The organism is Peptoniphilus olsenii, assembly GCF_040545475.1.
In the GTDB taxonomy this organism is placed as follows: domain Bacteria; phylum Bacillota; class Clostridia; order Tissierellales; family Peptoniphilaceae; genus Peptoniphilus_A; species Peptoniphilus_A olsenii.
Window position 1 is genome coordinate 1 of sequence record NZ_JBEPMA010000013.1, and the last position, 45,408, is coordinate 45,408.

Genomic DNA, 45,408 nt, shown 5'->3' on the forward strand with positions numbered 1-45,408 from the left:
TCCTCCTGGTTGTTTTATTTTTTGCTTAAAAACATTGTACCAGTTTTGGTTTCAAATGACCTATTCTTTTTACACAATTATATGGACTTTATCTAATACTTTATATTCATATCACTAAGAAAAATAATATTACATATATTTTTATTTTTTAAATTATTAGTAATGTCATAAACCAATCTATTTAAAAAAGAATTCTTATTATTGCTTCCTACTATTAATAATATCTTCTTCATAATTTATTCACACCAGTAAAATTTACTTGCGTAATTTTTTAGATAAAAAATTATATATTATCCACAGTATAATAGCGATAATAAAACCAGTAAAATAATCTTTTGTTATAGTTATAATTAACATACCAAGCAACATACTTATAATTATCTCGACTGTTTTGTAAAGATTCATTTTTTTTACCTCCAATAATTATAATTAGATATCAATTGAATAAATTCAATTGATATCTAATTTAATTCATCTCATTGTACAAGCACAAGATCCTGTCTCTGGCGGTGGACTTGGACATTTCCATTTTTCTGTCGTACAAGCTACAGAATAACATTCTCCAGAACAACCTTGTAGATAACTGGAAACTACGATAGATGTTACTACTGAAACTGTACCAGTTCCAGATGGTTTTACATTGTCATTATCTTTAGAAATGTTTAAATCTAATTCAAAATCATTTAAATCCATACAATTCTCCTTTATTACTTATATAATTAATTAAACACACTACATTTATGTTTAATACCCTTTCTAACGAAACATTTTAACCTCCTTTTTAAATTTATGTAGAATTATATATCTGTAAAATCTAATAATCCTTCTCCTATATTTATTAGATCTTTTCTTTTTTCTTTATATTCTTTTCTAAATTCTTTTTCTATATTATCTCTATTAAGAAGATCAAATAAATCGTTTAAATTATGTGAAACTGCCATATATAAGTTAAATATTTCAAAAAAATAAATTTTCTCTATATCAATATCTTTATAATATCTAAGTGTCTCTATTACAAGTTCAGAGCTTATTTGTGAATATTCTTCAAATAAATATATAAGTTCATCTCCACCATACCTATTTATTTCTCTCTCATAGCTATCTAATTCAACTTTATTTATAATATTTATTGAATATAAACTCTCTAACCACTTATCTATTGTTTTAAATTTCTCCAATGCTTCATCTTGATCTTTAAATTTGAATCTAAGTCTTATATGAGGTCCATATGTATCCTCATATCTAATAAAAAACCAAGTAGGATTTCCTAAATCGTGAATTATATCTAAATGTCTAGTTAAAAACTCATTAATCCTATTACCTAAGCCATATAATTTAAGGTAAATCCAACCATCTTGAAAAGGCATAAATATTTTATTTTTTGATTCTATATTCAAACTAGAATCTATACTAGTATTCGCAACTTTATATTCCTCTTGAATAAAAGAAAAGACAAATTCATTTAAATAAACTCTATTTTTTTTATCATCTACAAGACTATTTTTTAACCCAGGCTCAATTTCTGTCAATTTAATCTCGCCTGTTTTCTTGTAGGTAGAATATAATAATTCTAAGCTTTCCTCTCTATTTAAATCTAACATTAACCTATTGTCGTTTTCACTTAGGTAAACTAAGTCATCCATCGTATATTCTTTTTTTAAATTTAACAAATCTCTTTTAAAGTCATTATATTTTTCTTTACTTAAATTTAAATAATCAAATTTCCACTTTTTTAAAGATATAATAACTCCTTCGAAATATATTCTAGGACTGTATATGTAATTTTCTGTTCCAAGTGCAAATATTCTATTTACTGGTACATCTTCGTTTAATGAAGATAGCTCATATAAAAGTTGATACAATTTACTATTTAATCTAGTATTTAGCATATTGTCTTTTATAAATTTTAATTTTTTATTTAATGATTTTGATTTAATATAAAAGTTTTCTTTATCATCAAGGCCAATAACTAAATCATCAATCATTAAAGATTTATTTTTATTCCCAGCTAAACCTATTGGAAGGTAGTATTCATAATTTTTAGTATTGTTAACTACATTTGATGTTCTTCCAGATGCAGTGCATTCTCTAAGTTCTACCTCTATATAATTATCTTGTATTAGTTCTCTTGATTTTTTATATATTTTGTTATACTCATCAAAGTCTTTTTTTACAAAAGAATCGCTAAATCGCTGAAACATTGAGCCTTCTTTTGGAGAGCCTCCATTGGGACCAACTATTAAATCGTAGGACTCTTTTGATTTAGTTATGTATAAATTTAAGTCAAATCCCTTTGTAAGATTTAGATTACTATTATTGATATCTTTAAAATCATTTTTTGTAAAATATACTTCTTCACCATTAAATATAGCTTTTTCTATTTTATTTGTAATTATTTTACTAATCTCTTTTTCTCTATCACTTTGATTATAAGAATCATTTAAATAGATAAACCCATTAAATTTATTTTCATCAATTATCTCAATTAAATTAACTTCTATATTACTTCCGTATTTTTCTATAAACTTATTTTTAAAGTTATCTAAAAATCCATAATTATTAATTTCAGGGCTAATTTTAGAAAACTCATTAACAAAATTTTCTATCTTATTTTTTAATTTACTATCTAGTATTTTACTTGAATATTTACACCCAGTATTAAGTTCTATATAATTACTAGATTTATTTAAAGATTTCATAATATTATAAATCTTTTCTAAGGTACTTACTTCTCTACTTTTCTTATACTCACTAAATAAAGAGTTCAACTTTTTTAAACTATCAGTAATATCTCTAGCCTCTGTGATTCTTTCTAAGATCTTTATTAAATAAGCTAATATATCATTGCAATAAGCTGGAAGTCTTAAATTAGTAAATAAATATTCATTTTCCATTAAATTTTTAATTGTATTGTGAATAAGTAAATCATCTACATCTTCATATTCATTTTTTATAATATAAAATAAATCGCTATATTTAATAAATTTTTTGGAGTTGTTTTTTACTAATTTTACGAGATTTGTGAATCTAATGCTATTTTCTTTAATTTCTTTTGAACTATCTTGTAGATTTCCTCTATTTGAAAAATAAGGATTTTTCAGTCTATCTCCGCTAACATAGCAAATATCATTAAATTTTAAATATAAATTTTTAAATATTGTTGAGTCATCCTCTAATTTTTTTATTAAACCATTAGGCCAATCTGTATCTACTTTAATATCTATTATTATATCTTCTTTATTTATACTTGTTTCTAAAGCAAACTCTCCAATAGATACGTTTGCAAAAAATCCATAAGGGGTTGGTCTTGTACACGCCCTTATGAAATATTTTAATAAACCTTGACATAAACCTCTATACTTTTTTCTTTTTTAGGTTTATTAATATACGAATAATAGAGGGACTTTGAAGATATTAAGAGAGCATTTTTAAAAAATTTATCTAAAAATTCATTTTCTGAAATAAATTCATAAATATCTTTGTTTGACTTCTTATATTCTTCCAAATAATGAAAAGGAATAGCTGGAGTTCTAATCATAAAATAATCCCAAATATCATAAGACATTACTTCACCTCAACTCATTAATTTTACATTCTTTTGTATAACGTTTCCTAATTTTAGAATAGCAGAACATTTTATATTTGTCAATAATTGTTACATAATTATGAACATAGATTACGATAAGAAATCTTTATATTATTAATTAGTATTTTTAGCCACTTTATAGCTAATAAATAAAATTTAATAAAAAGAATGACACTATAAGAGGATTTCATTTAAGATTTACTATTTACTAAATATATTCTCTCCACCAGAAAGAGAGCCACTCCATGTGTTCACTGCCACTCACCTATTCTTTATGACATTTGAGAAGACTTTTATATAAAAAAATATTTTAACAAATTTCTTTAAGTCTTACTTTTATTATTTTTCATTAAAAAATAGAGATGATATACTCATCTCTACTCACATATTTTTATTTATTTTCATAAGCTTTATCTTCTTCTGTTTTTGGAAGAATTAAGCTCAAAATCAATGCTATTACAAATACATTGGCTACTGGATTTCCTGAAAACACATCTCTTGCAAGTTTGGGTAATTCTTTATATATTTCTGGCATTTGTGTAAATCCAATTCCTACACTTAATGAAAGGGATGCTATTGTGGTATTTCTTGGTGTAAATCCACATCTTGCTATCATACCCATTCCACTTACAACTATTGAGCCAAACATCATAATTGTTCCACCACCAAGTACAGGCTCTGGAAGTGTGGAAAATATTGCTCCTATAGGAGGGAATAGACCTGCAAGTATAAGTGCCAATGCTCCAAACATTATTGTAAATCTATTTACTACTTTTGTCATTGCGACAAGTCCTACATTTTGACTAAAGGAAGTTATTGGTGTACATCCAAAACAACCAGAAAGCGTACTCATAAAACCATCACATGCAAGTGAACCTTGTATTTCTCTTTCTGTTATGTCTCTTCCTAATCCACCAATACAAACTGCTGTAGTATCACCTATAGTTTCAGCTGCTGATACCATAAATACAACTACAAGTGCTATGATTGCACTTAAATTAAATTCTGGCACAAAAGGCATAAATTTAGGAAATGCTATCAATTTACTTTCAACGATAGGTGTAAAGTCTATAATACCTAAATACATTGATAGTAAGTAGCCTACAATTAATCCAAATAATATAGATAGTTGTTTCCAAAATCCTTTTGCAAATATATTAAATAACAAACAAGATACAAGTGTAACTGTGCCAATCATTACATTTTGGGCAGAACCAAAATCTGCTGCTCCATTTCCTCCACCAAAAGATGCTGCTCCTACTCCCAAAAGTGAAAATCCAATTGATGTTACTACACAGGCTGATACAATTGGCGATATAAATCTTCGCCAATATTTTGCACAAAGACCCAAAATTCCTTCTATGCAACCTCCTACAATTATTGCTCCAATCATAGTTTCATAATTAAATGTTGTTGCTACATAAATTAATGATGCCAAGAATGTAAAACTCACTCCCATAATTACAGGAAGTTTTGCTCCAATTTTCCAAACTGGATATAACTGAATTAAAGAGCCAAGTCCTGCTATTAGCATACAATTTTGTATCAACATAGGTAGGTCGATTTTTAAATCTGGATGGGCTGCCGTTGCAGCACTCACTACAAGTATTATAGGAACTAGATTTGATACAAACATTGCAAGTACATGCTGTAATCCAAAAGGAATTGCCTTTCCAATAGGAACCCGTCCATCGAGTTTATAAATATTTTTGACACTTATATTGGAATTTTTTTCATTTTTCATAAATACTCTCCATTTTTATCAATTTTTATATTAGTCTAATTTTGCATTAATTTCTTAAAAAAACTTTCTAATTATTAGCACCAATTTAGTTTTTTATAATAATCAATTTACTTCTTGATTTGCTTTTGCCCTCAGTAATTATTGATAGAAGTCATAAACTTTACTACAGCATATTAATTTTTTGTCCATATATTTTACTATTCCATCTTCAATAAAAATATTATTCTAGTGTTTCTTTATCTTCAGATATTAAAATATTTAATAATATTGCAGTAAGACATGCAATTACTATGCCTGAACCACCAAAAATAAGTTTTAGAGCTTCTGGAAAATATTCCATAGCTGCTGGCACAGATGATAGTCCCATTCCAAAAACAAGTGACAAACCTATTATAAGTTTTGATCTATCTGTAAGTGGTTTTTGTGTAAGTATATCTATTCCTGTCAATGTTATTTGTGAGAATATAATTAGTGATGCTCCACCTATTACAGGATGTGGAATTGTCGATACAATGGCTCCAAGTTTAGGAAGAAGACCTGCAAGTATTAAAAATATTGCACCACATGCTACTACAAATCTACTCATAATTTTTGTAAAAGCTACCATACCAACATTTTGTGAAAATGAGGTTGTTGGCATCCCATTAAAAATTGCAGCAAAAACTGAACTAAGTCCATTTGCAATAACAGAACCTGATAACTCATCTTCTGTAGCTTCTCTACCTGCACCACCAACTGTGATACCTGAAACATCGCCCACAGTTTCAACAGCAGTTACTATAAACATTATAAGCATAGGAATAATTGCACCAGCTTTAAATTCTATTCCAAAGTGAAATGGTGTTGGTAATGCAAACCACGCTGCTTCTTTTACTGGTGTAAAGTCAACCATACCAGCAAAAATCGCAACGATATATCCGATTATTATTGAAATAAGTATTGAAGATGTCTTGACTGCACCTTTTCCCTTTTGATTCAAAACTACTGTAAGTATTAAAACTATAAGTCCTACTCCCCAGTTTTTAAGTGAACCAAAATCAGGTGAACCTGCTCCACCAGCTAAAGAATTAATTCCTGTAGGAAGTAGTGAAAGTCCAATAGTTAAAACGACTGTACCTGTAACAATACTTGGGAAAAATTTTCTAATATGCTTTAAGAAATACCCAAGCACTGTACAGAAAATTCCTCCAACAAGGGTTGCTCCAAGAAGTGCTGGAAATCCAAACGCATTTGCAATTGCAATATTAGTTGTCAAAAATCCAAAACTCGCTCCCATTACTACTGGAAGTTTTGCTCCAGTCTTTCCAATTGGATGAGTTTGCATAAGTGTTGAGACCCCAGCAATAAACATTGCCGACTGTACTAGTAGAACCAAGTCATGACCAGTTATTCCACAGATTCCTGCAATAATCATACATACAGTAATGTTTCCCAAAAACATTGCAAAAACATGTTGTAATCCTAGAGGTATTGCCTCTCTAAGTTCTGGAACTCCATCAACATCGTACTTGTTCCTATTTACTACTTTTTCTTTTGTCATAATCGTGCCCCTTAATTAATAATATTCAAATTAGAGATTCTAATTCTTTACTGAGCCATTATACTAGAAAATTTAATATAGCAGATTAAAATTCTAAAAAACTACATTAATTTTTCACTATACTCATAATTTTAAACGTGTTTCCAAATTTCTTTTGCTCTTTCACGAGATTTTGCGTGAATTTCTTTTTGGTCCACTTTAACTATAATTTTATCCTTCATCACAAATTCACCATTTATAATTGTATCATTTACAAGTCTTCCTGTAAGACCAAATAGAATATGCCCACCCCAATTGTCTTTGGTAAGTGGAGTATAAGGATTGTAATCAAAAGTTATTATATCGGCATATGCGTCCTTTTTTAAGACTCCAATATCTTTTTTAAAATATTTAGAAAATATTTTAGGATTGTTTTTAAACTGAATATCTAAAGTTTCTCCAAAACCTTTTGTAGGATCACATGCATTGTGGGATAATAAAATATTAGATACTTTCATAGAATCGAACATATCATTAGTATAAGCATCTGTACCCATACCAACAGTAATTCCTTTTTCTAACATTCTCAAAATTGGAGGGCATCCTACTGCATTGTTCATATTTGATTCTGGATTAAATATTACAGGAGTATTGTGTTCTTTTAAAATATCCATTTCTCTTTCATTTATATGCACTCCATGAACAGCAAGAGTATTTTCAGTGATAATACCAAAATCGTCTAATCTTTCAACAACTCTTTTGCCATGTTTTTGTACACTATCCCATTCATCTTCTATACCTTCAGCTACATGAACATGGTATCCATCATATAAACCAGCCATAGCTTCCTGTGCTTTATATAAAGTTTCATCAGAAAGTGTAAAAGATGCATGTAAACCAAACATTGCCTTTAGCATATCGCCGTTATCATCTTTTTTACAAGCTTTTATCCATTCAATATTTTCTTTAATTTCTTTATCTCGAATTTCTTTTCCATCTCTATCTGAAAGCTCATAGCAAAGAGAAGTTCTGATACCTAATTCTTTAGCCGCTTCAGCTAATTTAAATAGAGATCCTTCTACAGAATTGGGCCCAGAGTGGTGATCGACTAAAGTTGTGACCCCATTTTGAATTGATTCCATGTAAGTTGTCATTGCATTTAGTTTTACATCTTCCAATGTCAGAGTTCTATCTAAAGTCCACCACAAATTTTCAAGCACATTGAAAAAATTGTCTGTCGGCTTTGAAGCTGCCATGCCTCTTGCATATGCTGAGTATATATGTGAATGTCCACATATCATACCCGGCATAATCAATCTGTTTTTTACATCAATTATCTCCTCATCAGGATATTTTTTCGTGATTTCTGCTGCATCTCCAATGTCTGCTATTATATTTTCTTTAATATAAATAGCTCCATTTTCATAAAAGCTATTATTTTCGTCGTTTGTAATTATTACGCCATTTGTTAAAATCATGTTTTACTCCTTTATAGTTTCGAAAACATTATTTATTTAAAGCTTCTGTTGGACTAATGTAATGCGGATATTTTTCTTCTAATACTTTTATAAATCTTAATATATCCTCAGACAAATCTTTTTCTATATTTTTAGTTTCTATTATATTTCCGTTTTCTATTCTAACTTTGTAATTTCCATCATCAAGCTTCAAGAAACCAACATTTGTTGAATCTATGAAATCTTCTTCTGTCCAGAAAACAGTAAATTTATCTTTGTATGGATTTCCTGCATGTGGACAAAATACTCCACAGTTACCACACTCATTACACATTCCATCTAAATGTATAATTTGATGTAGATTATCGTATCCATCTACTTCTATATATACATTGGCTCTATTAGGGCAAACTTCTGTACAAATTTCACATATTTGATCGCATTTTAAGCATCTTTCGCCTTCTTGTGAACCTTCTTTTTTCTCTACAAGTATTCCTCTTTTTTCATATAATTTTTTACTTTCTTCTTTAACTTCAAATTTTTTGAAATCATTGCCTAGATTTTCTTTTTTTAGAATATCCAGTGCTACAGTTTTAGCATCTCCCATTGCTTGTACAATTGTAGATGCTCCACTTTTACAATCTCCAATTATATATACATTTTCTATATTACTTTCTAGAGTTTTTAAAAGTTTGGGCCTATTTTTGTCGTCTAAATTTATGCCATTTTCTTCAAATTTCGAAGTATCTACTCTTGCCCCAGTTGCCCCAATGACACTGTCAAATTCGAGAATAAGTTCTTCACCAGTTGGCACCACTGCTCTTCTGCCAGAATTATCAAAATCACCAAGTTTCATCTTGTTACATTTTAAAATTTTTCCATCATATTCCACTGGTGCAACTAATTCTAAAATTTTATGCCCTTCATTTTTGACATCTTCTACTTCTTCTTGAGTTGCAGGCATATATGCTTCAGTCCTTCTATAAACCAAAACAACTTCTTCTACTCCATTTTGTCTTGCAGCTGCTCTTGTACAGTCCATTGCAACATCGCCTGCTCCAACTACTGCAACCTTTTTGCCAAGTGGCGATTTTTGCTCCATTCTTACATACCACAAGAAATCTAGAGCATCTATTATATTCTCGCTGCCTTTTTCTACTGGAGATATTCCTTCTTTCCAAGCTCCAGTGGCAACAATTATATAGTCAAACTCTTTCTTTAAATCTTCATATTTTTCAGTTACTTCATGATTAAATTCAAATTTAACACCTTGTTTAACTGCAATATTATAATCTCTTTCAATTTCCTCATCTGATATTCTAAATTCAGGGATTATATGACTGACTATTCCATAAGGTTTAGCTAATTTTTCATATACAGTAACATCTACACCATTTCTTCTAAGATAAGATGCTGCAGCAATTCCACCAGGACCTGCTCCAATAACAAGAACTTTTTTATCAGATTTAATTTCTGTCTCTTTTATAGTTTCAATAAATTTATCTTGTGCATTTTCAGCAGCTATAAGCTTCATGTCCCTAATTTGCATTGTCTTTTCATAATCAACTCTTGTACAGTGATCTTGACAATAATGTGCACAAAGCTCACCCAAAATAGTAGGTGCAGTGTTGTCATTTGCAATAACTTCAAAGGCCTTGTCATATTCTTTTTGTTGAACTAATTTTAAATACTCTGGAACTTGTTGATTAATTGGACAGCCACCATCTTTACAAGGAGCCTTATAACAATCAACTAAAGGAAGCAGAGAGTCTGTTTTTCTTGATTTAACTTTTTCTCTATATAATTTATTATTTTTCCAATCATTTATTATTTTATCGCGAAGCTTTGTAATTTTATAAACATCAACACCAGTATATTCTCTATCTAAAAGATTTTCAGTTTCTTTTGCCAGTTGATTAAATCTCTTGTAGCCGCCTGGTTTTAAAATAGTTGTTGCTACGGTTATAGGTTGACCAATAGCTTCAAAGATTTCTTTTATATTTCCTGCATCAGCACCACCAGAATAAGAAATAGGAAGTTTTCCTTCGAATTTAGTTGATAACATTGCTGCCATTGAAAGTGTTAGAGGAAGTAGTGCTCTACCAGACATATACATTTCTTCTGATGGCAGTTCATTTCTTTTAACATCAACTGGGAATGTATTTGTGAGTTTTACTCCAAAAGCTAGATTTTTTTCTTCTCCAAGTTGCATAAGTTTTTCAATCATAACAATAGCATCTTCATATTGTAAGTCATTTTTAAAATGATGATCAGTAAAAGAAATATAGTCAAAGCCCATACCATCTAAAGTTTTACGAGCATATTCGTAACCTAACATTGTAGGATTACATTTAATAAATGTATTTATTTTCTTTTCTGTCAAAAGATATGTTGCTATTGCTTCAATCTCGTGAGCAGGACAACCATGTAATGTAGATAATGTTATTGATGTACAAATCTCTGGACTAATACTGTCCAAATCTTCTAAATTAAATTTATCAAATAAATTTATATTTTCTTTTAGATACTCTCTACACTCTTTGTAAATTTCAGTATTTTTTGCATTTTTAAGTCCTTCAATATAGTTGTCAATCTTTTCAGATTTTATACCTTCTAAGTCATATCCACAAGACATATTGTATGCAAAATCTTTCTCATCAGAAATGCCAAATTCCTTAGCGAGAACTTGTATAAGAAAATATGCCTTAATATATTCCGAAAACGCTTCTGGAACTGTAAGTTCTGTTGACCACTCACAGTTATAACACTCATCTTCTGCAAAAATACAAGGTCTAGCAACAGCTTTTTGAATCTCTTCTCCGTCCATTATTTGAACAGTTTTTAGTTCAATAAATCTTGAACCTGCCAAATATGATACTAAAATATTTTGTGCAAGTTGTGAATGTGGTCCAGCAGCAGGCCCCACACAAGAAGAAATTTCATCTCCAAATATAGTTTTTAACTTAGTATTAGCCTCATTTTTGTAAAAAGAATCTTTTCTAAGCCCAAAAACTTTTTCTTCATTTTTATATTCCTTTAAAGCCCAATTGACTAATTCACTAAAGGGCAGCGGTCTCATAAATTCACTCATTTTTAACCTCCCGTTCAATTGAAATAATAAAATTTTACATTCAAAATATACAATAAAATACAATTTTTATCTAAAACTGTATATTAAAATATTATAATCTTTTTAAAACAATTACAATTTATTTCTTTAAAAATTTTGCAAAAACTAAATCTAAAAATAAATATACTTAGGTGTTCAAAGGATTTGTAGTAGGTATAACGATTTCAAAAAATATTAAAAAAATTTATCTACTTGTTTTTTAAGTTTAGATAATTTTCATTTTACCAATCTATTTATAATATAGATAAAAATTAAATTGAAATATCATACTTTGATATATGGATTTACCACTTTAGTTTATTTTAAAGTGGCAATCCTATATTTTATAAATGAAATAAATTACTTTTAGCTTTCAAATAAAATGTAATTAAATAATTTACTTAATCTTAATGATTATTTTATCCAAGTACCTGTTTTCCCAGCCAAAGCTTCGTCAGCACTCTCTAATGAAGTTATTAAAGCTTTCCTTTCAGGTTTTGATTTTACAAAGCTCATTGCAGCTTCAACTTTAGGTAACATAGAACCAGGTGCAAAATGCCCTTCTTCTATATATGTTTGGCACTCATCTATAGTCATTTCACTGAGCCATTTTTCATTTTCTTTACCAAAATTTATTGCTACTTTTTCAACTGCAGTAAGTATTACAAGTACATCCGCATCCATTAATTCTGCCATTTTTGCACATGAAAAGTCTTTATCTATTACAGCAGCAACACCTATATATTCTCCATTTTCTTCAACTACAGGTATGCCACCCCCACCACATGCAATGATGACATTTCTTGCATCATACAAATCTTTAAGTGATTCTTTTTCTACTATATCAATAGGTTTTGGAGAAGCGACAACTCTTCTGTAGCCTCTTCCTGCATCTTCTTTAAATTCATAATTTGATTCTTTTGAAATTTTTTCAGCTTCTTCTTTTGTATAAAAAGCTCCTATTGGTTTAGTTGGATTTTCAAAAGCTCGGTCATTTTTATCTACTAAAACTTGAGTTATAATTGTAACTACAGGAACATCTCTATTTATTTGTTTAAATTCGTGCCTAATTGCATTTTGTAGATGGTAACCAATATAACCTTGACTCATTGCACCACATTCTGGAAAAGGCATTTTAGGAATTGAATCATCAACTTTATGTCCTTTTTCCATGGCCAAATTTATCATTCCAACTTGTGGTCCATTGCCATGACCAACAATAATCTTGTTGCCACTTTCTACTAAACTCACTAAACTTTTCGCAGTTTTTTTGACTGCTATTTTTTGCTCTTCAGGTGAATTACCAAGAGCGTTTCCACCTAGAGCTATCACTATTTTATATCCCATATGCGTCTCCTAAAAAATATAAGAGAGGGGTTTGTAACCCCTTCTTTATATGAATTTTTAATTATTTTGTATATTCTAATGGAAGCACGGCATAAGTTGCAGCACAAGTAACTAAGTCTTGTTTGAAAGTCACTTCATTAGGTGCGTGTGCTTGATCTTCTGCTCCTGGTCCAAATCCAATTACAGGAATATTATGTCTTCCCATAATAGCAACTCCATTTGTAGAGAATGTCCATTTGTCTGTTAGAGGAAGTTTACTTCTCTTTTCAATTTCTTTTTCAATATTTGGAGCAATTCTCTTTTCTCCATAAAGGCCTATATATGCTCTTTCTAAAGCTTTAGTAACTTCGTGGTCTTCAGGTATAACCCAAGTTGGGAAATATGCTTCTTGTTCGTAGCTAAGTCCTGTCCAAGATGGTCTTGCATAATTATACATTGTAACTTTTGCACCATACTTCTTAGCTGATGGCAAGTTTTCTATTTCTTTGATACAAGACTCCCAAGTTTCACCAGCTGTCATTCTTCTGTCTAGTGATATAGCACAAGAGTCTGCAACTGCACATCTTGATGGTGAAGTATAGAAAATTTGAGATGTTGTTACTGTACCTCTTCCAAGGAAGTTAGCTTCTTTATATTCTGGATTATATTTTTCGTCAAGCATTTTAACTAAACCTTTTATTTCAACTGAGTCATCAGCTGGATTTTCGTTTAGTTGTTCGATTTCATTAAGTATTTTTGCCATTTTATAAATAGCATTATCTCCACGTTCAGGTGCAGAACCATGACAAGAAACCCCTTGTACTTCTACTTTCATTTCCATACGGCCTCTTTGACCTCTGTAAATACCACCATCAGTTGGCTCAGTAGAAACTACAAAATCAGGTTTAATATTTTCTTTTTCAATCATGTATAGCCAGCAGTTGCCGTCACAATCTTCTTCTTGAACTGTACCTGTAACAAGAACTCTAAATTTATCATTCAAGAAACCTAAATCTTTCATTATTTTGGCACCATAAACAGCAGATACTATACCACCTAATTGGTCAGAACCACCACGTCCGCCAATTACATTTTCGTCCTCGTATCCTTTATATGGATCAAAATCCCAGTTATCGATATTTCCGATACCTACTGTATCAATATGTGCGTCAAATCCAATTTGAACCTTTCCTGTTCCCATTTCTCCAAGTACATTGCCTTGTCCATCAATCCAAGCTTTATTGAATCCAACTTTTTCCATCTCTTCTTTGATTCTTTTTGCCTTGTCTCCTTCTTCGCAAGATTCTCCTTTTAATAAAATCAAATCTCTTAAAAAAGCATTCATATCTTTTGAATATTTTTGGGCTGTTTCTTTAACTAAATCGTAATTGATTTCTGTCATTGTTTTTCTCCTTCTTTCAGTAATTCAAATAAGTAATGAGGCAAATCTAAAATACGCTAATAAATAACTAAAATATTATTAAATAATTTATTTAGATTTGCCAAAAATTCAATTATTAATCTTCTTTATCTTTAAGTCTTTCTTTACCTTCGTCTAAGAGTTTATTTAATGTTTCTACAGGATTTTTAACTTTTTGTAAGAAAATCATAGCTGCTATAATATATGGTTTAAAGCTTGCTTCTTTATATAGAGGCACTCTATATCTATCAAAAACTGATGCATCAACTTCACCATGTTCACATGAAACTCCAGTTATATCAGCTGGAAGGCAGTGCATATAAAGAGCTTTACCATCTTTAGTTGTTTTCATGAGTTCTTCAGTAGCAGCCCAGTCCATATGTTGTTTATTTTGTTCAAGTAGTCTTTGTTCTAGTTCATCGATGCCTTTTTGATCTCCCTTGCCATAAAGTTCAGTTCTTTCTTCCATAGCTGCAAATGGAGCCCAACTTTTTGGATAAACTATATCTGCATCTTTAAAAGCTTCTTCCATTGAATTTGTCTTTGTGAAGCTTCCACCAAATTTTTCTGCATTTTCTTTAGCAATTTCTTCAACTTCTGGCATAATTTCATATCCTTCTGGGTGAGCAAGAACTACATCCATGCCAAATCTAGTAAACAAACCTGAAATACCTTGAGGCACTGAAAGTGGTTTGCCATATGATGGAGAATATGCCCAAGTCATGGCAACTTTTTTACCTTTTAAGTTTTCAACTCCGCCGAATTCGTGAATTACATGTAGTAAATCTGCCATAGCTTGAGTTGGGTGGTCTATATCACATTGAAGATTTACAAGTGTAGGTCTTTGTTCTAGAACTCCGTCTTCGTATCCTTCTTTTACATATTCAGCAAAGTCTTTCATATATTTATGTCCTTTGCCAATATACATATCATCTCTAATTCCAATTACATCCGCCATAAATGAAATCATATTTGCAGTTTCTTTAACAGTTTCACCATGGGCAACTTGTGATTTCTTTTCATCTAAATCTTGAACTTCAAGTCCTAGTAAATTTGAAGCAGATGCGTAAGAAAATCTTGTTCTTGTAGAGTTATCTCTGAAAAGAGAAATAGCAAGACCAGAGTCAAAAATTTTAGTAGAAATATTTTTCTCTCTCATTGCTCTTAATGTATCAGCAACTGTAAAAATAGCATCTAATTCTTCACCTGTTTTGTCCCAAGTGTGAAAGAAGTCTTCTTGATATAGATTTTTGTAATCTAAACCTTCTAGTTTTTTAAGTAAATCTTTAATTTGATCTGTCATGTTTTTCTCCTTTTTATCTCATTATTTTATAATTATAATTTTCTTTATTAGTATAATATCCATCCCAAACAACGCTTCTATAATGTGCAAAGTCGGTATCGCCTTCAGTACTAAAAAGTAGTACTACTGAATTTTCATCTAGTTTTAGCTTTTCTTTTATGTCTTTTAAATCTTCTCTTTGTAAGATTTCACTTAGTGCTCCCATAGTAGCTGCACCTGACTCACCTGAAATTATTCTTTGGTCATCTTTTAAAGGATTACCTAATATTCTCATCCCGCGAGCGGCAGAATTATCTGGAACTGACAAAAATGCGTCTGCATAAGAATTGAGAACTGGCCAACCAACTGTCACAGGTTCACCACATGCAAGCCCTGCCATAATTGTGTTCATTTCTCCAGTTACATTGTGGATTTTGCCATCATTTGCCTCAGCTGTAATAAAATTACAATTAGCTTTTTCAGGTTCTACAACTGTAATAAATGGTTTGTTCTCGCCTTGTAATATAGAACTGAAATAACCAGTTACACCTGTTGCAAAAGAACCAACTCCTGCTTGAACAAAAATATGTGTAACTTTTTCGCCCAATTCTTCTAGTTGATCTTCCGCTTCTTTAGCTAAAGTTGAATAACCTTGGATAATCCATGTAGGAATTTCCTCATAACCTTCCCACGCAGTATCTTGAACCATTATCCACCCTTTTTCTTCGGCATATTTATTTGCAAGTCTTACACATTCATCATAGTTTAAACCATTCATGATGTCGCACTTTGCACCTAATGCTCTAATGTTATCTCTTCTTTCAAGAGCAGATCCACTTGGCATTATTACCACACTTTTTTGATTTAATTTATTTGCAGCCCAAGCCACACCTCTGCCATGATTGCCATCTGTAGCAGTTACAAATGTCAAATCACCAAGCTTATCTTTTACTTCTTGAGAGGTTAATTTATCAAAAGGCAAATCGTCAATGTCCATATCCAGTTTATTTGCTATGTATTTTCCTATAGCATATGAACCTCCCAATACTTTAAAGGCATTGAGACCAAACCTGTAAGACTCATCTTTAACAAATATATTTTTTACGCCAAACATTTTAGAAAGATTTTCTAATTGTACAAGTGGCGTCACTTTATACTGCGGAAAACTTGCATGAAATTTTTGAGCTTTACTTGTCACATCTTGATTTATAAAACTAAGATCTGCTTTTTCATTTTCCATAGTATTATTAAGTACTATTTTATAACTCTCTTCCATTTCGAACTCCTTTCCCAAACTAATAGCATTCTTTTAGATTTATTGTAACATATTACTAAAATAATCTAAAGACCTTTTCCAAAATTTTACACGTAAATCCTTTTATATTTACATCTTTAAAATAATTTTAATTGTATTGCAATTATTATCATTATGATTTTGTGTGATATAATAAATATTAGACATATTAATTTAAAAGGAGACACAAATGGATAATTTAGAATTAGAAGTATGTGGCGGTTGTAATGCAAAGATTCCTGCTGGTTCTTTAGATAAAATTCTAGAATCAATCCCAAATTATAAGAGAGATGATATTGTAGTTGGTTACGATACCAAAGATGACAGTGCCGTGATAAAAGTTGACGAGAAAACTGGTATTATTACTACTCTTGATTTTTTCCCTCCAATGGTCGCAAATCCTTATATTTTTGGACAAATAGCAGCAGCAAACGCTTTAAGTGATGTTTATGCCATGGGTGCTGATCCAATATGTGCATTAAATATAGTTGCTTTCCCCGAAGAGGGCAATATAGAATTACTAGAAAAAGTACTTCAGGGTGGTGCAGATAAAGTAACAGAAGCTAAAGCAAGCCTAGTTGGTGGGCACTCTATACATGATCCAAAGATAAAATATGGACTGACTGTTATAGGAAAAGGAGATTTGCAAAAAATTTGGAAGAATAACACTCCCAAAGTCCATGACAAATTAATTTTGACAAAGCCACTTGGAGTTACACTTATAACTAATGCCTACTCCGTGAATATTGTTGGAAAAGAAGAATATGACTTTGCTCTAAATTACATGACAAAGCTCAATAAATACGCTAAAGATATTTTAGTAAAATATAATGTATCAAGCGCAACAGATGTAACAGGATTTGGATTATTGGGTCATCTAGGTGAGATGGTTGATGAAAACTACACTGCAATTTTAAATTCAGATGATATTCCATTACTAAAAGGAGCAAAAACTGCCGCCAATGAATTTGTGTTCACCAAAGGCGGTCAAAGAAACAGATTGTTTATGCAGGATAGAGTAGAATTTCAAGTTGACGACTTCGCTCTTGAAGAAATTCTCTACGATCCGCAAACTTCTGGTGGCCTATTAGTTTCAATTGACAGCAATGATGCAGATAAAGCTTTATCAGAATTAAACGAAAATGGAATAGAAGCTGCCATTATTGGAGAAATATATAATAAGTTCGACAAAAGTATTTTTATAGTTTGAGAAAGGATAATATTATGAAACAAGTTGATGCAAGAGGAATAGAATGCCCAATGCCAGTTATAATGGCAAAAAGAGTAATAAATGAAGGCGAAAATGAATTTAGTGTACTAGTTAATGAACAAATAGCCGTTGATAATTTAAATAAAATGGCAAAGCAAATGAACTATGAAACAGAAGTCATAGAAATTTCAGATACTGAATTTGAACTTAAATTTAAAAAATCAGAAGCTAAAAACGAAAATGTAAAAACTAATTTAGAAAATAATGATAATTATATAGTAGTTTTTGATGCCGATAAAATTGGTGAAGGCGATGAAGATTTTAGCAAAAAGCTCATTGAAAGTTTTATAGTTGCACTAACTGAACAAGAAAAGTACCCCGAATATGTAATCTGTTACAACAAGGGAGTATATCTCACTACAGTAAGACAAAACACTATTGAAGATTTTAAAAAGTTAGAACAAAGTGGAGTTAAAATATTATCTTGCGGCCTATGTTTAGATAATTATTGTCTAAAAGAAAATCTTAAAGTAGGAAAAATCACAAATATGTATGAGATAGTGTCACTTATGACTACAAATAGAGTTGTAAGACCTTAATTATGGAATATGTTCTCTATACTTTTGAAAGTTCATCAGAAGCAATGCGCTCAGAGATGGCACTAGAGAGTTTTAAAATAAAAGCAAGGCTTGTACCTCTGCTACCAGAAATTGATGCCGGTTGTGGATTAGCACTGCGTTTCGAGAAAAAATATTACAAAGAAGTTGAAGAGATATTTAAAAAAGAAAATTTAAATTTCTCACAAAGATATATTTTAGTGTATGAAGAAGGTCACAGAAAGGCAAAGGTGTGTGTTTATGATTTATCTTGACAATGCCGCTACAACTATTGATAAAGATGAGTCAGTGACAAGAGCTATTTCAAATTCATTGATGTCGAAAAAATACGGAAATCCATCAAGAGGCTCCTATGAAATAAGCACAAATTCGCTCAAAAAACTTATGGAAATAAGAATGACTATAGCAAATTTTTTTGGTACTAATAATCCTTTAAAAGTTGTACTCACACCCAATATAACTTTCGCCCTTAATTTTATCATAAAGTCTATATTAAAAGAAAATGACCATGTGATAACAAGTATAACCGAACACAACTCTGTTTTGAGACCTTTATATGAATTTGAAAATAGAGGTGGCGAAATATCTTTTATAGATATTGACGATGAATTCAACCTAAAACTCACAGAAATCGAAAAATATATCAAGGAAAATACAAAAGCTATTATAATAACTGCCGCTAGCAATGTATCTGGTAATGTTACAGACTTAGAAAAAGTTTATGAAATTTGTAAAAAACACTCTCTAAAACTTATAATAGATGGAGCACAAATAGCTGGCACAGTTGAATTTAGCCTAAAGAATTTTGACAACACAATATTTGCCTTCACTGGACATAAAGGGCTACATGGTCCTGGTGGAACTGGGGGATTTATAGTAAAAGGGGACTTTGATTTTAATCAAGTATTTGCCGGAGGATCTGGTTTCGATTCATTTTCTAAAACTCAGCCCCAAAAACTACCCGAACTTTTCGAACCCGGCACCTCAAATATTCACTCTTTTATTGGACTTGAAGCCGCCATTAAAAATATCGAAAAAAATAAACCCTTTGATAGACTAGATTACTTGACCAGACTATTATATAAAGAGCTTAAAAAAAATAAAAACCTCGAGTTTTATACATTTTTAAAAAATAAAAATAGCCCAATAGTATCTTTTAATATTGAAGGAATAGACGCCAATACAGTTGGTCAAATATTAGATGAAGAGTATGGAGTTTGCAGTAGAAGTGGAGCACACTGTGCCCCTCTATTTCATAAGAGAGTAAATACAGAAAAACGAGGAATATTAAGACTCAGCCTTTCACACTACAATACAGAAGAAGAAATATATAAAGTAGCAAAGGCTGTTAATGAAATAGCAAATAGTAGATAATAAAAAATTAGGATGTCGCTCTATAAAGTAACATCCTAATTTTTTATTGTATTTAGAATTTTTATAGTTCTAATACAAAAGTTACATTAATAATTAAGTTAAATAATATTAATAAGCTCATTCATTATATGTTTTATAAAGATTTTATTAAATTTCAATCTTATTAAAGAAAAAATAAAAAGCTTGAAGAAATATAAAGAATAATTTTCAATTACTACAAAATAATAATATCATCTGCGGCATTTTTCAATTCTTCACTTATACTATGTGTAACCATAATTACTGTTAATTCTTTGTTCTTAAATAGCATATTTTCAATTACAGACGCTGTCTTTCTATCTATATTGGAAGTACCTTCATCAATAAGAAAAATTTTTTTATCTTGATACAGAGCTCTAGCTATTCCAATCCTTTGTATTTCTCCTCCTGATAATTTAAAATTGTTTAAATCAAGCAATGTATTCTCTCCCTCTTCCAATCTTCTAATTACAGAATCTAAATCTACACTCTTAACTATATAATTAAAAATTTCAGGGTCATATTTTTTATTTAAAATAATATTTTCTTTAATTGTAGCATTAAAAATATAAGTATGTTGAGATACATAAGCAGTATTTTTGCTAATATTATATTTACTATATGGGATATCATCGCACTGAATGCACCCACAATAATTTTTATACCTCCCCGCCAGTATATTTAAAAGAGTAGTTTTACCCACACCACTCTTGCCAGTGAGTATATATTTTTTATTTTTTTTGAAAGTGATATTCGGAAAATTAATTATTCTATTTCCATAACTGTACTTTAAACCTTTTATTTGTATTCTATTTTCAAAAATTAAGTTATCTATCTTATTTATATTTATTATTTTATCTTCTTCATAGTGACTCAATAATGATTTTGTCGTAAAAAAACTTGTATATTTTTCTCCGAATTCTTGAATTGAATTAAGTAATTGCCCCGATAAACTCATAACAGAAATTATTACTCCAAAAGATACAATGCCATTCAATGCTAAGTAACCCGTGGAAATTAAAATAATTATTTGTCCAATTATATTTAATAAATTTATAGAAAAATTTGATATAGTAATTTGTTTTGTTAAATATATTTTACTATCTGCAACACTTTTGGATTCTTTTAAAGTTACATTATCGAGCAGGGACATGGCATTACAATCGTATAAAAACTTTATCCCATTAATCCAATTGAACATTTGTTTCTGCATGTTTTCTAATTTTTTAGACATCAACATTGTTGAATTTGAAATTTTTTGCTCAAATAATTTGGGTACTTTTAACATAGCTAGACTAATAATAAAAGATATTAGAAAAATTAAAATATTAAAAGATAGCAATGCAATAGTAACAAATACTAAATTACTAATAATATATATAGATGATAAAATCCTACTGATTCCTTCTTCAATTAAAGAAATATCATTTGTTACCATATTAACAAACTTAGAATATTTAAAATCATCATCCATGATATATATATCATTTTTTAAATTATTTATAGTCCTTAATCTTAAAAATTCCATTAATTTTTGAATATACTTCTGCTCTAAAACATTGAATATTGAACTACATACTATCGCCATTAGCCAAGACAAACCAGTAAGCAAAATAAATAAATAAAAAATATTCAGATCTTTGTTTATCATATAATCTACACTTTTAGCCAATAAGATTGCAGCTAAAGTATTAAATGCAGGAGAAAATACATTTAAAGAAACTAATATAATTAATAATTTAAATTCCTGTTTTAATAAATTAATAATTCTCAATTTGAGTACTCCTTAAATTATATTATTCCTCAATTTATTTTCATTAGTGTAATATATGGCTGATACAAAAGAAATAACAACAACTAAAATAATAAAAATAGTATTGATGTATAAAAATAATCTATATGGTAAGTCAGCTGCAATACTTATCTCGTTCAAAGAAAATTCTTTTTTAAACTTTATCAACATTGTAAAGAGAATTCCAAAAATCATCACATCCGCCGAAATTAGAACAATTAACGATTCAAGCATAGTTTCAATAATCATTTCTGTTCTACTAAAGCCCATTCTAAATAAAGTACTAAATTCTTGTTGTTTTGATTTCACTAACTCTATTATATTTTGTATTATGACAATAGTTGCAAGTAATAAACAAGGCATTAACATGAAAACTATAGTATCAAACTCGTGCAATGAAAATTTTTTTAGTCTCATATTTATATCTTCATCGCCACTACAAATTTTTAAATTATCCGATAATTTATTAATTTTATATTGTAAATCATTTTTATTCATTGTATCATTCATTAAAAATAATTTCTCATTCATCTTATCTAAACCATGCTTATATTTATTCGTTGAATAATCTAAATATATTTTAGGAAGTAAAAGATACGGTACTGACTCAAACACTGCTACTATTTTGTATTCTTTTTGTTCTCCATCATAATAAGTAATATTTATTGTGTCATTTAGATTATAATCATTACTTGCACCAATATTATTTCCCGAGATTTTATTGATGTCACCTTCAATTAAATCTAAATTAATCATTAAGCTTTCTTGATTAATAAAATTCACACCTACAAAACCATTTTTATCAATGGCATCATAGTAAGCCAATGGATTAGTTATAACTAATTTGTTAGTACCTTCAATATCTCTTAAATCCTCAATAACTTTTGCACTCATATCTTGATCTTCAGAAATTACAGCATAAACATTATCACCCATTTTTTTATTCTGTTCTCTATATTCCATATTCATACGCACTACACTTGTTTCCGAAAATAAAGTAAAAATACATGGAACTAAAATTCCTATAAATATAGGAATAGCTAAAGATAAATTCTTTTTAGAATTTTTAATTAATTGCCCTTTACAATACAACCTCATTCCTTCATTAAATAAATTTAAAGGTAAGGATATGAAATACGCAATCAAAGGTATAAAAATCGGTGAAATTGTTAAGACAAAAAGGACAGCTATAAGTCCAACCAGTTGGATATCTACAATTGTTCCAGTTTCTGTTGGCTTTATAAAAGTAAAATACAAAAATGCAATTAACAACAATATTCCTATTATCAATCTAACAAAAATCATCTTAACATTTATTTTTTGACCACTATTTCTATTCATATTAAAAAGAACAACGGGTTTAAGGGATAATATTTTAAATATAGAAATAGAAGTACAAATTAATATCATTACTATTAATGTCAAGGCAGTTAATAATATAGAATAAGGTGTTAATTTTATATTAATATATTCAATATAGGGTAAAATAGGTTTTGCTATAAAATAATAAAAATAATATACATATTTGTTAATTAAATAAACAGAAAAAAATAATCCTAATACCAACGCAGCAAACCCAATTACTAAAAATCTAATATATAAAATTATTACTATTTCAAAAGAATTAATTCCATTAAGTTTTAAGAGTGCCCAATCATCTCTCTCTTGTTTAATTGAAAAAGATATAATAGCTTTTAATAAAAAGAAAGAGAAAAATATAATTAACTTTAATTGTAAATCTGCGCCATTTAAAACATCATTAAGTAAGATATTATTTGCTTTACCATTAAATATTGAAAAAATAACTCCATTATTCGGATCAGAAGTCTCTCTAAACCATATAAATGCAACACTCATCAATATAGTTATCAATATCATAGATAAAAATATCCATGTTGTCATGAGTTTATTTTTTTTAGACAATCCTAAAGCCAATTTAGTTTTCATATTTATCTTCCTTAAATGTTGTTTTTGTCTTCTTTAAGACCTCTATAATTTCATCAATCGAAGGTCTCTCTAATTCTGTTTCTATTTTTCCATCAAATAAAAATACCACCCTATCCATTTGCGATGCTATAAACGGATCATGAGTAACTAATACAATGCTTGTACCAATTTCTCTCAACTTTTTTAATTCTGATATAACATTTCTAGAAGATTCCATATCTAAAGCTCCTGTTGGTTCGTCAGCAAAAATAATATTAGGTTCAGTTACCAACGCTCTAGCAATAGCAACTCTTTGTCTTTGTCCACCTGATAAATTCTCAGGATATTCATTTATCTTGGACAAAATACTTAGAGAACTTAAGATTTCATTTAACTTAATATTATCTATCTTAATCTTATTTAATTTTAATTTAAAAAGAATATTATCTTTTACTGTAAGTACTGGAATCAAATTTATATCTTGAAAAATAAAATCAAATTCCTTTCTATACAATTTGTTTAGTTTATAAAAAGACATTTTTGTTATGTCTTTATCATTATAAAGTACCTCGCCAGCTTTACTTTTTAACATACCACAAAGACAATACAATAAGGTAGATTTACCAGAACCAGAAGGCCCCATGATAGCAAGTCTATCAGTTTTATGAATATCAATATTAATATTATTCAATATATTTTCTTTACTATTATATGAATGATATAAATTTTTTGCTGTTAATATTTTTTCCACATATAACCCCCATCTCTATTAAACTAATTATATATAAAATTATAATTAAAATAAAAAGGCAATCTCTTAATAATTAGAACAAGAAATTGCCTTTTTAATTAGACAACTACGAAATATATATCATAAATTAAATATACTTCATATTCCCATCAAATCTAGTGACAAGCAATACTAATTGAACTTTTTGTGTGACAACTATTACTTTGAGTAGATTTTCTTGTTACAACTTTACTTTCTGTAGCTTCCATTTTTTGTAATTCAAGTACTTTTTTTGACATAATTAACACCCCCTAATATATATTTTAACTTTTAACCACTAAAACTTTATTTCAAATTAAAAAGTATAGTAGCAAAAGTTACTAGCATTTTATATTATTTCAAACAAGTTATTCTTTTTGTCATTGAGAAGTTCTTTTAAAACAAGAAGTAACCCAGCTCTACCCGAAAAAATATCTTCTGAGTATTTATAGGAAAATTCTCCTGGGACGTATATATTATCACCATCTGTAACTAAATAAATGTTTAAAATATCTACCAAGTTATTAATATCCTCAGAGCTATTTTTACATTGGGCAGCAATGTACAATATACCTAAAGCTCCTCTGAACAAACCAATATTATAAAAATTACTTGATTTTATTATTTTAATTATCTCTTCTAATTGAGAATTAAAATCGTTAATCCCAATGCTTTTAAACTTCAGAATTACTAATGCTAATCCAGCACTACCTCCAAGTAAGTAGGGAGATAATATTCCATTGTTATCTACATATAATCCATCTTTGCCATCATACTTACATTTGGATAAATCGTAATTTATGCACTTTTTAGCATAATCTAACAAATAATCTAATTTATTAATCTTATATAACTCTAATAAATAATATGCTACTCCTGCCCATCCAGTCATAATACCTACTTTACCAAAGTCTTCAAAAGGGTAGTTAATGTCAAACTTATCCTTATATAACTTAATTAAATAATCTGCTATTTCTAACGACTTATTAAAATAAACTTCTTTTTTTGTTCTTTTATAATATCTGACTAAACTAAACCCGATACCTGAATATCCAGAAAGCATAGAAATATCTTGTAATTTTTCTAAATCATCTAAATTGAGTAAAATATCTTCAAATATTGAGTCAGCTTGTTGAGTAAAACCCAGTTCATAAAGGATCATACCTATGCCACTTTTCCCTGTGAAAAATCCAAGATCTCTATTCATAGAAAAATTCGAATGTTTTAATATCCACTCATCCCATTCATTAGGTATATCTATAAATTTTGAAAGTGCATAAATACAACCATATATACCAGTTAAATAATTATATCTGCCTAATTCATATTCAAACTGTCTTATATCTCCTTTTAATGGACGCAATTCATTAAAATCTAAGTTTTTCAGTGCAGTTTTTACAATCTTTTTACTAAAATCTTCTATATTTTCTATATTAATCAAATTATTTCCATCTAAAGTACATATTTGATATTTTTCATAATTATTTTTCTCTAATATTAAATTACATTTATCAATAAAATCACTTATAAAATTTGTGGCGGTTTGACCAAAAATTTTTTTAATATGCCTAATATATTTTGGGATAACACTAGAATTTAAAGAATGCACTGGTCCTATTGGTAAAAAAATATATAACAATATATTTATTAAAGAATGCCAGTCATTTTCTTCAACTGTAGACAAATTATCTTTTAAAAATCCTGGAGTTCCCAAACTTAGTTTTTGTTTTGACTTAACATATTTAGATGCCTCAAAGTCAATAAGTTTGATGTTTAAACTTTTATCAACCATTATATTATTAGGTTGTAAGTCACCTATAGCTAAACCATTATTATGTATTGTTGATATTACATCAATCATATTAGTCATTATTTTTTTTACTTTTAATAAATAATCATTTCGGTTATTATTATTTTTTATAAATGGAAAATTAGATGCTGTCCAATCTGTAAGTGGGACTCCTTCAATATATTCTTCCACAAGAAAATTACTTTCCCACTCAGTAAATATGTCAAAAACATTAACTACTTCTTTTACTCTTGACAATTTTTTTAACGTAATATATTCATTATTTATCCTTGTAAATGCATCTTCATTATTTCTATCCCAACCAGCATTTAATCTTCCTTCTTTTAATATATATTCTTTTTTATCTTTTATACCTAAAGCTTTATAAACTCCACCTCCATTACTAAAATGTATTGCTTTTACAATATTATAATCATCCAATTTACTTCCTGAATCGTTGAGTTCATATTTTTTGGTAATTTGCTTTATTAACTCTGGTTCTTCTATACCTTCCGGGATTTTATAATATGGAGATCTATCATCAACAACCAAGTCGCCTTTTCCATTCTTTATGTAAGAATTATAATTATCGCCATCTTTTCTTATCTCCTTAAAACCACCATATCTAAAATAAACGTTCCCATCTTTCCATCTTTTATCTGTTAAAATATATGGTCCATTCTCAAAATATTTTAGCTCTTGATGTAAAATTTCCAATAAATACACAAACTTATTCACATTAGTGGGATATATAGTTATAAATTTTCCAGAAGATCCTCTATCGGCATATTTAGTATTTTTTTTAGATAACTCTAAATCATCTTTAACATATTTAAAAGTAACTTCTTCTTTAAGGCATACTTTTGAAACTTTGTCTAATAACAACTGAGCATCCTTTAAATTCGATGAAATATGAATCTTCCAGCCTTGATTAGGTAATTCTTGACCAATTAAGCTTTTTTGAACCCAATGTCCGTCCTCACTAACACTCGTTTCCCAAGTGTCGTTTGAAAATTCTTCTACTTTATAACAATCTTTTATTCTTGATAATTTAACAAAATAATCATAGCCATCATACATATAATCCAAATACCTTAAATCCATCATTTTAAATTATTCCCCTTTAATGAAAATCAGACTATCAAATTTTAATTAATCAATACTTTACTACGTTTTAAATTTATAAAATATCTTTCTTCTATAAATCTTATTTACATAACAAGAATATAATATATTTTTTGAAAAAGTTAAATATATTACTGTATTTTTATATTTTAAAACTATCCACACATAATATCACTTTATTAGAATTTTTAAATTCAAAATTAAAAATAAATAATACAATTTAATTCCTTATACCTGTAATTCACTGCGAGTGTATCATACATATTTTGATAAATCAAATTTTTAAATAGAATCTTGGTAAACTACACGTAAACTCTTAGTAAAGTCTAGCATTCTAAACATTATATAATTCTTAAAATGATAAAATTATAAAGACAGATACAATATTTTAGAAGATTATAAGGACAGATGGAATCTTTACAGATACAATATTTTTTATAATTTTATCAACAACATTAATTATTAAAGAGAAAAGCAAAGATATTGCTAAAATTATCCCAATTATAATTATAAGTTTAAAATTTTCTGTGCGAAAAATATTCAAAAAAAGTAAACTAAAAATTATATTCAAACAAATTATAATTATTTTTAATATATGTTTTACTGAATTAAGTAAATGAATCTAATATTACTTATTAAATTTCAATCTTATTAAAGAAAAAATGAAAAGTTTGAAGAAATATAAAAAATATAAACATAATTGGTATAATAAAGTTTCATATATCGATATCTATAGTATTAAAACCAATAAAATATAAAATTATAAGGCTTAATAACAAAATTATAGAAATAGATCTAGCGATTATATTAATTATGTGTTTTATATTTTTTCTACTTTTAAAGAATTTATAAGCTGAGCAATAAAAAAATAGATATAATATTCCTACAGTAACAAAAAATTTTAAAAAATTAATATTTACTAAAACAATATAGTTCATAAATACAGCTTTCTACTTAATATATTGTTAAATTCTAAAATTTAGAAAAACAATCAAGGTTTATATTCATATTATATTTTTATAGATAATTTTTTATTCTTCAGCACCTTTAAAACAGAAAGCTTATTCATTGATTAATCACATAAAAGTTTAACCAGTTATAAACTCTATTCTAATGTCTTGAAATTCTTGATTATTCTACAAATAATTATACAAATTATTATATAATATAAAAACAATATTTTATTTCTCAAGATATAGTAAATCTTCTTCTTTTATTTGAAAATAGAGTTTTTCTTTTTTCTTTAATTCATTCCATCTATCTTTTTCTATATCAATTCTAATATTACCATTTAATTTAGTGTCCTCAGATTTTGCTATTATACAGTAATTGAAAAGTTCTTCAATTTCCTTCACTATTTCTAATGGATATACATTCTCTTCAACTTTTTGGTCGGTAATTTTGATATAATGACTTCTCATTCCCACTATATCACATGGTTTATAGTTTTTGAGAGTAAGTTCTATGCCCCAATCTTTTGCATAAAACTCATTGTTTTTTATATTTTCAAGTATTGAAAAATTCTTGCATCCTGATAATTCCGCTGCCGAAAGTGTCACTGGATTCTCGAAAAGATTTTTGGTTTTCTTTATACTTTCTGATTTTCCATCTTTCATTATAGTTATAGAATCGCACATGCGGTAAACTTCATCTCTATCATGAGATACAAATAAAGTTTGAATTCCATACTTTTCGATTGTATCCTTAATTTCTAGCTCAATAATCCATCTAAGATATCCGTCTATTGCTGAATAAGGCTCATCTAATAATAAAAGTTCTGCATCATTTACCAAAATTCTTGCTAATGCTGTTCGTTGTTTTTCTCCACCAGATATTTCTTCTGGTTTATTATCCTTCACATTTTGAAGATTCATTTCTTCTAATTTTTTATTGATTATAGAGTCTATATCCACATTTTTATTTCTTATCCCAGTTTTTATATTTTCATATACAGTCATATTGGGAAAAAGTGCATAATCTTGGAATAGAAACCCAATTTTTCTATCTTGTGGTTTTAGATTAATATGTTTTTGTGAATCAAATAAAACCCTATTATTTAACACTATTCTGCCTCTATCTGGTTTTATTATGCCGGCAATGCATTTTAAGGTTATACTTTTGCCACTGCCAGATGCGCCCAATATACCCAAAACTTTATCGTCACTTTTGAAATCTACATCTAATATAAAATTGCCAAAATCTTTATATATCTTTACTTCTAACATAATTACACTCTCTTTTTCTTGCCATAATTATTGGCTTCTAATAAGTTTATCACAAGAAGTATAACTAAGGATATGAGCACATTTATTATAACCCATTTATATGCCAATGCGTCTTGCCCTACTCTCCAAAACTGATAAACTGTAGTCGATATTGTGGCAGTTCTTCCAGGTGTATAACCACTGACCATACTAGTAGCACCATATTCGCCAAGTGCTCTTGCAAATGAAAGTACAACTCCAGCAAGTATTCCTTTTTTGCAACAAGGCATTGTCACTCTCCAAAATATCCAAGTATTGCTTTTGCCCAAAGTCTCAGCGGCGTATTTTAAATTCATGTCAAAGGCTTCAAAGGCCCCTCTGGTTGTTCTATACATAAGAGGAAAGGTAACTATGACTGTTGCAATGATGGCAGAGTACCACTTCATTATTAAATTCGTTTCAAATAATTCTTGAATAATATGCCCCAAATAACTATTGGGGCCTAATGTTTTAATTATAAAAAATCCTATAACTGTAGGTGGCAGCACTAAGGGCAGTGTCAATATTACATCACAAATTCCCTTTAATGTTGGATTTAGTTTTTTTACATAATATGCAAAAAATATTCCCAAAAAAAATGTAAAAACTGACGATATTGCCGCAATCCTTATAGAATTAAATAAAGGAAAAAAATCCATCTTCATTATTATTTTACTGGAGTAAATCCTGCGTCTTCAAATACTTTAGCAGCTTCTTCTGTTTGTAAAAATTCTAAGAAATTCTCAGCTTCTTCTTTGTTTTTGCTATTATCTAATACTGCTGCAGGATATATGACTTTATTATCAAGCATAGAATCATCTGCCTGTGCAACTACTTCTAAATCATATGCCTTTGCATCTGTTGCATAAACTATCCCTGCATCTACTGTGTTTTCGCTGACCCATGATGCCACTTCTCTTACATTTGTTCCAAGGGTAACTTTTGGTTGAATTTTTTCAAATATTCCTAAATTTTTGAGAATTTCTTCTGAATATTGACCTACTGGTACATCTTCATTGCCAAGTGCTATAGTTTCGACTTTATCTGAATTTAAATCTTCAAATTTGTCGATATTTTTGGCATTGCCTTTTGCTACAACTAGAGTTACTTTGTTTTCAAGCAAATCAATCCTTGTATCTTTTTGTATTGACACTTTGCCATTGTAATTTTCGTTATTTGGGTCTAGTTCATTGATTTGTTTTTGTGCTGCGGAAATAAATACATCACAATCAGCACCTTCAACAATTTGTGTTTTTAGTGTGCCCGATGAATCAAAATTAAAAATTAAATTCACATTATTATTTTCTTCTTCATATTTAGTTTTCAAATCCTCAAGTACATCTGTCATAGAAGCTGCTGCAAATACAACTAAATCTTTCTGTTTAGCTTTTTCTTCTTGTTTAGAATTTTCTGCCGCTGTTTCTACAGCTTTGTTTTTTCCACTACAACTTATAAGTGTTAGGGCTAAAAAAGCAATAAATACGCTCAATAAGATTTTTTTTAGGTTCATAATATTCTCCTCTTTATTTATTAATTTTTAATAATGACTCTTTGTGTTAAATTAAATAGTTTTAATAAGCTATTATGCTCTATATTAATTATTTATACTTTCAAAATAAATACCGAGTTGTTTTTATAAAGTTTTCGCTAACATACTACTTTTAATTAAAAATTTGTTTAAATGAAATTAAATTATTTTAATTTCATCTCCAACTTTAATCTTGCCACCTTTTCTCACTACAGTAAAAATACCCTCATGGGGCATGATACATTCGCCCACTTTTTGTTTTATCGCACAACCTTTGTGGCACTCTTTGCCAATTTGACTGACTTCTTGAATTGTTTCTCCAATTGCAAGTTTTGTGCCTACTGGAAGTTCATATAGCACAATTCCTTCTGTAGTTATATTTTCTGCAAAGTCACCCTCATTTAAATTTGGTACTGCCTTTCTCATTTTATCGATTGATTCATTTGAAAGTAGACTCACCTGTCTATGCCACTTCCCTGCATGTGCATCACCTTGTAGTCCAAAGTTTTCGATAAATAAGCCTTCTTCTTGTGGTATTTTGACAACACCCTTTTTATCAGATTTATTGATTGAAACTACTCTTGCCATTTTTTCACCTTAATGCTCTCTAAAATTTCCAAGTAGTATATCAAGCCCGTGAGATAATGCAGGTAGGACTGCATAAATACTTTCTTTCACTGCTTTTGGACTGCCAGGTAGATTGATTATCAAACTATTTTTTCTTATTCCACTAGTTGCTCGTGAAAGCATCCACTGATTAGTTTTTTCTTTGGAATAAAGTCTTATTGCATCAGATATAGATGATGCACATTTTTCAATCACGAGTTGTGTCGCCTCTGGCGTTACGTCTCTATTGCTAAATCCTGTCCCACCAGATGTAAAAATTAAAGGAATTTTCTTTTCATCAGCTAGATAAATAAGCTCATTTTTGATATTTTCTATCTCGTCAGGAATAATTTTTGAATATTCTAAGTTAAAATTATTCGGCATTGTATCTTTGAATGCGTCTATACACTTGTCAATATTCTCGCCCTTAGAACGTGAATCACTTGCTATCACAACTGCATAATCATACTTACTATTTTGTTCATATTCTGAATGAAAGTGACCAGATTTACCACCAGTTTTTTCTACTAGATAAACTTTTTCAATAGACATTGTTTTATCGATTGATTTGCACATATCATATACAGTAAGCAGTCCACAAGATACACCCGTCAAGGCTTCCATCTCGACACCAGTTTTGCCCTCGCATTTTACTTCTACTTCGCAATATAATAAATTTTCTTCAAAATAAAAGTTTACATGAATTCCATTTAACAAAAGTGGATGAGCCATTGGTATTATTGATGAAGTGTTTTTGACTCCTTGTATTGCTGCAACTTGTGCGATTGATAAAACATCACCTTTTTTTAATTTTTCATTTTTAATAGCATCTACAGTCTCAGATTTAAGTTTGATATAGCCCTTAGCTATTGCTTTTCTAATAGACGGACTCTTTTCTGAAATATCGACCATTTGACCTCTGCCTTTTTCGTCAAGATGTGTAAACATTTATCCTCCAATACTACTCATGCTAGAATTTATATTTTCTCCTTCAAGTAAATGATGCTTCAAAGGTTTTTTAGCCAAAGCTTTTTCAATATAAATTCTAATATCTTCGCCATTTCTAAGTGGCCTCTTAATATCAATAACATTATCACTGTGAAGACAAGGTTTTAATTTGCCATCAGAAGTAAGTCTTATTCTGTTGCAATCACCACAAAAATTATGGGATAAAGGATTGATAAAACCAACTCTTCCTAAAGAATTTTCAAGTTTATATAACTTAGCTGGCGAGTGAATGTCATCATTAGCAATTTTTATCAAATCAAAATTATTAATTATATCATCACTACTCAAAAATTTTTCCTTAGCATAATCTGATGTTGGCCCAATAGGCATTACTTCTATAAATCTTATATCAATATTTTTATCCATAGTAATATTTATAAAATCCTCTATCTCATCTTCATTTATGCCCTTGAGAAGCACAGTGTTTAATTTTACTTCTAGTCCAGCTTCAAAAGCAGCATCAATACCTTCGAGAACATCATCTAGTGAACCTGTAGTTAAACTATGAAATTTCTTGAGATTTAAAGTATCCAAAGAAATATTGACACGATTGAGTCCAGCTTTTTTTAGTTTTGTCGCTTTATCTTTTAGTAGAGATGCATTTGTAGTCATTGCCAAATCTTTAATTTTATCAATATTACCCAAAGATTCTATAAAATGTTCCACCCCTTTTCTAAGAAGTGGCTCGCCGCCAGTTATACGAATTTTATCAACACCTTGTTCTACAAATACATGACTAATATAATATAGCTCTTCAAAAGTCAATATCTCACTATGCATTTTCTTTAATACACCAGTTGTAGGCATGCAGTATTTGCATCTGTAATTGCATAAATCTGTGATGGAAATTCTAAGGTAGTTTATTTTTCTATGAAATTTATCTAACATAATTATCACATACCTATTCTCAATGTAACACAAATCATTATTAATTAAGTATAACATAATTTGTCACTTTAGCGAAGAAATAAAATAAATTTAAATATATTTATTTTTGTCCCAGCTTGTCGTGTTTTATATGAATAAATTCATTAATAGTATTATAAATCTAAGTTTCAATTAGGTCAAAGTAAAAAATTTCTATTTATTTATGCAGAACTACTCCTCGACATGTAGATTCCTCGACTTCAAACCCTTCGGGTTTTCCGCTCGGAATGACAGTTGTGGGGATTGTAAGCGTCTATAGACTTTAATTTTTGGTAATTATCATTTTGTGCATTCCAATGACAATAGTAGAAATTAAAAGAAATCTCCGTCCAATGTCATCTCGACTAAAAAGCAGAGCGAACACATAAAGAGTCTTGCTTCTAGTGGAGAGAATATTTCCCCTCCCATGTCATCCTGAGCGAAAGAAATCTGCCAAGATTTCTGAAGTCGAAGGATCTGCATGTGATGGAGAGAATTTGCATAGTTTTAAATAAAAAAGTATTCAAGCACCTAAACCACGAACAAGTATAGCAAAAAGTCGAAAATGATTTTTAACGGTTTGAGCGATAGCGAGTTTTAAAAATCCGACTTTTTGCAAGGTAAAGAAAAACTAAAGAGGCTAAAACTTTGTCTAAAAAAGGCGTGGGGTTTGGTTGGTTGCTCGAAGGAAGAATAAGATGGCAGTATAGAAAATATTTATTAAAAAGATTTTTTAATTATTCATACAGAGCGGCTACTATACAGGCAGATTCCTCGACTACAGTAAATTCTTTTCAAGAATTCACTTCCGCTCGGAATGACAGTTAGAAGGGCTTTTAAACTGTTTTCAACTGTCATCTCGACTAAAAAGCGTTGCGAACGCATAAAGAGTCTCGCTTGTGGTGGAGAGAATATTTCCCCTCCCATGTCATCCTGAGCGAAAGAAATCTGCCAAGATTTCTGAAGTCGAAGGATCTGCATGTGGTAAAGAGAATCTGTGGAGTTTAAATAAAAAATGTAGTGAAATAAGCATAAGAATAGTCTCTATTTATTTTTACAGAACGGCTCCTACACAAGCAGATTCCTCGACTTCAAACCCTTCGGGTTTTCCGCTCGGAATGACAGTTGTGGGGATTGTAAGCGTCTATAGACTTTAATTTTTGGTAATTATCATTTTGTGCATTCCAATGACAATAGTAGAAATTAAAAGAAATCTCCGTCCAATGTCATCTCGACTAAAAAGCAGAGCGAACACATAAAGAGTCTTGCTTCTAGTGGAGAAGAGAATATTTCCCACTCCCGAGTCATCCCGAGTGAAAATCAATTACGCACATCATTAAATCTATAAATTAGTAATTCAAAGCAAAAAAATAATGGCACTCCAAGAGCGCCAACATTTTCAAATAATAATTATCTATGTCCAAAATATTCTTTAAAATTAGCGATACTTTTATCCAACAATGCTTCATCTAGTTCTTTATTTCTAAGACTCATTGCTTCTTCTACAAGCATCTTTAATTTTAAATCTTTTGTTTCTTCTAAATTTTTTTGAGCAACTTGAACATATCCCCCAATTTTTCTAAATTTCATCACCATTCTATGTTCGTCTTCAATATGCCCAATTAAATAATCAAGAGTCCAATCTTTATTTGTGTCTGTAAGTACACATTTATGATTTACTACTACTCCATTAGATTTGAGTTTTAATAAAAATTCACGTAAAATTATTCTATCAAAATCTGAAAAGATTAAAAGTTCTCTTTTATCCTCTTCTATATTTGAACCATCCCCAATAAATAAGTCGCCTACTTTTTCATTTAGATCATCATTTGTTAAAAATCTAAGGTCAATCCCAAATTCCTTAGCGATTTTTTCAACAATTTTAGACCTTTCTTCACTTAGCCCATACACTAAAACTTTTTTCATTTGCTCCTCCTTCAATCCTTATGTAATTTTCATACCCCAATTGTTACTAAAATAACAAACTAACACTTTAAAAAAGTGTCACAAAAAGGCACTTTTATTTATTTTTCTTGTATAATCTCAATTTTGTATCCATCTGGATCTTTTACAAAAAAGTAATTTGCCCCTCCATCAGAAAGACCAGAAAGTTCAGTTACTTCACAACCTTTTTGTAAAAGTTCTTCTCTAAAAGATTTTATATCTTCGTTAGAAATTGCAATATGTCCGTATCCATCTCCTAATTCGTAAGGTTTTTGTCTATCATAATTGTAAGTGAGTTCAAGTTCATAGTCTGAATTAGGAAGTTTTAAATATAGAAGTGTAAATTTATCTTTTGGAAAGTCTTTTCTGCTGCTCTCGATAAACCCTAGCATTTCTTTATAAAACCTTTCTGACTTTTCAAGATTCTTTACTCTCACGCAAGTGTGTAAAAATTTCATATTATCCCTCCCCTATATTTCTACCAAAGAATATAATCATTCAATCAAATAATATTAACCTCCTATTAATTTACTTGGAAGATAAACTTCAATAAAATCTTTAACTACAGTTATTTTTACAGGCAAATAAGGCCCTTTATCGCCATCTATATCAACATTAATATTAGTATTTTTGATTGAAGTTATCTCAATATCTTTTGCAGAAAAATATTTAATATTTTCATTTTGTTCTGCCATCCCTGCTAATGCCGACCTAAATACAGATAACTTTTTTAATATAGAATCATCTGTTAAAATAAGTACTTTCGCTCTGCCTTCTTCATCTTTATTATCTTCAATGATTGTCAGTTTGCCCATCTTATTAGTAAGACTAACTATCAAATGATCTACATGACCTGTATAACTTCCTGTATCAGTAGCCACTTTTAGTTCATATTCTTCTGAGTCAATTAATTTATCCACCGATTTTTTGGCATAAGCAAGTCCGCCAAATTTTGTCTTTTCCTCTACTGTTACTTCATGTATCGCTTCTGGTACTGCTCCTATCGATAAGAACATGCTAAATACATTGTCATTGCAAATTCCAAGGTCTATTTTTTTAGATTTCTCAAATTTTATCGATCTTATTGCTCTATCTTTAATTTGCGAAATTCCAAGACTTCTAGCAAGTAAATTTGCTGTTCCACCAGGAAAGATACAAAGTTTAGAATTAGAACTCGCCCTGTACATTCCAAGTAAGACTTCATTTACAGTGCCATCGCCGCCATATACAGCAATTGAGTGATAACCTTCTTTAGATGCATTTTCAGAAAGTTCAGCTGCATGTCCTTCTCTTTTTGTCTTGGCGAGAACAACTTCATCAAAATATTTATTTAAATGTTTTTCAATCCTTTTTAAATAATGATTCGCACCTTCATTGCCAGCTGTTGGATTATAAATTAATATAATATTTTTCATATCTTCACCTTTTCTAATAAACTATCATGCCACCATTTGGTGAAATTATTTGTCCTGTCATATATGAATTCTTTTCTGAAATCATAAAAGCCACAATTTCCGCTATTTCTTGTGTTGTTGCAAGTCTACCCATGGGTATATCTTCTGAAAGTATACATAAATTTTCTTCTCCTATAGAGTTTGTCATTGGAGTATCGACTGCCCCGGGTGCAATAGCATTTACAGTTATTCCCGAATAACCAAGCTCTTGAGCTAGTGCTTTTGTGAGTGCATTGATAGCTCCTTTTGTAGCAGAGTAATGGCACTCCATTGCACCTCCCACAATCCCCCATATGGAAGTTATATTTAATATTTTGCCGCTATGCTTATTTAACATATAAGGTAGGGCTGCATGTATACAATTATAAACTCCCTTTACATTGACATCAAAAATATTGTCCCATGTTTTCTCGTCAATATCTTGAAACAGACTATAGCTTGAAACTCCAGCATTATTAATCAAAATATCCACGCCCTTATATTTTCTTTCTACTTCTTTAAACATATTATGGACTTCTTTAAATTTTGTAATATCAGCTTTTATAGCGAGAGCATCATTGTGATTTTTCCTTATTTCACTTTCTAAATTTTTAGCTTCTCTTTCACTTTGATTGTAATTAATAATTATTCTGTAATCATCATCAGAGAGCCTTCTGGCTATTTCAGCACCAATGCCTCTAGATGAACCTGTAATTAGAACTGTTTTCATTATTCACCTCAAAATACTTGTAACCTTTACGTCTTTGCGATATTATATAAAAAAAGATTAAAGGAAGGTAACTATGAATAATTATATAATATCTACTGACACTTGTGTAGATTTTGAGAAATCTTATTGTGACGAAAATAATCTAAATCTTGTGCCAATTAATGTAATCATCGATGATGAATTTTACAATTCCTACGATCTTGATTTGGACGAGTTTTATTCTCATCTTAAAAGTGGTGAAAACATAACTACAACAGCGTCTAACCCACAAACATTTGAGGATTCTTTTGAAAATATATTAAAACAAGGACAAGATATTTTACATATTGCGTTCTCAGGGGCATTATCCTCTTCTTTTGGAAATGCAAATTTTGCAATAAATAATCTAAAAGAAAAATATCCCGAAAGAAAAATTATTTTAATAGACTCCAAGGCTGCAACTAATTGTCAATCATTACTTGTCGATATTGCAGTTGAGATGAAAAAAGAAGGAAAAAATATTGATGAAGTTGCAAATAAAATAATAGAACTCACAGAAAGATTTGATGTTGACTTTATAATCAAAGATTTATTTTTCTTGCATAAGGGTGGACGTGTATCAAAATCACAAGCAGTACTTGGCACTGCTCTTAATATCAACCCTATTCTCACTTTGAATAGAGAAGGAAAAATTGTCCAAACAGATAAGGTTCGTACAAGGAAAAAAGCAGTCAAGAAAATTTTTGACAAATTTGTCGAATACTATGACAGAGACTTTAAATCTAAAATATTTATATCCCACGGAAATTCAAAAGAAGAAGCCGAGCAACTTAGGGATAAAATACTAGAATATGACAAAGATGTTCAGGTAGTTCTCCTTAACGAGTCAATTACAATAGCCTCACATACAGGCCCTGGAACTCTTTTGATATCATATATATCTACAAATCCAAAGATAGATTGATTAAATTCCCGCGAAAATTTAAGTATTATAGCTTGGATTTTTACGGGATTTTTTATAATAATTGGATAATTATATAATTGTACTTTATTCTATTTGTAGGATATAATGATATTATTACTAGGTTATAAAAACATTTATATACAGGAGGTTTTTATGAAAAAGAATGTAGGGATAATGGGATTTGGTAGAATTGGACGAGATGCTCTTAGAATTTGGGCACTTCGCGAAAATCCAGAATTTGAAATAACTTATGTTGCTGTTAGAAATATAGAGAGCACTCTAAAAGAAAGAATGCATCTATTTAAATTTGACACTATTTACAGACAATTCCCCGGTGAACTTGAATTTGTAGAAGACGGAATGATTGTAAATGGCAAAAAAGTAACTTTTGTTGAATCTAAAACACCAGCTGAAATGGACTGGAAATCACTAGGAGTAGAGATAGTAATAGACTCATCAGGTGCTTTCAAAGACAGAGAAAAAGCAATGGGCCATATAGAAAATGGGGCCAAAAAAGTAATCTTGACATCTCCAGGTAAAGGAGACGACCTAACAGTAGTACTAGGAGTAAATGATGACAAATACGATTCAGAAAATCATCATATTATATCCAATGCAAGTTGTACAACAAACTGTCTAGCACCAGTAACTAAAGTTATTTTAGAAAACTTTGGAATCAGAAAAGGACTAATGTCTACAGTACACGCTTATACAAATGACCAAAACATTCACGATGCAGTTCACAAAAAAGATATGAGACGTGCAAGAATGGGTGCAGAAAATATTATACCGACATCCACAGGAGCTGCAAAAGCAGTGGGCAAAGTAATACCTGAAGTTGATGGCATACTAACAGGATTCGCACTAAGAGTACCTGTTCCTACAGGATCACTAGTGGATGTGACATTTGAACTCGAAAAAGAAGCAACAGTAGAAGAAATAAATGCTGCAATAAAAAAAGCTTCCGAAAACGAACTTAAAGGAATACTTGCTTATTCAGAAGATGAACTTGTTTCTTCAGATATTATAGGAAACAAACACTCTTCAATCTTTGATTCAAAACTTACAACAGTTAACGGAAATATGGTTAAACTTATATCTTGGTATGATAACGAATGGGGTTATACAGAGAGAGTTATTGACTTAACTGAAAAAATTGCAAAACAAATGTGATTTTTTAAGGAGCTACTCAGGTAGCTCCTTTTTTGATATAGAAAATTAATTGAAAGCTTTTTCTTATTCTTTCACTACACTTTCTATTAACATTGACAAACTCTCTTTACCACATGAAAAAATATTTATGTATTTGCAAAGCTTCTTAGTTGAGATGACATTGGAAAGAGCAACGACAACCCCTACAACTGTAATCCCGAGCGGAGAACCCGAAGGGTTTGGAGTCGAGGAATCTACCTGTAGAGTAGCCGCTCTGTATGAATAATTAAAAAATCTTTTTAATAAATATTTTCTATACTGCCATCTTATTCTTCTTTCGAAGGAAAGGAAAGGAGGCCTCGCAGCGAAAGCGGAATGCCCACTTTCCTTCCTTCGAGCTACCAACAAAACCCCCACGCCTTTTTTAGACAAAGTTTTAGCCTCTTTAGTTTTTCATTTTCGCCTTTTTGCTATAATTGTTCGTGGTTTAGGTGCTTGAATACTTTTTTATTTAAAACTATGCAGATTCTCTCCATCACATGCAGATCCTTCGACTTCAGAAATCTTGGCAGATTTCTTTCGCTCAGGATGACATGGGACGGGGAAATATTCTCTCCATCGCATGCAAGACTTTTTATGCGTTCGCACGCTTTTTAGTCGAGATGACATTGGAAATATCAACGTCAACTCCTACAACTGTCATTCCGAGCGGAGAACCCGAAGGGTTCGTAGTCGAGGAATCTGCCCGTACAGTAGTCGTTCTGTAAATATTAATAGAAATCTTTTCTTGAACTTTTTCACCACTTTTTTATTTTAAACTTTACAAATACTCTCCATCACATGCAGATCCTTCGACTTCAGAAATCTTGGAAGATTTCTTCCGCTCAGGATGACATGGGACGGGGGAAATTCTCTCCATCACATGCAAGACTTTTTATGCGTTCGCACGCTTTTTAGTCGAGATGACATTGGAAAGATCACGAAAACCCCCACAACTGTCATTCCGAGCGGAGAACCCGAAGGGTTCGTAGTCGAGGAATCTGCCTGTATAGGGGTAGTTTTGTATAAATATTTATATAAAAAAAGTAAAATTGAGCCTGTATTTTACTATTTAACTCAATTTTGCTTTTAATAAAAATATTTATTTTTTAATAGATATCAATCCAATAATTAATATTCATGATATTGTTATAATCTTTTTTCAATTTCGTCTAAAATAACCAATAATTTTGGTAAAATATCTTCTATTACCCCATCTTCCATTGGATTTTTAATATTTCCTTTTTCCATTATTCCGAAGAATGATTCTCTACCTCCAACTTTACAGATTTCTAGATAATCTTCGAAGGCCTTTTCCCTGTCTTCTAATGATTTCAACAGAAATTGAAATGCACAAACTTGAGCCAAAGTATAGTCTATATAATAAAATGGTGTATTAAATACATGCCCTTGTCTATACCACCATGTCCCTTTTTCTAAAAATTCGTTGTCATAATCTAAATTAGGTCTGTATAATTTTTCAATTTCATGGTATTTAGCTTTTCTTTGTTCAGGTGTTGCATCTGGGTTTTCATATACAAAATGTTGAAAATGATCTATTGTAACTCCATATGGTATAAAATTTATCGCTCCATCTAAATGTGAAAATTTAAATTTATCAGTTTCTTCTTCAAAGAACAATTCCATCCAAGGCCAAGTCAAAAATTCCATACTCATAGAATGAATTTCACACGCTTCATATGTTGGCCATATATATTCGAAAATCCTACCATCCATTGACGTATATGACTGAAAAGCGTGACCTGCTTCATGGGTCATTACTTCAACATCATGAGTTGTTCCATTAAAGTTTGCAAAGATAAATGGAGAATCATAATCTTCCATTGTAGTACAATATCCGCCCGATTCTTTGCCCTTCTTACTTTCTAAATCAAATAGTTCTCTTTCATACATAAACTCAAAAAAATCTTTTGTTTGTGGTGAAAGTTCAGCATACATTTTTCTAGCATTTTCAACTAAAAAGTCTCTTCCCCCATGAGGTTTTGCGTTGCCATCAGTAAATACAATATTTTGATCATAGACTTTCATGTCATGTATGCCTATTCTTTTGGATTGTTTTTCTACAAGTTTTAAATATACGGGAGTGACATATTTCTTGACAAATTCTCTATACTTCGCTACATCCTCCTTATCATAATCCGTTCTCATCAATGATTTATATTGAAATTCTATATAAGAATCGAATCCAAGAGCTTTTGCCATATCTGTCCTCACATGAACCATTTTATCATAGATATTGTCTATTTCTTCTTCGTGTTCTTGAAAGAATTCTGCAATTTTATCTGTGGCTGCTTTTCGAATATTCCTGTCTTTAGATTGAGTATATGGTGCCATTTGTGGCAAAGTTAATTTTTTACCATCAAAATCTATTTGGCAAGATGCTATGATTTTATTATATTTAGTAATCAATTGATTTTCTTTTTGTTTAAATGGTACTGCTTCATCTTTGAAAACTAATTTACATTTGATTAAATCAAACAAATGAGAACCAAAATGTTCTTTTAGTTCTTTTTTAAATTTTGAATTATCTATAGCTTCGTACATTTTTGTTTCTAAGACAGAGTAATGAGGAGTGTATTCATCTAAAAAGTCTTGCTCTTTTTTATAGAACTCGTCATTTGTGTCGATTGTATGGCGAATATAAGCAAGATTCATATTAGTGCTAAAAGTCTTTTTAAATGCGTCCATTTCTTCAATTATTTTTATTTGCTCTTGTGCTGTTGTGCATTTATTAAATCTTTCAATCAAGTTTTCTACTTTTTTCTTATCCTCTTCATAATTTGGTCTAGTATACTCATATTCTGTAAATTTCATTGACATCACCTCTTTACTATTTTAACACAACTTTCATTATTATATTAACTTTGTAAATTTTTCAATTTTAATAGGATAAGTCTATTTTTAAGTAGATATTAATATAAGTTAAAAAATTCAAATAAATTCTAATCTAAATAAATTTAGGCAAAAAAATAAAAGTGCATCAGTTAAACTGACACACTTTTTATTTTATATTATAAAAGAATTCCGCCAAAAGAAACGAATAGTGGTGCAAACACAAGTGATACAACAGTTATAAGTTTTACTAAAATGTTAAGGGAAGGTCCTGATGTATCTTTGAATGGGTCACCCACAGTATCTCCAGTTACAGCAGCTTTGTGAGCTTCTGAACCTTTGCCACCGTGATTTCCTGATTCAATATATTTTTTTGCGTTGTCCCATGCTCCACCGGCATTTGACATAAATATTGCCATAAGAACACCTGTTACAAGAGCTCCAGCTTGAAGTCCACCAAGTGCTTCTGTTCCAAGTAAAATTCCAACTAATACTGGAACAACTACCGCAATAAGTCCTGGTATAACCATTTCTTTAAGAGCAGCAGCTGTTGAAATATCAACACAAGTTGCATATTCTGGAGTTGCTTTTCCTTCCATGATTCCAGGTATTTCTTTAAATTGTCTTCTAACTTCATCAATCATTTCTGAAGCTGCTTTTCCTACTGCTGACATTGTTAGAGCAGAGAAAGCAAATGGAAGCATACCACCGATAAATGTAGCTGCTATAACTTCAGGTTTTGAAATATCAATTCCTGTAAGACCAGTTGCATTGATATATGATACAAATAGTGCAAGTGCAGTTAAAGCTGCAGAGCCAATTGCGAATCCTTTACCAATAGCTGCAGTTGTATTACCTACAGAGTCAAGAGAGTCTGTAATGTCACGAACTTCTTCTGGAAGATCGCACATTTCTGCAATACCACCTGCATTATCAGCGATAGGACCATAAGCATCAACGGCAATTGTCATACCTGTAGTTGAAAGCATACCAACTGCTGCAAGAGCTATACCGTAAAGTCCATAAATAGTTTCTGTGCTTCCGCCAGCTCCTAAATATGAAGCTACAATACCAATTGCAATTACAACGATAGGACCAATAGTTGACATCATACCAACAGAAAGACCTGAAATAATATTTGTTGATGAACCAGTTTCTGATTCAAGTGCAATTCTCTTTACTGGTTTATAATCATCAGCTGTATAGTATTCTGTAAACTTAGAAATAATAAGCCCAACTACAATACCAATAATTACTGGTGCGAATTGTGTAAAACTACCAAACATTTTATTTGATAAGAATGCTGCACAAATCATAGTAACTGCTGCTGCTACATATTCTCCCATATTTAAAGCTTTTTGTGGGTTTTTATCACCTTTAACAAAGAAAGCCGCAATGATAGATGCAACAATACCAACAGTAGAAATAAGTAGTCCATAAACTACTCCGTCTTGACCATATGCTACAACACCAAGTGTGATAACTGAAAGTAGAGCACCTACATATGATTCAAATAAGTCAGCTCCCATACCAGCAACGTCACCTACGTTGTCACCTACGTTATCGGCAATTACAGCAGGGTTTCTAGGGTCATCTTCTGGAATCCCAGCTTCAACTTTACCAACAAGGTCAGCACCAACGTCTGCAGCCTTAGTATAAATACCTCCACCAACTCTTGCAAATAGAGCGATAGAAGAAGCACCTAAAGAAAATCCAGTTATGATTTCAGTTTGTCCATCAGTAAGAATATATGCAAGACTGATACCAATAATCCCAAATCCAACTACACACATACCCATTACTGCTCCACCTGAGAATGCAATGTCTAAAGCCTTGCCTAGACCGCTTTTCCAAGCAGCATTAGTAGTTCTAACGTTTGCAAGTGTAGCAACTTTCATTCCTACATAACCTGCAACAACAGATAAAATTGCTCCAACAACGAAGCAAATTGCAGTTGGAACTGACTTTAGTCCAATTGCAAGAATAAGTGCAAGTACAATTACAAATACAACAAGAGCTTTATACTCTCTTGTTAAAAAAGCCATAGCCCCTTCAGAAATATGAGATGAAATTTCTTTCATTCTGTCATTTCCAGAGTCTTGTTTTGCAACAAAACTTGCTTTATAAAAAGCAAATAATAATGCCAAGACACCAGCTAAAGGAGCTAGATAAATCATATTCATTAAAATAATTCCTCCTTAAATTTTATTAATTAATTGCAGCCAAAATAATAAGTGCAACTGCAAATACAATTGAAGTAATCAAAACAATTCTGTTTTGAATATCTTTCTTACTAGAACCTCTATGAGCACCCCACATGCTTGTATCATCTTCACCTTGAAGTGTTCCAAGACCAGATTGTTCAGATTCCATTTGTGCAACTACAGCTATCACAACAATGCTAGCAACAATAATTACAATAGATAGTAAAGTTTGCAAAGTTTTTACCTCCCCACATTTTTCTATAACATATAAATTCTACCACAGTCAAATGTCAAATTCAACGAATTTCTAATATTGAAGCATATTTCTAAATTGTTTTATAATATAGTTTATTTCAAAAATTTATACTTAAATCGAGTAGGGGCTAACCTGTAGCCCCTCTCACACCACCCGTACGTGCCGTTCGGCATACGGCGGTTCAATATTTCCTTGTATCATATTAT

Annotated in this window: 39 protein-coding genes; 7 read left to right on the forward strand and 32 right to left on the reverse strand. The window is 30.1% G+C overall.

The annotated features are described in order from the left end of the window. Positions 1 to 255: 255 nt before the first annotated feature. The 12 genes from ABID14_RS08135 to dpaL all read right to left on the reverse strand — a co-directional run bounded on the left by ABID14_RS08135 (position 256) and on the right by dpaL (position 16,719). Positions 256 to 405 carry a hypothetical protein gene (locus tag ABID14_RS08135; RefSeq protein ID WP_354368957.1) on the reverse strand — a complete coding sequence of 50 codons (150 nt, stop codon included), beginning with the start codon at positions 403 to 405 and terminating at the stop codon, positions 256 to 258. A gap of 66 nt (positions 406 to 471) precedes the next feature. Then, positions 472 to 693 carry a hypothetical protein gene (locus tag ABID14_RS08140; RefSeq protein ID WP_354368959.1) on the reverse strand — a complete coding sequence of 74 codons (222 nt, stop codon included), beginning with the start codon at positions 691 to 693 and terminating at the stop codon, positions 472 to 474. Between the two features lie 104 nt (positions 694 to 797). Further along, positions 798 to 3,323 (reverse strand): thiopeptide-type bacteriocin biosynthesis protein, encoded by a 2,526-nt coding sequence (locus ABID14_RS08145; protein ID WP_354369030.1) that lies wholly within the window; start codon positions 3,321 to 3,323, stop codon positions 798 to 800. A gap of 8 nt (positions 3,324 to 3,331) precedes the next feature. After that, complete coding sequence (locus ABID14_RS08150) at positions 3,332 to 3,565, reverse strand: hypothetical protein (RefSeq protein WP_354368961.1); 234 nt, start codon at positions 3,563 to 3,565, stop codon at positions 3,332 to 3,334. Between the two features lie 412 nt (positions 3,566 to 3,977). After that, the gene (locus ABID14_RS08155) at positions 3,978 to 5,330 is read right to left on the reverse strand and encodes a uracil-xanthine permease family protein (protein ID WP_354368962.1); all 1,353 of its coding nucleotides are present in this window, start codon (positions 5,328 to 5,330) and stop codon (positions 3,978 to 3,980) included. A 220-nt stretch (positions 5,331 to 5,550) separates the two neighbouring features. Further along, on the reverse strand, positions 5,551 to 6,870 hold the full coding sequence (locus tag ABID14_RS08160; RefSeq protein WP_354368964.1) for a uracil-xanthine permease family protein: 1,320 nt from the start codon (positions 6,868 to 6,870) through the stop codon (positions 5,551 to 5,553). A 131-nt stretch (positions 6,871 to 7,001) separates the two neighbouring features. Beyond that, positions 7,002 to 8,327: a putative aminohydrolase SsnA gene (gene ssnA / locus ABID14_RS08165; protein ID WP_354368966.1), complete on the reverse strand. Its 1,326-nt coding sequence runs from the start codon at positions 8,325 to 8,327 to the stop codon at positions 7,002 to 7,004. Positions 8,328 to 8,355: 28 nt separating this feature from the next. Next, positions 8,356 to 11,397 carry a putative selenate reductase subunit YgfK gene (gene ygfK / locus ABID14_RS08170; RefSeq protein ID WP_354368968.1) on the reverse strand — a complete coding sequence of 1,014 codons (3,042 nt, stop codon included), beginning with the start codon at positions 11,395 to 11,397 and terminating at the stop codon, positions 8,356 to 8,358. A 432-nt stretch (positions 11,398 to 11,829) separates the two neighbouring features. Further along, on the reverse strand, positions 11,830 to 12,762 hold the full coding sequence (gene arcC / locus ABID14_RS08175) for a carbamate kinase (protein ID WP_354368970.1): 933 nt from the start codon (positions 12,760 to 12,762) through the stop codon (positions 11,830 to 11,832). A 61-nt stretch (positions 12,763 to 12,823) separates the two neighbouring features. After that, positions 12,824 to 14,143: a YgeY family selenium metabolism-linked hydrolase gene (locus tag ABID14_RS08180; protein WP_354368972.1), complete on the reverse strand. Its 1,320-nt coding sequence runs from the start codon at positions 14,141 to 14,143 to the stop codon at positions 12,824 to 12,826. 115 nt (positions 14,144 to 14,258) lie between these two features. Next, a complete protein-coding gene (gene ygeW, locus ABID14_RS08185) occupies positions 14,259 to 15,464 on the reverse strand; it encodes a knotted carbamoyltransferase YgeW (RefSeq protein ID WP_354368974.1) in 1,206 nt (401 codons plus the stop codon). 13 nt (positions 15,465 to 15,477) lie between these two features. Further along, a complete protein-coding gene (gene dpaL, locus ABID14_RS08190) occupies positions 15,478 to 16,719 on the reverse strand; it encodes a diaminopropionate ammonia-lyase (protein WP_354368976.1) in 1,242 nt (413 codons plus the stop codon). Between the two features lie 208 nt (positions 16,720 to 16,927). Between dpaL and selD the strand changes: the two genes are divergently transcribed. From selD to ABID14_RS08210, 4 genes are read left to right on the forward strand one after another with little or no spacing between them, the layout of a single operon-like run. After that, positions 16,928 to 17,947: a selenide, water dikinase SelD gene (selD, locus tag ABID14_RS08195; RefSeq protein WP_354368978.1), complete on the forward strand. Its 1,020-nt coding sequence runs from the start codon at positions 16,928 to 16,930 to the stop codon at positions 17,945 to 17,947. Positions 17,948 to 17,961: 14 nt separating this feature from the next. Beyond that, positions 17,962 to 18,546 (forward strand): sulfurtransferase-like selenium metabolism protein YedF, encoded by a 585-nt coding sequence (gene yedF / locus ABID14_RS08200; RefSeq protein ID WP_354368980.1) that lies wholly within the window; start codon positions 17,962 to 17,964, stop codon positions 18,544 to 18,546. A 2-nt stretch (positions 18,547 to 18,548) separates the two neighbouring features. Beyond that, on the forward strand, positions 18,549 to 18,818 hold the full coding sequence (locus tag ABID14_RS08205) for a putative Se/S carrier protein (protein WP_354368982.1): 270 nt from the start codon (positions 18,549 to 18,551) through the stop codon (positions 18,816 to 18,818). Continuing rightward, positions 18,805 to 19,938: an aminotransferase class V-fold PLP-dependent enzyme gene (locus ABID14_RS08210; protein WP_354368984.1), complete on the forward strand. Its 1,134-nt coding sequence runs from the start codon at positions 18,805 to 18,807 to the stop codon at positions 19,936 to 19,938. Before ABID14_RS08205 ends, ABID14_RS08210 begins: the two co-directional genes overlap by 14 nt. A 214-nt stretch (positions 19,939 to 20,152) precedes the next feature. Here ABID14_RS08210 and ABID14_RS08215 read toward each other — a convergent pair whose 3' ends face one another. The 11 genes from ABID14_RS08215 to moaA form a co-directional block, all read right to left on the reverse strand. After that, positions 20,153 to 21,730 carry an ATP-binding cassette domain-containing protein gene (locus ABID14_RS08215; RefSeq protein WP_354368986.1) on the reverse strand — a complete coding sequence of 526 codons (1,578 nt, stop codon included), beginning with the start codon at positions 21,728 to 21,730 and terminating at the stop codon, positions 20,153 to 20,155. Positions 21,731 to 21,742: 12 nt separating this feature from the next. Continuing rightward, positions 21,743 to 23,695, reverse strand: a complete 1,953-nt coding sequence (locus tag ABID14_RS08220) for an FtsX-like permease family protein (RefSeq protein WP_354368988.1) — start codon at positions 23,693 to 23,695, stop codon at positions 21,743 to 21,745. Then, positions 23,685 to 24,425: an ABC transporter ATP-binding protein gene (locus ABID14_RS08225; RefSeq protein WP_354368990.1), complete on the reverse strand. Its 741-nt coding sequence runs from the start codon at positions 24,423 to 24,425 to the stop codon at positions 23,685 to 23,687. Before ABID14_RS08225 ends, ABID14_RS08220 begins: the two co-directional genes overlap by 11 nt. A 155-nt stretch (positions 24,426 to 24,580) precedes the next feature. Next, a complete protein-coding gene (locus ABID14_RS08230; protein ID WP_354368992.1) occupies positions 24,581 to 24,703 on the reverse strand; it encodes a class III lanthipeptide in 123 nt (40 codons plus the stop codon). Between the two features lie 89 nt (positions 24,704 to 24,792). After that, the gene (gene lanKC, locus ABID14_RS08235; protein ID WP_354368994.1) at positions 24,793 to 27,339 is read right to left on the reverse strand and encodes a class III lanthionine synthetase LanKC; all 2,547 of its coding nucleotides are present in this window, start codon (positions 27,337 to 27,339) and stop codon (positions 24,793 to 24,795) included. 1,199 nt (positions 27,340 to 28,538) lie between these two features. Further along, positions 28,539 to 29,582 (reverse strand): sulfate/molybdate ABC transporter ATP-binding protein, encoded by a 1,044-nt coding sequence (locus ABID14_RS08240; RefSeq protein ID WP_354368996.1) that lies wholly within the window; start codon positions 29,580 to 29,582, stop codon positions 28,539 to 28,541. A gap of 2 nt (positions 29,583 to 29,584) precedes the next feature. Continuing rightward, positions 29,585 to 30,259, reverse strand: coding sequence for a molybdate ABC transporter permease subunit (gene modB / locus ABID14_RS08245; RefSeq protein ID WP_354369032.1), 675 nt, complete (start codon positions 30,257 to 30,259; stop codon positions 29,585 to 29,587). An 8-nt stretch (positions 30,260 to 30,267) separates the two neighbouring features. Continuing rightward, positions 30,268 to 31,110, reverse strand: a complete 843-nt coding sequence (modA, locus tag ABID14_RS08250) for a molybdate ABC transporter substrate-binding protein (protein ID WP_354368998.1) — start codon at positions 31,108 to 31,110, stop codon at positions 30,268 to 30,270. A gap of 177 nt (positions 31,111 to 31,287) precedes the next feature. Beyond that, positions 31,288 to 31,716 (reverse strand): MOSC domain-containing protein, encoded by a 429-nt coding sequence (locus ABID14_RS08255; RefSeq protein ID WP_354369000.1) that lies wholly within the window; start codon positions 31,714 to 31,716, stop codon positions 31,288 to 31,290. 9 nt (positions 31,717 to 31,725) lie between these two features. Then, complete coding sequence (gene moaCB, locus ABID14_RS08260) at positions 31,726 to 32,682, reverse strand: bifunctional molybdenum cofactor biosynthesis protein MoaC/MoaB (RefSeq protein ID WP_354369002.1); 957 nt, start codon at positions 32,680 to 32,682, stop codon at positions 31,726 to 31,728. Further along, entirely contained in the window at positions 32,683 to 33,630 is a 948-nt protein-coding gene (gene moaA / locus ABID14_RS08265) for a GTP 3',8-cyclase MoaA (RefSeq protein ID WP_354369004.1), read from the reverse strand. Positions 33,631 to 34,547: 917 nt separating this feature from the next. Here moaA and ABID14_RS08270 point away from each other — a divergent pair. Then, positions 34,548 to 34,805 (forward strand): hypothetical protein, encoded by a 258-nt coding sequence (locus ABID14_RS08270; protein WP_354369006.1) that lies wholly within the window; start codon positions 34,548 to 34,550, stop codon positions 34,803 to 34,805. A gap of 253 nt (positions 34,806 to 35,058) precedes the next feature. On the opposite strand, the gene ABID14_RS08275 is transcribed toward ABID14_RS08270, so the two are convergent. The 4 genes from ABID14_RS08275 to ymfI all read right to left on the reverse strand — a co-directional run bounded on the left by ABID14_RS08275 (position 35,059) and on the right by ymfI (position 37,755). Then, a complete protein-coding gene (locus ABID14_RS08275; protein ID WP_354369008.1) occupies positions 35,059 to 35,574 on the reverse strand; it encodes a DUF3783 domain-containing protein in 516 nt (171 codons plus the stop codon). A gap of 98 nt (positions 35,575 to 35,672) precedes the next feature. After that, positions 35,673 to 36,050: a lactoylglutathione lyase gene (gloA, locus tag ABID14_RS08280; protein WP_354369010.1), complete on the reverse strand. Its 378-nt coding sequence runs from the start codon at positions 36,048 to 36,050 to the stop codon at positions 35,673 to 35,675. Between the two features lie 54 nt (positions 36,051 to 36,104). Beyond that, positions 36,105 to 37,007 (reverse strand): diacylglycerol/lipid kinase family protein, encoded by a 903-nt coding sequence (locus ABID14_RS08285; protein ID WP_354369012.1) that lies wholly within the window; start codon positions 37,005 to 37,007, stop codon positions 36,105 to 36,107. A 13-nt stretch (positions 37,008 to 37,020) separates the two neighbouring features. Next, positions 37,021 to 37,755, reverse strand: a complete 735-nt coding sequence (gene ymfI / locus ABID14_RS08290; protein ID WP_354369014.1) for an elongation factor P 5-aminopentanone reductase — start codon at positions 37,753 to 37,755, stop codon at positions 37,021 to 37,023. Positions 37,756 to 37,828: 73 nt separating this feature from the next. Here ymfI and ABID14_RS08295 point away from each other — a divergent pair, with 73 nt between their 5' ends. Then, positions 37,829 to 38,698, forward strand: coding sequence for a DegV family protein (locus tag ABID14_RS08295; RefSeq protein ID WP_354369016.1), 870 nt, complete (start codon positions 37,829 to 37,831; stop codon positions 38,696 to 38,698). A 153-nt stretch (positions 38,699 to 38,851) separates the two neighbouring features. Further along, positions 38,852 to 39,871: a type I glyceraldehyde-3-phosphate dehydrogenase gene (gap, locus tag ABID14_RS08300; RefSeq protein ID WP_354369018.1), complete on the forward strand. Its 1,020-nt coding sequence runs from the start codon at positions 38,852 to 38,854 to the stop codon at positions 39,869 to 39,871. Between the two features lie 63 nt (positions 39,872 to 39,934). Here gap and ABID14_RS08305 read toward each other — a convergent pair whose 3' ends face one another. The 5 genes from ABID14_RS08305 to secG all read right to left on the reverse strand — a co-directional run bounded on the left by ABID14_RS08305 (position 39,935) and on the right by secG (position 45,181). Then, complete coding sequence (locus ABID14_RS08305) at positions 39,935 to 40,255, reverse strand: hypothetical protein (protein ID WP_354369020.1); 321 nt, start codon at positions 40,253 to 40,255, stop codon at positions 39,935 to 39,937. 102 nt (positions 40,256 to 40,357) lie between these two features. Then, positions 40,358 to 40,531 (reverse strand): hypothetical protein, encoded by a 174-nt coding sequence (locus ABID14_RS08310; RefSeq protein WP_354369022.1) that lies wholly within the window; start codon positions 40,529 to 40,531, stop codon positions 40,358 to 40,360. A gap of 507 nt (positions 40,532 to 41,038) precedes the next feature. Beyond that, entirely contained in the window at positions 41,039 to 42,724 is a 1,686-nt protein-coding gene (locus ABID14_RS08315; protein ID WP_354369024.1) for a M3 family oligoendopeptidase, read from the reverse strand. Between the two features lie 197 nt (positions 42,725 to 42,921). Then, complete coding sequence (locus ABID14_RS08320) at positions 42,922 to 44,925, reverse strand: sodium-translocating pyrophosphatase (protein ID WP_354369026.1); 2,004 nt, start codon at positions 44,923 to 44,925, stop codon at positions 42,922 to 42,924. Positions 44,926 to 44,950: 25 nt separating this feature from the next. Further along, complete coding sequence (gene secG / locus ABID14_RS08325) at positions 44,951 to 45,181, reverse strand: preprotein translocase subunit SecG (protein ID WP_354369028.1); 231 nt, start codon at positions 45,179 to 45,181, stop codon at positions 44,951 to 44,953. Positions 45,182 to 45,408 lie beyond the last annotated feature (227 nt).

What these genes read in the sequence shown, in the direction of transcription:
- ABID14_RS08135 (WP_354368957.1), bottom strand. Translation starts at nt 405, where the DNA reads ATGAATCTTTACAAAACAGTCGAGATAATTATAAGTATGTTGCTTGGT.
- ABID14_RS08140 (WP_354368959.1), bottom strand. Translation starts at nt 693, where the DNA reads ATGGATTTAAATGATTTTGAATTAGATTTAAACATTTCTAAAGATAAT.
- ABID14_RS08150 (WP_354368961.1), bottom strand. Translation starts at nt 3,565, where the DNA reads ATGTCTTATGATATTTGGGATTATTTTATGATTAGAACTCCAGCTATT.
- ABID14_RS08155 (WP_354368962.1), bottom strand. Translation starts at nt 5,330, where the DNA reads ATGAAAAATGAAAAAAATTCCAATATAAGTGTCAAAAATATTTATAAA.
- ABID14_RS08160 (WP_354368964.1), bottom strand. Translation starts at nt 6,870, where the DNA reads ATGACAAAAGAAAAAGTAGTAAATAGGAACAAGTACGATGTTGATGGA.
- ssnA (WP_354368966.1), bottom strand. Translation starts at nt 8,327, where the DNA reads ATGATTTTAACAAATGGCGTAATAATTACAAACGACGAAAATAATAGC.
- ygfK (WP_354368968.1), bottom strand. Translation starts at nt 11,397, where the DNA reads ATGAGTGAATTTATGAGACCGCTGCCCTTTAGTGAATTAGTCAATTGG.
- arcC (WP_354368970.1), bottom strand. Translation starts at nt 12,762, where the DNA reads ATGGGATATAAAATAGTGATAGCTCTAGGTGGAAACGCTCTTGGTAAT.
- ABID14_RS08180 (WP_354368972.1), bottom strand. Translation starts at nt 14,143, where the DNA reads ATGACAGAAATCAATTACGATTTAGTTAAAGAAACAGCCCAAAAATAT.
- ygeW (WP_354368974.1), bottom strand. Translation starts at nt 15,464, where the DNA reads ATGACAGATCAAATTAAAGATTTACTTAAAAAACTAGAAGGTTTAGAT.
- dpaL (WP_354368976.1), bottom strand. Translation starts at nt 16,719, where the DNA reads ATGGAAGAGAGTTATAAAATAGTACTTAATAATACTATGGAAAATGAA.
- selD (WP_354368978.1), top strand. Translation starts at nt 16,928, where the DNA reads ATGGATAATTTAGAATTAGAAGTATGTGGCGGTTGTAATGCAAAGATT.
- yedF (WP_354368980.1), top strand. Translation starts at nt 17,962, where the DNA reads ATGAAACAAGTTGATGCAAGAGGAATAGAATGCCCAATGCCAGTTATA.
- ABID14_RS08205 (WP_354368982.1), top strand. Translation starts at nt 18,549, where the DNA reads ATGGAATATGTTCTCTATACTTTTGAAAGTTCATCAGAAGCAATGCGC.
- ABID14_RS08210 (WP_354368984.1), top strand. Translation starts at nt 18,805, where the DNA reads ATGATTTATCTTGACAATGCCGCTACAACTATTGATAAAGATGAGTCA.
- ABID14_RS08220 (WP_354368988.1), bottom strand. Translation starts at nt 23,695, where the DNA reads ATGAAAACTAAATTGGCTTTAGGATTGTCTAAAAAAAATAAACTCATG.
- ABID14_RS08230 (WP_354368992.1), bottom strand. Translation starts at nt 24,703, where the DNA reads ATGTCAAAAAAAGTACTTGAATTACAAAAAATGGAAGCTACAGAAAGT.
- lanKC (WP_354368994.1), bottom strand. Translation starts at nt 27,339, where the DNA reads ATGATGGATTTAAGGTATTTGGATTATATGTATGATGGCTATGATTAT.
- ABID14_RS08240 (WP_354368996.1), bottom strand. Translation starts at nt 29,582, where the DNA reads ATGTTAGAAGTAAAGATATATAAAGATTTTGGCAATTTTATATTAGAT.
- modB (WP_354369032.1), bottom strand. Translation starts at nt 30,259, where the DNA reads ATGGATTTTTTTCCTTTATTTAATTCTATAAGGATTGCGGCAATATCG.
- modA (WP_354368998.1), bottom strand. Translation starts at nt 31,110, where the DNA reads ATGAACCTAAAAAAAATCTTATTGAGCGTATTTATTGCTTTTTTAGCC.
- ABID14_RS08255 (WP_354369000.1), bottom strand. Translation starts at nt 31,716, where the DNA reads ATGGCAAGAGTAGTTTCAATCAATAAATCTGATAAAAAGGGTGTTGTC.
- moaCB (WP_354369002.1), bottom strand. Translation starts at nt 32,682, where the DNA reads ATGTTTACACATCTTGACGAAAAAGGCAGAGGTCAAATGGTCGATATT.
- moaA (WP_354369004.1), bottom strand. Translation starts at nt 33,630, where the DNA reads ATGTTAGATAAATTTCATAGAAAAATAAACTACCTTAGAATTTCCATC.
- ABID14_RS08275 (WP_354369008.1), bottom strand. Translation starts at nt 35,574, where the DNA reads ATGAAAAAAGTTTTAGTGTATGGGCTAAGTGAAGAAAGGTCTAAAATT.
- gloA (WP_354369010.1), bottom strand. Translation starts at nt 36,050, where the DNA reads ATGAAATTTTTACACACTTGCGTGAGAGTAAAGAATCTTGAAAAGTCA.
- ABID14_RS08285 (WP_354369012.1), bottom strand. Translation starts at nt 37,007, where the DNA reads ATGAAAAATATTATATTAATTTATAATCCAACAGCTGGCAATGAAGGT.
- ymfI (WP_354369014.1), bottom strand. Translation starts at nt 37,755, where the DNA reads ATGAAAACAGTTCTAATTACAGGTTCATCTAGAGGCATTGGTGCTGAA.
- ABID14_RS08295 (WP_354369016.1), top strand. Translation starts at nt 37,829, where the DNA reads ATGAATAATTATATAATATCTACTGACACTTGTGTAGATTTTGAGAAA.
- gap (WP_354369018.1), top strand. Translation starts at nt 38,852, where the DNA reads ATGAAAAAGAATGTAGGGATAATGGGATTTGGTAGAATTGGACGAGAT.
- ABID14_RS08315 (WP_354369024.1), bottom strand. Translation starts at nt 42,724, where the DNA reads ATGAAATTTACAGAATATGAGTATACTAGACCAAATTATGAAGAGGAT.
- ABID14_RS08320 (WP_354369026.1), bottom strand. Translation starts at nt 44,925, where the DNA reads ATGAATATGATTTATCTAGCTCCTTTAGCTGGTGTCTTGGCATTATTA.